Here is a 57,671-nt window from a genome sequence, read left to right as displayed (position 1 = left end):
GCGTGGATCGCGCTGGTGAGGACTACGGGGATGCCCGCGGCGGCGGCGATCCGGGCGGCCTCGACCTTGGTGACCATGCCGCCGGTGCCGACGCCGGCCTTGCCGCTGCTGCCGATCTCCACACCGGATAGGTCCGCCGGCCCCCGTACCTCCGCTATCCGCGAGGTGCTGGGCTTGCTGGGATCGCCGTCGTACACGCCGTCCACGTCGGAGAGCAGGACCAGCAGGTCGGCGTGGACCAGATGGGCGACGAGGGCGGCGAGCCGGTCGTTGTCGCCGAAGCGGATCTCGTCGGTGGCGACGGTGTCGTTCTCGTTCACGACGGGCAGGGCGCCCATCGCGAGGAGCATGTCCAGGGTGCGCGAGGCGTTGCGGTGGTGGGCGCGGCGGCTCATGTCGTCGGAGGTGAGCAGCACCTGGCCGACGCGGACGCCGTACCGGGCGAAGGAGGCGGTGTAGCGGGCGACGAGCAGCCCCTGGCCGACGCTGGCCGCGGCCTGCTGGCGGGCGAGGTCCCGGGGGCGGCGGCGCAGGCCCAGCGGGGCGAGTCCGGCGGCGATGGCACCCGAGGAGACCAGAACGACCTCTCTCTCACCGCCGCTGCGGATCTTGGCCAGGACGTCGACGAGCGCGTCGACCCGGTCCGCGTCCAGCCCGCCGGCGGCGGTGGTCAGCGAGGAGGAACCCACCTTGACGACGATCCTGCGGGCCTCGTGCACGGCCTGCCTTGCCCCTGCCACCTTGCCGTCTTTCCCCTCGCGTAGGTACGGGTGCCCCGACACCGCAATCTACGCGAAGCGGATCGGCCCCCGCGCATCGGTCCAGCGTCCGGACAGGGGGGACGTGACGGACGAACAGGCCCCCATGCTGCTCGGGGGCCGACGGGACCTGCGCGTTGTGCCTAGACGGCCGGCTGTCCGGCGTCCTCCGGCTCGACCTCCTCGACGGCCCCGGCCGCGGCGCGTGACTCCTGGCCGAGGTTGCGGGTCCGTGCCTTCAGCGCCAGTTCCCCCACCGCCGTGTTGAACTGGTCGATCGCCTTCGGCTCGTCCGGGCCCAGCAGATACCGCTTCAGCTCCTTGCGGTCCTCGGCCAGCGGGTCGGCCGCCGGGTCGCGGACCGCCGCCAGCAGCCCGCCCAGCTCGGCGGCGCTGTTGGTGAGGATGACCGCGGCGCGCACGGCGGTGTTCTGCCGCTTGAACTCCTCGGCGCCCAGCTCGGCCGAGTCCGTCACGGCGTACGGCTTGCCGCTGGCGACGAAGTCGGAGACCACGCTGGAGATGTCGGAGACCATCGCGTCGGAGACGTTGAAGCAGTCGTACAGGCGCGGCTCGGCGCCCGTGACGACACGGTGCTCGTACGACGGGAAGGAGCGCCAGTAGGCGTCGTTCCGCTCGGCGCGCAGCCGGGCGACCTCCTGGTGCTTCGCGAGGTCGGTCATGCCCTCGCGAGTGGCATCCGCCTCGTCGCCCTTCGCCCCGCCGGTGCTGCCGGACAGTTCGGCGAGCCGGGCCTCGATCCGGGCCAGCTCGGCCTGGGCGGCGCTCTGCGCGGCGGTGTCGGCGGTGAAGGCCGGGTCGGCGGCGCGCCGCGCGGCGGCCTCGCCGACCAGGGCGGTGATCCGGCGGTGGGCGGCCTTGGCCTCGGCGCTGCGGGTGCCGGTGAAGGGGTGCGGTTTGTAGAGCACCCGCACCGGAGGGTCGGCCGTGACCAGCCGCCGCACGATGTTCTCGCCCGCGAGGAGGATCGACGTGTTGCCCGGGTTGTCGTCCCAGCCCTCCCAGGTCGGGGCGTACAGCACGGTGGGCACGCCATCGCCCTGCACGCCCTGCCAGGTCCGGATCGGCGCCAGCTGCGGGCGGCCCACCTCCACGATGTCCTCGTCGCGGACACCGACGTCGGCGAGTGCGTAGCGGTCGCGGCCGGCGCGGCCGGCGGTCCACACCTCGTCGTACACCTTGCTGAACGGGTTGACGCTGGCCAGCTTGTCGCTGTCGCCGTGACCGATGAAGACGTGCTTCATGGTCGGGACGCGCAGCATGTGGATGTTCTTGCCGACGTTCGCCGCGTACAGCGTGACCCGCACGGTGGACAGGTCCATGTTCATCAGGTGCACCCCGCCGGGCACGCAGATCACGGGGACCGTGGTGGGCACGAGGTTCTGCAGGATGACCCGCTCCCGCAGGATGATCAGCGGCTTGGTGTCCAGCCGCTCCATGGTCTCGAGCCACATGTTGACCTGGTACGCCGAGTCCTTGGAGCCGGAGAAGTACAGCACCGTCCGCGGCCCGTACTCGCGCAGCCAGTCGTCGACCGCGGACAGCACGCCGTCCGGACGGGTCGGCACCCGCCGCCCGCGCACGTACGGCATCAGCGCGAGGACGTAGGCGCAGCCCAGGACCAGGGTCACGGCGATGCCCGCGAAGCCGGCCACGGCCGAGTCGGCGGCCGCGGAGACCAGCACGCCGACGACCGCGGCGAGGTCGAGGTGCAGCATCTTCTCCGCCGAGCGGTGCAGCAGACGGCGCGGCGGGGCGTCGGGGACGCGGATGCGTGACGTGAGGTCGACGTTGCGGGTGGCGACCGGCAGCCGGCGGCGGTTGCGGATCAGCGTGACCAGGGCGCCGTGCGGGGCCTGGAGCCCGTAGAAGGCGATGAAGCAGCCGACCGCGCCGTAGAAGAGCAGGTCGTTCGAGAGGGAGAGCCGGGCCAGCAGCAGGACCAGCAGCAGCTGCCGGATCAGGAAGCGGATCGACAGACCGGCACGGACCTTGCTGAGCCGGTTCACCAGATAGCTGCTCCGGCGGTGCAGATAGTGGTCCGCCAGATACGTCACGGCGGCCGCGGCCGCGAAGGCGGGGACGCTCGGGGCGAGCGCGGCCAGCATGAGGCAGGGATAGCCCAGCAGCATGAGGGCCGCCGCGGCCAGCTCGGCCGCGCTGCCCACCCGGGCGACGCGTATAGCGGTGGAGATCACGAAGAACCTGCTCTGTCGGGAGGGGCCGGTCTTGGTCGAGGGTTCCGTACGGCTACCGGTGGGCGATCACGCCACGTCGTCCTGCCGGTCCAGGACACTGGCCAGCGCCTGCTCGAAACCGGAGGCCGTGACGGCACCCGCCGTCGGGTCCTGCTGTCGGACGTCGATGACATGGCCGGTCAGCTCGGACAGCAGCACGTCGAGCGAGGTACGCGCCACCGCCTCGGAGGAGAGCAGCGAGCCCGCGGGCTCGTCGCCGAAGGCCTTGGTGCGCATCGGGGTCGCGGTGCGCTCGGGGTTGACGCAGTTGACGCGGATGCCGTCGCCGGCCCACTCGTCGGACAGGGCCTGAGTGAGGTTCACCATGGCGGCCTTGGTCGAGGAGTAGAGGGAGTACTCGGCGCGACCGCGGGTGTAGCTGCTGGAGGTGTAGAGCAGCAACTGCCCCCCGGTCTCGGCCAGGTACTTGTACGCCGACCGCGCGATCTGGACCGGCGCCAGGTAGTTGACCTTCAGCGCCTCCTCGATGGTGGCGTTCTCCGTCTCGGCCAGCCTGCCGATGCGCAGCACACCGGCGGTGTTGACGACGTGGTCGATGCGCCCGGTCTCGGCGTAGGCCTGGGACAGCGCGTCGTCGACCTCCTCCGGGTTCTCGACGTGCGTGCCGGTGGTGGAGCGGCCGAGTGCGTAGACGTGCGCGCCGTAGGACTCGGCGAGTTCGGCGATGTCCTTGCCGATGCCGTACGAGCCGCCGAAGACGACGACGGTCCTGCCGGTGAGCAGCTCGCGGTAACCGTCCTCGCCGATCTGCTCGGGCGCGGCCGTGGTGCCCAGCTGGAACAGCTTGTCGGCGATGAAGACGTCCACCGGCTGGGTGACCTTCATGTTGTACTCGTCACCCGCGACGACATGGATCGGCACGTCCGGCAGGTAGCGCAGCACGACCGAGCAGTCGTCCGTGGCCTGGAAGTTGGGGTCGTCCGCCGCGACCTCGTAGGCCCGCTTGATCGTGGACAGCTTGAACGCCTGCGGGGTCTGACCGCGACGCAGCCGGGCGCGGTCGGGGATCTCGGTGATGAACTCGCCGTCCTCGCCGTGCGTCCGCGTGACGATGATGGTGTCGGCGGACGGGATGGCGACGTCCACGGCCTGGTACCGGTCGAGCGCGCCCACGCAGTCGTCGATGACGCGCTGCGACAGCAGCGGGCGTACGGCGTCGTGGAACAGGACGTTGAGGTCCTCGCCGTCGGCCAGGCCCTCGCCCAGCGCCGCGATGGCACGCTCGGTCGTCTCGTTGCGCGAGGATCCGCCCTCGATGACACGGGAGACCTTCTTGAACCCGGCCCTGGCGACGATCTTCTCGACGTCGGGCACATAGCCCGGTGTCATCAGGACGACGACGTCGTCGATGGAGTCGGCATTCTCGAAGGTGGTCAGGGTGTGCTCGATGACTGCCTTGCCGGCGATCTTCAGCAACTGCTTGGGGATCGACAGACCCACGCGCTGACCGGTGCCACCGGCCAGGATCACTGCGGTGGTTCGGGGCTTGGCTATGTGCTGTGACACAGGTGACCTACCTTGTGGCGACTGGGAACTTGCAAAGGGTCCCACTTGCGGTTACCGCTGTGCAAGGCGAGGGACGACGGCCGAAAACGTACACGCAACCCGCCATTCACCTTGCACTACCGGCAGCACCGCGGGACGTTCCGTGGACATGCGTGCAAACGTTGTGAGTAACTCCACAATTGGTTTGGATCGCTGGATGACGCGCAGGTTCCGCGTAAGTAACTCGCTGACGACTCGGCGCCGTCGGAGCCGTTTCACACCGGCTCTCCGGGGACCTTCACCAATTCTCTGTAAGACGTCGGTGCACCGTACGCGACATGGCGGGCGCCGTGTACCGGTGCGCGGCACCGCGGCCGCCCAGTGGGGAGAGGTGGCTCACCATGCGGCTGCGGCGGCGGCCGCCAGAACCCATCGCGGAGTGCAGATCTTCACATCCCGCGAATAAGGAGCGCACGCGTTCTTCATATGCGTCACGGCTTCATTGCCGGCGAGCCGGGAATGCGGCTCGCCGGGCAGACCATTTCCCCGGAATTCCCTGCCGGGATTCCTCAGGATTTCGGTCCCGGCGAGCGTAAGTGAGCGATTCGCCGTGTCCGCGACGGGCTGCGACGACTTCTCCGGAAGGCCGAGGAGTGTCTCGAACATACCCATCGGGCCGTCCCGGCCAGGTCGTTCGCAATCACAACGGTGACCCGCTCCGGCACCTGCCCCAGGGCTATTCCTCGAACCGTGAGGTGTCAGACCACCCGTACCCCGGGCCGTCCGGCGTCGACCCGCAGGCGCGCCAGTGTGGTCGGCCTCGCCCGTGGCTGGAGCACGGTGTCGACGATCCTCACCCGCGCGTCGATACCGTCCTGGCGGATGTCGAAGAGGTGGTAGCCGCGGTGGGCGTCGAGCAGCTTCCAGTGCGGATTGTCCGGCATGCGCGGGTCCCACTCCTTGCGGAACGCGGCCTGGTCCTGGTCGCCGTTGCTGGAGACGGACGTGCCGACGAACTCGGCGCCGACGACCGCGGAGGCCGGGTCGGCGAAGTCCTCCTTGAGGTCGGCGACCATCGTGAGATGCCGGTCACCGGTGAGCACCACCGGATTGCTGACCTTCCGGAACTCCTTGAGGAACCGGTTGCGCTCGGCCTGATAGCCGTCCCAGGCGTCGTAGAACCACTGCTTGCCCGCACCGGCCAGCAGATCCGTCTCCGCCATCATGATCTGCGAGCCGACCAGGTTCCAGCGCGCGGGCGACTCCCGCAGCCCGTCGAGCAGCCACCGCTTCTGGCGGGTGCCGAGCATGGTGAGCCCCGGGTCGAGCGCGCCGGCCTGACCGGTCGCCTGGTCGCTGCGGTACTGCCGGGTGTCCAGCACGTTGAGCCGGGCCAGCCCGCCGAACTCCAGGCGGCGGTACATCCGGATGTGCGGGCCGTTCGGAACCGCGCTCGCCCGGACCGGCATGTGCTCGTAGTACGCCTGGTAGGCGGCGGTGAGCCGGGCCATGAAGGCGTCGTGCGACTGCTTGTCGGGGTCCTGCGGGGTCTCGCCGGCGAAGTCGTTGTCGACCTCGTGGTCGTCGAAGGTGACCACCCAGGGGGCCGCCGCGTGCATGGCCTGGAGGTCGGGATCGGTGCGGTACTGCGCGTACCGGTTGCGGTACTGCGTGAGGCTGTAGGGCTCGCCGGTGCCCTCGTGCCTGCGCGGTGCCGTCGCGGAGGGCGCCGACTCGTAGATGTAGTCGCCGACGAAGAGGACGACGTCGGGGTCCTGGGCCAGCATGTCGGCGTAGGGCGTGAAGTAGCCGTGCTGCCAGTTCTGGCAGGACGCGAGCGCGAGGCGCAGGGCGCCGCCGGAGCTGAGGCCGTGGGGCGCGGTGCGGGTGCGGCCGACGGGCGAGATCCTGCCGCCGGCGCGGAAGCGGTACCAGTACTCGCGGCCCGGGCGCAGCCCCCGTACATCCACGTGGACGCTGTGCCCGTACTCGGGCCGGGCCTGCGCGACACCGCGCCGCAGGGGCCGCCCGAAACGCTCACTGTCGCCGATCTCCCACTCCACCGAAACGGCGCGCTCGGGCATGCCGCCGCCGTGCAGCGGGTCGGGCGCGAGCCGGGTCCACAGCACGACGCCGTCGGGGAGTGGGTCGCCGGAGGCCACACCGAGGCTGAACACGCCCTCGGGCAGCGGGCTTTCGGCGGCCCGCGCGGCGGACGGCAACCGTAGCTGGGCGGAGGCGGCGGCGCCGACCACGGCGGCTCCCGCCGTAAGGAAACGGCGCCGGTCGGGTGAGGGAGACCCCGTCCGCGCGGAGTCGACAGCGGGGGCGGGTCCGGTCTCTCCGGTCATCCTGCGGAACTCCCTTGCCACAGCGGCCTCTTGGTCCCTTCGGAAGCTCCACGGCCGGGCGGGCCGCCCGCTGAACACAGAGAGGCGCGTGCATGACAAGTGGGCAGACGGGAAGAGACCCGTTGCGGCAGGGAGACGGCGCGTGAAACGCCACCTTGCCGCAACGGGTCCCGCGGACCGTCGGGCGACCGCCGCCGGAGCGGCCGCCACGCAGCCTAGAACGGCTCGAAGTCGTCGAACTCCTGCTGGAGCTCGTCACGTTCGGCCTGCCGGTCGCGGCGCCGGTGCACGGCGGGGCGCTGCTCCTCGAAGCGGTGGTCCTCGCCACGGCGGCCCAGCATCTCCGCACCGGCCATGACGGTCGGCTCCCAGTCGAACACCACGGCGTTGTCCTCGGGACCGATGGCCACGCCGTCCCCGTTCCGGGCGCCGGCCTTGACCAGCTGATCCTCCACGCCGAGCCGGTTGAGCCGGTCGGCGAGATAGCCGACCGCCTCGTCGTTGCTGAAGTCGGTCTGCCGCACCCAGCGCTCCGGCTTCTCGCCACGCACCCGGAACAGCCCGTCCTCCTCGCGCACCACGGTGAAGCCCGCGTCGTCCACGGCCTTGGGCCGGATGACGATCCGCGTCGACTCCTCCTGGGGCCGGGCGGCACGCGCCTGCGCCACCAGCTCGGCCAGCGCGTAGGACAGCTCCTTCAGCCCCGTCCGCGCCACCGCCGACACCGTGAAGACACGATAGCCGCGCGCCTCCAGGTCCGGCCGCACGATCTCGGCGAGGTCGTTGCCGTCCGGCACGTCGATCTTGTTCATGACGACGATGCGCGGCCGGTTGTCGAGGCCGCCGTACTCCCGCAGCTCCGCCTCGATGACGTCGAGGTCGGAGACGGGGTCACGGTCGGACTCCAGGGTGGCGGTGTCCAGCACGTGCACCAGCACACTGCATCGCTCCACGTGCCGCAGGAACTCCAGGCCCAGCCCCTTGCCCTGGCTGGCGCCGGGGATGAGACCGGGGACGTCGGCGATGGTGTACACGGTCGAACCGGCGGTGACGACACCGAGGTTCGGCACGAGCGTGGTGAACGGGTAGTCGGCGATCTTCGGCTTGGCGGCGCTGAGCACGGAGATCAGCGAGGACTTGCCGGCGCTCGGGTACCCCACGAGCGCCACGTCGGCGACGGTCTTGAGCTCCAGCACGACGTCCTGGAGATCGCCCGGCTCACCGAGCAGCGCGAACCCGGGCGCCTTGCGCCGGGCCGAGGCCAGCGCGGCGTTGCCGAGCCCGCCCCGGCCGCCCTGCGCGGCGACGAAGGAGGTGCCGTGCCCGACCAGGTCGGCGAGGACGTTGCCCGCCTTGTCCAGCACCACGGTGCCGTCCGGCACCGGCAGCACCAGGTCCTGGCCGTCCTTGCCGGAGCGGTTGCCGCCCTCGCCGGGCTTGCCGTTGGTGGCCTTGCGGTGCGGGGAGTGGTGGTAGTCGAGCAGCGTGGTGATCGACTGATCGACGGTGAGGATCACGTCCCCACCGCGCCCGCCGTTGCCGCCGTCGGGTCCGCCGAGCGGCTTGAACTTCTCACGGTGGACGGAGGCACAGCCGTGGCCCCCGTTACCCGCGGCGACATGCAGTTCGACGCGGTCCACGAAGGTGGTCATGGTGCGGTGCCTCCAGTTACGTACGGGAATGTCTCTTGTACAACACGCGAAAGGCGGACCCGCTTCCCCGGAGGGAAGTGAGGCCCGCCTCGCGAAAGCTTCCGATCAGGCGACCGGAACGATGTTCACGACCTTGCGGCCACGGTGGGTACCGAACTCCACCGAACCGGCCTGCAGCGCGAACAGCGTGTCGTCGCCGCCACGGCCGACGCCGGCGCCGGGGTGGAAGTGCGTGCCACGCTGGCGGACCAGGATCTCGCCCGCGCTGACGACCTGACCGCCGAAGCGCTTCACGCCGAGGCGCTGAGCGTTGGAGTCACGACCGTTACGGGTGGACGATGCGCCCTTCTTGTGTGCCATCTCTCCTCAGTCCCTTACTTCGCAGCCGCGGGGATCTCAGTGACCTTGATCGCCGTGTACTGCTGGCGGTGGCCCTGACGACGGCGGTAGCCGGTCTTGTTCTTGTAGCGCAGAATGTCGATCTTCTGGCCCTTGTGGTGGTCCACGACCTCGGCCTGGACCTTGATGCCGGCCAGCACCCACGGGTCGCTGGTCACAGCTTCGCCGTCGACAACGAGCAGGGTCGAGAGCTCGACCGTGTCGCCAACCTTGGCAGTGGAAATCTTGTCAACCTCAACGATGTCGCCGACAGCAACCTTGTGCTGGCGACCACCGCTGCGCACGATGGCGTACACGCGGATCTCACTCTCTCGCTCGGGAACGGCACCCCCGCAGTCCAGCCGCGACAGGCGAAGCGGCCTCTCCGAAGCGCCCGGCGCTCCGGAGGAAGAGGTTTACGGGGATGTGGCATGCCACTCGACACGCCGACGGTCAAGGTTACGGGGCCCGGCTTGAGGGGTCAAACCGAGCCCCGTGCGATGCCGCTCCGGGTGTACTCGGTGGGCCCATTCCGCCCGCAGGGGCGGTTGAGGCGTTCGACCTTGCCGTTGGTCCAGGGGCAGTGGGGCCGGGTGAACTCCTGCTTCGCGCCCAGGCTTTGGCAGGCATCCCGGAACGCGCCGGAGGTGCGGTAGTTGCGGGCGTTGTCGGTCATCACGCGCTCGGTGCGGGCGATGCCGTGGCCGGCGAAGAACGCGGCCGCGCGGGTGAGGAAGGCGGCGCAGGTGGTGCCTTTCTTGGGTGCCGTCCTTCAAGGTGCACCCGCACGGCACCTCACCAGTACGGTCGAGCGCGGGGCACCCCGTCCATCGGGTGCCCCGCGCTCGACCGCTGTGTGAAGGGCCGGTCAGTCCTCCGTCGAGACCGACACGGTCGGCTGCGACTGCTCGGCCGCCGCCGTCTTCTTCGACGTCGCCTTGGTGGCCTTGGCGGCGGTCGCCTTGGTGGTGGACTTCGCCGCCGTCTTCTTGGCCGTCGCCTTCTTCGCGACCGTCTTCTTGGCCGCGGTCTTCTTGGTGGCGGCCTTCTTCGCCGTGGCCTTCTTCGCCGTCTTGCGGGCCGTCTTCCTGGCCGGGGCGGACTCCGCGTCGCCCTCGTCCTCGTGGACGGCCTCGGCGGCGGCCGCCCTGGCCTCCACGAGGGCCTGCTCGGCCTCGTGGGCGGCCTGCTCCGCGACCGGCTCCTGCGCCTCCGCCGACGGGACGACCAGCACGGCCGCCTCCTCCGACGCGGTCGGCGCGGTGGCCTTGCGGACCGCACGGCGGCGCGGACGGGCCGGGGCGGCTGCCTCGGCGGGCGTCTCGGCCCGCTCCGGCTGCGCCGCGACCGGCTCCTGCGCGGTCTCCGGCACGGCCGGCGCGGTCTCGGCGACCGTCATCACAGCCGTCTCGGCCGACGCCGACGCGGGCGCCCCGGCCGGTGCGCTCACCTTGCGGGTGGCGCGACGGCGCGTACGGCCCTTGGGCGCGGCCTCCTCGGCGGGAGCCTCCGCCGGGGCGGCCTCGACCACCGGGTCCTCGACGGCCATCGGCTCCGCGTGCGCCGCGGCGGCCGGCTCCGGCTGCACCGGACGCGCGGCCTCCTCCTCGGCCGTCACGTCCTGAGCCGTGGGCACCGGCAGGCCGGCCTCGCTCTTCGGCGCGGGCGCGCCCGCCGGAGCGGACGCCCGACGGCTCGACCGGCGGCGCGAACGACCGCGCGACGCGGCGGCCTCGGCCTCGGCGACGCTGCTGTACAGCTCCTCGTCCGGCGCGAACTCCGGCGACGCCAGCGCCACCGGCTCGGCGACCTCGGCGGCGACCTCGGACTCGGTCTCCGCCTCCTCCTCGGCGGTCCCGCCGGCCACCACCTCGTGCGTGTGCTCCGGGTGCTCGGCACCGGCCCGCGCGCGCTTCTTGCGCTTGCCGCCGCCACCGCTCGCCGTCGGCTGCTCCAGGTGCACGATGACGCCGCGCCCGTTGCAGTGGACGCAGGTCTCGGAGAACGACTCCAGCAGACCCTGGCCGACCCGCTTGCGGGTCATCTGGACCAGGCCCAGCGAGGTCACCTCGGCGACCTGGTGCTTCGTACGGTCCCGGCCCAGGCACTCCAGCAGGCGCCGCAGCACCAGGTCCCGGTTGGACTCCAGCACCATGTCGATGAAGTCGATGACGATGATGCCGCCGAGGTCACGCAGCCGCAGCTGGCGGACGATCTCCTCGGCCGCCTCCAGGTTGTTCCTGGTGACCGTCTCCTCCAGGTTGCCGCCCTGGCCGGTGAACTTGCCGGTGTTGACGTCGACGACGACCATCGCCTCGGTCCGGTCGATCACCAGCGAACCGCCGCTGGGCAGCCAGACCTTGCGGTCCAGCGCCTTGGCGAGCTGCTCGTCGATCCGGTACGTGGCGAAGACGTCGACCTCGGAGGTCCACTTCGACAGCCGTCCGGCCAGGTCGGGCGCGACGTGCGCGACGTAGCCGTGGATGGTCCCCCAGGCGTCCTCGCCGCTGACGACGACCTTGGAGAAGTCCTCGTTGAAGATGTCGCGCACGACACGGACGGTCATGTCCGGCTCGCCGTACAGCAGAGTCGGCGCGTTGCCGCTCTTGGCCTTCTTCTGGATCTCCTCCCACTGCGCCTGGAGCCGCTCGACGTCCCGGCGCAGCTCGTCCTCGCTCGCGCCCTCGGCCGCGGTACGCACGATGACGCCCGCGTCCTCGGGGACGATCTTCTTGAGGATGGTCTTCAGCCGGGCCCGCTCGGTGTCGGGCAGCTTGCGGCTGATGCCGGTCATCGAGCCCTCGGGCACGTACACGAGGTAGCGGCCCGGGAGGGAGACCTGGCTGGTCAGACGCGCGCCCTTGTGCCCGATCGGGTCCTTCGTGACCTGCACGAGCACGGACTGGCCGGACTTCAGGGCGGACTCGATGCGGCGCGGCCCGTTGGCCATGCCCAGCGCCTCGAAGTTGACCTCGCCGGCGTAGAGGACCGCGTTGCGGCCCTTGCCGATGTCGATGAAGGCGGCCTCCATCGACGGCAGCACGTTCTGCACCTTGCCGAGGTAGACGTTGCCGACGTACGAGGTCGACTGCTCCTTGTTGACGTAGTGCTCGACGAGCACGCCGTCCTCCAGGACACCGATCTGCGTACGGTCGCCGTGCTGGCGGACGACCATCACGCGCTCGACGGCCTCGCGGCGGGCCAGGAACTCGGCCTCGGTGATGATCGGCACCCGGCGGCGGCCCTGCTCACGGCCCTCGCGGCGGCGCTGCTTCTTGGCCTCCAGACGCGTGGAGCCCTTGATGGACTGCACCTCGTCGGACGGCTCGGCACCCTTCTCCCGCAGCGGCCGCGGCTCGCGGACCTTGACGACCGTGCGCTCGGGGTCGTCGGCGGACGGCTCGGTGTCCGGGCCGCTGTCGCCGGCCCGGCGACGACGACGGCGGCGACGGCGGCTGGAGGACGAACCCCCCAAGTCCCCGCCGGAGCGGTCGTCCTCGTCGGCGTCCTCGTCGATCTGCTCGGCGGTGTCCTCGGCGTCCTGCGCGGCCTGCTCGGCGGCGAGTTCGTCGCCGTCACCGTCGGCGAAGTCACCGGACTCGCCCCGACGGCGGCGCCGGCCACCCCGGCGGCGACGGCGACGGGACCCGGTCTCCTCGCCCTCGTCGTCCTCGACGGTGTTCTCGGTGCTCTCCTCGGGCTCCTCCGCCTCGTCGTCCACGGCGGTCTCGACGGCCTGCGTCTCGGGCTCCTCCGCGGGTCCGGCACCCCGGCGCCGGCGGCGACGCCGCGACCCGGTCGGCTCCTCGGGGAACTCCTCGGCCTCGGGGGCCTCCTCCGCCGCCTCGGCGGCGGCTTCGGCGGCGGCCCGCTCGGGCGTCTGGAACCTCGGCTCGGTGAACACCGGTGGCTGGAACACCGCGACCGCGGGCCGCGCCGGTGGACGCAGTGCGTCACCCTCGCCGGACCCGGACTGGGCGGGCGCGGCGAACCCGGTCGCCGCCTTGCGCACGACCCGTCGCCGCGCACGACGCGTGGCACCACCCTGTTCGGCGCCCTCGGCCTCGGCGGACTCGGCGGGCTCGGCGGGCTCGGTCACGGCGGGCTGCTCGGCCCGCGCGGGCTCGACGGATTCCGCGACGGCGGTCTCGGCGGCCGCCTCGGCGGCGGCACCCCGACGGCGGCGCGTACGACGCGGCGCGGCGGCCTCGTCGGCCTGCTCACCGTCGACCTCGACGCCCTGCTCAGCGGTGGCCCCGGCGGTCTCGTCCACGGCGGTGGCGGTCTCGTCCGCGGCGGTCGCGGCCGTCTCGGCGGGCGCCGTCACCCGGCGCGTGGCCCGGCGACGGGCGCGGCGCGGAGCGGCTTCGTCGGTCGCCTCGCTCTCCTCGGCGGCGGCGATCCCTGCCGATGCCTCGGTGGCGGGTACGACGTCTTCCTGCTGCGCGGTCCCGGCATCGGCCGGAGTCTCGGTCGGCGCCGAACCCCGGCGGGTCGCCCGGCGACGGGTGCGCCCGGCGGGCGCGGCCTCCTCGACCGGCGCGGACTCCTCGTCGGCGGCACCGGCGGCGGGCACCTCGGCGCTCACGGACGCGGCGGCCGGAGTGTCGGTGGGCTCGGCGCCCTCGACGGTCACCGGCGCACCGGCGGGGGCGGACGCCCGGCGCGTGGCACGGCGGCGACGCGGCGCCGCGGGCTCGTCGACGACATGGGCGACCGCGCTCTCGTCCACCGGCTCGGCGGCGGGAGCGGCGGCCGGCACCACGGTCTCGGCGGCCTCGGCGGACACCGGCGCACCGGCGGGCGCGGAAGCCCGGCGCGTCGCCCGGCGACGCGAACGCCCGGCGGGCGCGGCCTCCTCGACCGGCGCGGACTCCTCGTCGGCGTCGGCGACCTCTTCGGTCGCGGACGCCTCGAGCGCCTCGTCGACGTCCCCGGCCTCCTCGGAAGCCGCGGAGGAGAGGTCGGTGGCAGCCAGGCCGGCGGGTTCTCCGGAGGGCAGATCGCCCGAGGCCGGCTCGGCGGCGTCGGCGGCCGGTATGGCCGGCTCGACCGTCTCCGCGGGCGTCCCGGACGTGGCGGCGGGTGGACCCGCCGGTCGGGAAGCGCCACGGCGCCGACGCGGCGGCAGGGTGTCGCTGGGTGTATTGAGTTCGGAACCCTCGGCGGGTTCGATCGGCTCGAGCATGCGGGCGTTTCTCCCGTCAGGCTCCCGGGCGCCGCACCTGGTCCGGCAGTGGTGCCGGTGACGTCCGCGGCTCGCGCGATGCGCGACTGCCGCCGTCCGGGGCGCGGGCGCCGCACGGGAGCTCTCTGTTGTCCTGTCTCGCCGGTTCCGTATGCCGTGTTGCGTACGGCCTGGCGAAAGTCTTGTGGTCGGTGCGCTGCCCGACCCAGGTGGCTCCCGAGTACGAGGGCGGCGCTACGACGTCCGTCCTACGCGGGACCCGCCTCGCGGTCAGGCGCGAGCGGGTCTGTCACCGTGCCGGTCTCTTCATCGAACAGCCCCTGCGCCAGCCTGGTCACCGCTGCGGGGACCGGCGGCGCCAGGTCGGCCACGGCGCGGAGACCGGACAGGACGTCGTCGGGTCGTACGGCAGGCGTCACGTGCCGAACAACCAGCCGCAGTATCGCACAGGGCTGGTCGGTCGGCCTATCAGCCTGCGGATGCTGCGCCTCCGAGGCCGTACGGCCGTCGCGGCTTTCGAGGCTCACGACCGCCGGGCGGGCGTCGAAGGTGCGGACGCCGTTCTTGGTCAGCCGCTGCACCTCGACGGCCTCGGCCGCGTTGAACGCGGCCACGGCACGCGCGGCGTCGCCCGGGTCCACGCCGGTCAGGCGCAACTCCCAGACGGAGGCCGTCAGCCGGTCGGCGAGGCCCGACGTTCGGGCCTCGACGGCGTCGACGATGTCGAGCCCGGTGGGCATCGACTCGTCGAGGAGGATCCGGAGCTTCTCCGGATCGCGCGGCGCGGTGAGCGCGATCTCCAGGTACTCCGCCTCACTGCCCGTGCCGGTGGGTGCGGCATTGGCGTACGACACCTTCGGGTGCGGGGTGAACCCCGCCGAGTACGCCATGGGTACCTCGGCGCGGCGCAGCGCACGCTCGAAGGCGCGCTGGAAGTCACGGTGGCTGGTGAACCGGAGGCGGCCGCGCTTGGTGTAGCGCAGTCGGACGCGCTGCACCGCGGGTGCCGGCGGCGGGCCTTCGGGCTGTCGCTTGCCCAGTGTCGTTCAGTCCTTCGTGAGAGCGGTCTTACTGCTACCAAGAGTACGTGTCTCGGCGGCCACAGGTTCCCGCCGGGCCACCTCCGGCCGCTGCCGGGGCTCGCCGAAGAGCATCCGCCGGAAGTCGGCCCGTGCCTGCCGCACGCTCGCCCGTGCGGACGCCAGCGCCTGCCGCGAGGCCCGCCCCACGGCGCGCAGCGCCTCGCCCACCGGCCGCAGCACCACGTCCCGGACGAGATGACCGGCAGGTGTGAGCACGCGCGTGCGGACCCAACGCACCGGTTCCACGAAGATCCACCGCGAGAGCGTGCCGAGGAACCGGCCGACGGCGAGCGAGATGTGCCCAGCGACCCGCCAGGCGTGCCCCAGCGCGGCGCCGACCTCGCGCCCGACGACCGCGAGCACCTGCCCGACGGGCACCAGGCCCCAGCGCCACACCGCGAGGGCGGGCAGCACGAACAGGATCCGGCAGGTCCAGTACAGGGCCGCGCCGATGCCCGTGAAGACCATGCCCACGAGCCACACGAGCCCTTGCAGGCACCACACGATCGCCCGTCCGACCGGCGTGAGGACCCGCACGTACAGCCAGGCGGCGGGCGCGACGAGGAGGTGGCGCACCAGCCACACCACGGCGGTGAACACCCCGGCGCCGACGACGGCGAGCACGGCGCCGACGCCCCTCAGGACCCACATGACCGCGTGTCCGACGGGCGTGAGCACGCGCGCGTACACCCACTCCAGCCCGGCGGCGATCCCCCGTCCCACCCAGGCGATCGCCTGCCCGGCGGGCGTCAGGACGTACCGGTACAGCCACCCGCAGGGCACGACGACGAGCACGTTCCCGAGCCAGGCGAACGTCCGGCCCACCGGAACCAGCACCCAGCGCCACAGCGCGACGAACGGCCACACGAACACCGCCCGCCCCAGCCACAGCAGCGCCCGCCCGGTCGGCCTCAGCACCGTGTCGTCGACGAACCGCCCGGCGACGACCAGCGCGTCCCAGGCCATGCGCACCGGCAGCACGAGGACGAGCATCACGAGCCGCACGGGTACGCGGATCGCGACCACAAGGCACCCGTCAGGTGGCGGCTGAGGTGGCGGTTTTCCCAGGTCCATACCCCAGTAGACGCCACCGGCCGCGCTCCGGATGCACCAGGACGCCCGAAAACCTGCTGACCGGAGCGATACAGGAGGGCGTTTTGGGAGACACGGAGGATTGACAACGATTGGTGATGATATGCCCGACAACGAGAGAGTCTCGGCCCCCGAGGCGATGCGGCAGGCGACCGAGCAACTCGCGGAGCTGCTCGGCCGGCGACCTGAGTCCGTCTCCGCGCTGAAGCCGACGGACGACGGCTGGGAGGCCGAGGTCGAGGTCGTCGAGCTGGAGCGCATCCCCGAGACCACGAGCGTGATGGCCAGCTACGAGGTCGCGATGGACCCGGCCGGCCAACTGCTGGCCTACAGACGCGGGCGCCGCTACACGCGCGCCCAGCTCGACCGGAACGAAGGGAGCAGATCGTGACTGTGACGCCGGGCGGCGGCGCGGTACCCGCCCCCAGTTCGGGCTCCGGGAACCTCTACGACGTACTGGAGTTGGTCCTGGACCGCGGTCTGGTGATCGACGCCTTCGTACGGGTCTCCCTGGTCGGCATCGAGATAGCCAAGATCGACGCCCGTATCGTCGTGGCCAGCGTGGACACGTATCTGCGCTTCGCCGAGGCATGCAACCGGCTGGACCTGGAAGCGGGCCGCAAGGCCCCGGCCCAGCTGCCCGACGTGATGGAGCGGGTCACCGAGGGCGGCGCCAAGGGCAAGAGCAAGGGCGCGCTGAGCGGCGCCGTCGAGGCCTTCACGGAGTCCCTGCAGGGCGGCCGCGACGAGATCGAGAGCGGTGAACGACCTCGGCGCGGCAGGGGCGAGCGGCGGGAGCGGGAGCGCGAACCGGCCGAGCGCCGCTCCGAGCGCCGTTCCTCCAAGGACCGCGAGGAGTGAGCGATGTCCCTGTACGTCTACGCCATCACCGAGGCATCGCATCCGCTGCGCCTCGACGGCCTCAAGGGCGTCGGCGAGGCGCCCTCCGAACTGCGTGTGGTGCGCGGCGACTCGCTGTGCGCCGTGGTCAGCGAGGCCCCAGCGGACCTGTCGATCGCCCGCCGGGACCTCGAGGCACATCACACGGTGCAGGAGCGGTTGTGGTCCGACGGCGTCTCGCTGCCGCTGGGCTTCGGGTTCGTCGCCCAGGACGAGGACGCCGTACGTGTCGTCCTGGAGCAGGGCTCCGACCAGTACGCCCAGAGGATGGCCGAACTCGCCGACCGGGTGGAGTTCAACGTCAAGGGCGTGCAGGACGAGGACTCGCTGCTGCGACGGATCATCGAGGACTCCGACCGGATACGTGAGTTGAACGAGGCGACGCGCGAGGGCGGGAGCCCCGAGCAGCGGATGGAACTCGGCCAGCTCGTGGCCCAGCAGGTGCAGGGCCGCGAGGAGGCGCTCGCCACCCAGGTCGTCACCGCGCTGCGGCCGTTGGCTCAGGCGGAGAGCCTGTCGCCGTCCTCGGAGCAGTACTTCGTCAACGCCTCGTTCCTGGTGGACGACGAGAAGTCCCAGGAGTTCACCGACGCCTGCGCGGAGCTCGCCGGGCAGCTGCCCGAGGGGGCCGAGCTACGGCTCCGCGGTCCACTGCCGCCCTACAGCTTCGCCTGACACCCACCGACGGCACCTGGCCGCACGACACAAGGAGGCACCGTGGGACTGGTCTTCGAGGTCCTGGCACTGCCCTTCGCCCCGGTGCGAGGCGTGGGCTGGGTGCTCGACAAGGTCGTTCAAGCCGCGGAGAACGAGTACTACGACCCCACCCCCATCCAGGCGGCGCTCGCCGACCTGGAGCGGGCGCGCACGCAGGGCCGTATCGACGAGGAGGACTTCGCGGCACGCGAGGAGGAACTGCTGGGACGGCTGGAGGAGATCAGGCTGTACCAGCTCGGAAGGTCGGCATCATGAACAACGCCAAAGTGGGAGCTGCCCTCATCGGCGGCTATGCGCTGGGCCGTAACAAGAACGCCAAGGCCGCCCTGGGGCTCGCCCTGGCGATGGCCGTCAGGCGCGCGAAGGCCGGAGACCTCGCGGAGGCCTTCGCGCCCGTGCTCGGCAACCTCAGCCAGCAGGCCCGCACCGAACTGGCCGGCGTGGCCAGGGCAGCGGCGACCTCCGTGGTGAACGCCCAGGTCAACCACCTCGCCGACTCGCTCCACGAGCGCACCCTCGGCCTGCAGGGGCAGCAGGGACGATTGCGGCAACAGGAGGACGAGGACCTCGAGGCCGAGGAGCCGCGCGAGGAGAAGGAGGAAAGGCAGCTCAAGGCCAAGAAGGCGGTACGCCGGATGTCGTCGCAGCCGAAGTCCGGCAGCGTGGCGCACAGGACGTCCTCGAGGCCGAGGGGCTCCTCGCGAGCGAGGGAGTCGGACGATGGCTGACGTCAAGGCACCCGTACCGGGATCGCCGCGCGGTACCGACACCCTGAAGAGCCCGGGCGCGAAGCTGGTGGAGGAGCTGGGCGCCTACGCCGAGACCCGCCTGGAGCACATCCTGGCCGGCGTGGGACACAAGGTGGGCGACGCGGCGAACCGGATCGGCTCCGCCCATCTGGAACCCGGCGCGCTCGTCCACGGCCTCGGCAAAGGAGGCAAGTTGCTCGGCGGGCAGGCGTCCCAGGCCAAGGAAGGCGCCGTGCACGCCAAGGACGCCGTGACAGACAAGATCAAGCAGGCCGCCGGCCACACGCACGGGTCGTCGCACGGCGGCGCCAGGAGCATGACCGTCATCGAGGACATCGACATCGGCGTTCCGGTGCGCGAGGCGTACGACCAGTGGACGCGGTTCACGGAGTTCGGCCGGTCCGCCGAGGACGTGACGGGCGTCGAGGAGACCAAGATCGCCAAGGCCGGCCGCGCGTGGTCCGGGACGATCACCGAGCGGGTGCCCGACGAGCGGATCGCCTGGATCTCCGAAGGGGCCGGCGGCACAACCAGCGGGGTGGTCACCTTCCACCCGGTGGCCGAGAACCTCACCAAGGTCCTGCTGGTCCTCGACCACGTCCCCCAGGGACTCGTCGAGAAGACCGGAAATCTCTGGCGGGCCCAGGGCCGCCGTGCCCGGCTCGACCTGAAGCTCTTCCGCAAGTTCGTGATGCTGCGCGAAGAGATCCGCGACGGCGAGCTGGTCCGTGGCCTGCACGAGGAGTACGAGGAGGAGGACCTGGAGGCCCGCGGGGAGGAGCAGACGCGCGCCGAGGACGACGAGGAGTACGAGGACGACGAGGCACAGCCCGAGGACCGCTACGACGAGAGGGACCAGCACGCGGCTCGGGACCCAGACGCGGACACAGCCGCAGACGAGGACGAGCAGGAAGACGAAGACGAGGACGAGTACGACGGAGAGGAGGACGAAGAGCCCGAGGACCGCGACGAGGAACCCCCGGCCGAGAGCCGCAGGCGCCGCAGGTAGCCGGCGCCGACGACACTGAGCCGCTTCCAGGAACGAGGTCGACGACGCCGTGACCGAGCCCCCACCTGCCGGCCCCTCCCCGGCGCGGACGCTTCAGCCGTACAACCAGGGAACCAGTGCCAACCTCGCCGACATACTCGAGCGGGTGCTCGACAAGGGCATCGTCATCGTCGGCGACATCAAGATCGACCTGCTCGACATCGAGCTGCTCACCATCCGGCTCCGCCTCCTGGTCACCTCGGTGGACAAGGCCAAGGAGATCGGCATCGACTGGTGGGAGCGCGACCCGGCCCTGTCGTCCCGCGCCGACGGCACCCGCGACCTGAAGGAGCAGAACGAGCGCCTGCGCGACGAGGTCGAGCAGCTGCGCAGGCAGATGGCGGAGTGGCAGGCGGAACTGCCGGAGGGCGCCACCGGTGGCCGCCGCCGCGCCCGCGACCGTGACCGCGACCGCGATCAGGACCGCGAGCCCGGCGCCGAGCCCCGGCGCAAGCGGCGCAGGACCGCCGAGGACGACGACGGCCGGAGTTGACCCATGGACGACCGACTCAGTTACGCGTACGGCGTGCTGCGCCCCGGCGCCTCCCCGGAGGACGACGCGCTCACCGGCGTCCTCGGGGTCGCGGACCTCGTCGGAATCGCGGACGCGCCCGTCACGCTGGTGCGCCACGGCGACCTGGCGGCGGCGGTCAGCCCGGTGCCCGGCGCGGACTTCTCCGAGGCCGCCCTCAAGGCTCACCTGGAGGACCTGGACTGGCTGGAGAACGTGGCCCGCGCCCACCATCACGTGATCGAGACGCTGGGCGCGCGGGGCACGGTGCTGCCGCTGCGGCTGGCGACCGTGTACCTCGACGACACCCGGGTCAGTGACATGCTCGCGGAGCGGGAACAGACCCTCACCGCACTCCTGGACCGGCTCGCCGACCATGTCGAGTGGGGCGTGAAGGTCTACGCCGACACGTCCTCCGCGGCCGCGCGGCCGTCCCCGCCGTCGCCTCCGGACAGCGCCGCGGACGAACCCGATCCCGGCCGCGCCTACCTGCGGCAGCGCCGGCAGCAGCGGCACGCCCGGGAGGACGCCTGGTCGTCCGCCGCCGAGGCCGTACGCCGTATCGAGGGGCAGGCCGCGACCCTCGCCGTGGCCCGCGCCCGGCACCGCCCGCAACAGGGCCGCCTGGCCGGCACGTCCGGGGAGAACATCGCCAACGACGCCTATCTCGTCCCGCGCGACCGGGGCCAGGAGTTCCGCGAGCGAGTCCTGGACGCCGCCGAAGGGCTCCCGGGCGTACGGGTGGAGGTCACCGGGCCCTGGGTGCCGTACTCCTTCGCCCAGGAGCCGGAGACCCGGGCCGCCGGCCCGGGCGCCGCCCCGGAGGGAGCGCGACAGCGGTGACCGCGTACGAGGACCCCCCGCTCGCCCAGCGCCAGGTGGCCCTGATCGACCTGCTCGACCGGCTGCTGAGCGGCGGCGTGGTGCTCACCGGTGACGTCGTCCTGTCGATCGCGGACATCGACCTGGTCAGGATCTCGCTGCGCGCGGTGATCGTCGCCGTTCAGGAGCAGCAGTGGGGAGTCATGCTCCCCGAACTGCCCCCTGCACCCACCGCGGGAGAGACGCTCACCGAAGGCGGCGACCCCCATGACGCGCTCCGCTGACCGCCCGCCCGACTCGGGCCGCCTGGACGAGGTGGCCGACGCCGCGGCACGCGCCTTCGCCCTGCTCCCGGCCCGGCCGGACGAGATGCCTCCGCCCCTGGACGACAGTAAAGGCGGCTCCTCGGTCGCCCACCGCCTCCGGACCGAGCCGGAGACGGTGGAACGCGACCTGGTCAAACTCGTGCTCACGATCGTCGAGTTGCTCCGCCAGCTGATGGAGCGCCAGGCCCTGCACCGCGTCGACCAGGGCGGTCTCACCGAGCAGCAGGAGGAGCGGCTGGGCCTGACGCTGATGATCCTCCACGACCGCATGACGGAACTGTGCCGCCGCTACGACCTCACGATGGACGAACTCAACCTCGACCTGGGCCCCCTCGGCCCCCTCCTGCCACCACCGCCCTGAGGCCGGCGCCCGGGCAGGATCCCGCTCGTCGGGCGCCCCCTGTCCAGGGGCGCCGGGAGCAAACTCGCTCCAGGCGCACCAGGTCGGCCTGCCGCTGGGGGCCGAGTTCCCACACGTGCATCATGGCCGCGCAGGTAGGCGGCGACCTCCGCGGCACCTCAGTGCGCGTGGCCACTCGCAGCGGGCGCCGGACCGGCGTTCTTGACCGTGAGCGGCAGCAGCTTCTTCCCGGTCGGTCCGATTTGTATAGCCGTGTCCATCTGCGGGCACACCCCGCAGTCGAAGCACGGCGTCCAGCGGCAGTCCTCGACCTCGGTCTCGTCGAGGGAGTCCTGCCAGTCCTCCCACAGCCAGTCCTTGTCGAGGCCGGAGTCCAGGTGGTCCCAGGGCAGGACCTCCTCGTACGTCCGCTCGCGCGTCGTGTACCAGTCGACGTCCACGCCGAACTGCGGGAGCGCCTTGTCCGCGCAGTCCATCCAGCGGTCGTAGGAGAAGTGCTCACGCCAGCCGTCGAAGCGGCCGCCGTCCTCGTAGACCGCGCGGATGACCGCGCCGATGCGGCGGTCACCGCGCGAGAGCAGGCCCTCGACGATGCCGGGCTTGCCGTCGTGGTAGCGGAAGCCGATGGAGCGGCCGTACTTCTTGTCGCCGCGGATCTTGTCGCGGAGCTTTTCGAGACGGGCGTCCGTCTCCTCGGCCGAGAGCTGCGGCGCCCACTGGAACGGGGTGTGCGGCTTGGGCACGAACCCGCCGATCGACACCGTGCAGCGGATGTCGTTGGAGCCGGAGACCTCGCGGCCCTTCTGGATCACGCGCGTCGCCATGTCGGCGATCTGGAGCACGTCGTCGTCGGTCTCGGTGGGCAGGCCGCACATGAAGTAGAGCTTCACCTGCCGCCAGCCGTTGCCGTAGGCCGTCGCGACGGTACGGATCAGGTCGTCCTCGGAGACCATCTTGTTGATGACCTTGCGGATCCGCTCGGAGCCGCCCTCCGGTGCGAAGGTCAGGCCGGACCGGCGACCGTTCCTGGTCAGCTCGTTGGCCAGGTCGATGTTGAAGGCGTCCACGCGGGTCGACGGCAGCGACAGGCCGATCTTGTCGTCCGTGTACCGGTCCGCGAGGCCCTTGGCGACGTCGCCGATCTCGCTGTGGTCGGCCGACGACAGCGACAGCAGGCCGACCTCCTCGAAGCCGGTCGCCTTCAGGCCCTTCTCGACCATGTCGCCGATACCGGTGATCGACCGCTCCCGCACGGGGCGGGTGATCATGCCGGCCTGGCAGAAGCGGCAGCCGCGCGTGCAGCCCCGGAAGATCTCGACGGACATCCGCTCGTGGACCGTCTCCGCCAGCGGCACCAGGGGCTGCTTCGGGTAGGGCCACTCGTCGAGGTCCATCACGGTGTGCTTGGACACCCGCCACGGCACACCCGACTTGTTCGGCACGACGCGCCCGATGCGCCCGTCCGGCAGGTACTCCACGTCGTAGAAGCCGGGCACGTACACCCCGCCGGTCCGCGCCAGGCGGAACAGCAGCTCCTCGCGCCCGCCCGGCCGGCCCTCCGCCTTCCAGGCGCGGATGATGTCGGTGACCTCCAGGACGGCCTGCTCGCCGTCGCCGATCACCGCGCAGTCGATGAAGTCGGCGATCGGCTCGGGGTTGAAGGCCGCGTGGCCGCCGGCCATGACGATCGGGTCGTCGACGGTCCGGTCCTTGGCCTCCAGCGGGATCCCCGACAGATCCAGCGCGGTCAGCAGGTTCGTGTAGCCCAGCTCCGTGGAGAAGCTGACGCCGAACACGTCGAAGGCCTTCACGGGGCGGTGACCGTCCACCGTGAACTGCGGGACGCCGTGCTCCCGCATCAGCGCCTCCAGGTCCGGCCAGACGCTGTACGTCCGCTCGGCGAGGACCCCCGCACGCTCGTTGAGGACCTCGTAGAGGATCATGACGCCCTGGTTGGGCAGACCCACCTCGTACGCGTCCGGGTACATGAGCGCCCAGCGGACATCACAGGCGTCCCAGTCCTTGACGGTGGAGTTGAGTTCTCCACCGACGTACTGGATCGGCTTCTGCACATGCGGGAGCAGTGCTTCGAGCTGCGGGAAAACCGACTCGGCAGACATCGCGGGACTTTCGTGAGCTGACTGGGTGTACCCCCGGCCGGAGGCTGGGGGCGGGTGACCATCAAGCCTAACGCGGCCGGGACACCCCTCCGCACGCTCAGAGCCCGAACGTCCCCCTCATCCCCTTCCACACGCCCGGCAGCTCCTCCTCCACCTCGGCCGCCCGCTGCTCCTCCCGGGCGTGGAGCAGGCCGTAGGTGAACGAGTTCTCCCCGGCGGCGTGCGCCTGCTCGGCCAGGTCCTTCAGGGCGGTCCGGCTCATCACGCTGTCCTGGTGCTCGCCGAGCAGGCTCTGGAGGTCCTTCAGCGACGACACCAGCTTGGACGCCGGCTTGCCGAACGCGGGGGCCGCCACCTCCGCCGCGTACCGCGCCCGCTTGGCCTTCTTGCGGGCCTCGTGCAGCGCCACGTCCCGATCGTGCCCGGCCGAGGTGTCGAGGGCCTGGTCGACCAGGCCGGCCAGCGTGTCGCAGGCCTTGTTCACGGCCTTGGTGAGCACCTTCGACGGCTTCCCGGCCGCCGCCGCGCGCAGCGGCGGGTCGGCGAGCAGGGCGTCCAGCGAGGTCAGCAGCGCGAGATAACGCTGCCCGTTCAGTACGTCGATGATCTGCCGTCGCGAGTCCCCGCCCCGCGCCTTCGACCAGGCGCGCAGCCGGTTGCGGACGGGCCCGGCGACCAGGTCGTGCGGCAGTTCCTCGATGACGCCGGTGATCCGCTCGGCCAGCACCTCCTGGTCGCGGCCCGCACCCAGCTCACCCGCCAGCCACTTCAGCTCGGCGCCGATCGGGTCGGTGACGGCCCGGTCGAGGACCTTGCGGTACGACTTGAAGGTGCTGCGCATCCGGCGGGTGGCGACCCGCATGCGGTGCACCGAGTCCTCCACGTCCCGGCGGACGGCGGGATCGAGCTCGACGACCACGTCGCGCTGGGCGCGTACATACGCCAGCACGTGGTCACCGGCGGTGACCGGCTCGGCCCGGTCCTCCTTGCGGGGCCGGCCCTTCCCGCCGGTCTCGGCCAGCGCCCTGGCCAGCTTCGACGGGGACTCGGAGGGGTGGATGCCGGCCTTGCGCAGCCGCTTCTCGACCTTGTCGAGGAATGCCGGGTCGCCGTCGTCGGCGAGTTCCACCTCGATCTCGGTCCACTCGGCCTTCCCACCGCCCCCGGTGAGCCGCTCGGCCCGCACGGCGTCCAGGGACACCTCGGCGAGCAGCTGCCCGTCGGCGTCCATGAGGTGGCGTACGTCGCGGGTCGAGCGCAGCCGGACCACGGGGGCCAGCTCGTCGTCGCGCACGCGGGAGCGGACCAGGGCGCCGAGTGTGGACGGCACGTGGTCGGAGAGCGGCGCGTGGATCTCGTCGCGGACGCCGGTGGTGACCGGGAGTTTCAGATGCCACCCGGCGTCCGAGCCGCCGGTGCGGCGGCGCAGGGTGATCGAGGCGGCTGCCAGTCGCTCGTCGACGGTGTCGTAGTAGGTGGCGTCCAGCTCGGCGACGCCCTGGTCGAGGACGGCCGCCACGCCGGCGACGCCGGTCAGGTCGGGCAGCCCGCTGTCGTCGGACTCGTACTTGCGCTCGATCTCACGCTTCGTATCCGCCATCCCCCGAATCTAATGGGATTCGGGGCATGACGGCAGGTGACCAGGGGGTTGAATGGGGAGAAACTTCACGCGGACATGGGTCTCTGCACCCGGATCGACTGCAACAGCCCGACGGCCACCCAGATCGCGAACATTGACGATCCTCCGTAGGACACGAACGGCAGTGGCAGACCGGTGACCGGCATGATCCCCAGGGTCATCCCGATGTTCTCGAAGGACTGGAAGGCGAACCAGGCCACGATGCCGGCCGCGACGATCGTGCCGTACAGCTCGGTCGTCTCCAGCGCGATCCGGCAGGCACGCCAGAGGACCACGCCCAGCAGAAGGATTATCAGGCCGCCTCCGAGGAAGCCGAGTTCCTCGCCCGCGACGGTGAACACGAAGTCCGTCTGCTGCTCCGGCACGAACTGCCCGGTGGTCTGCGAGCCCTGGAACAGGCCCGACCCGGTCAGTCCGCCCGAGCCGATGGCGATGCGCGCCTGGTTGGTGTTGTAGCCCACGCCTGCCGGGTCGAGGTCCGGGTTGGCGAACGCGGCGAAGCGGTTGATCTGGTAGTCGTCGAGGATGTGCAGCTGCCAGACCGCGATGGCGCCCATGGCACCGGCGCCGAGCAGCCCGAACACCCACCGGTTGGACGCGCCGGACGCGAGCAGCACTCCCAGCACGATCACCACCATCACCATGACCGACCCGAGGTCGGGCATGAGCATCACGATCAGCATCGGCACCGTGGCCAGGCCGAGCGCCTGCAGGACCGTGCGGTGGTCGGGGTACGGCTTGTCGCCCGCGTCCACCCTGGCCGCCAGCAGCATCGCCATGCCGAGGATGATCGTGACCTTCACGAACTCCGAGGGCTGGAGGGAGAAGCCGCCGCCGACCGCGATCCACGAGTGGGCGCCGTTGACCGTGGTGCCGAGCGGGGTCAGGACCAGCAGGACCAGGAAGACCGACGCTCCGTACAGGACCGGCACCGCGCCGCGCAGGGTGCGGTGGCCGAGCCAGACCGTGCCGATCATCAGTGCGAAGCCGATGCCGGTGTTCAGCAGGTGCCGGACCAGGAAGTAGTACGGATCGCCCTGGTTGATCTCGGTGCGGTTGCGGGTCGCCGAGAACACCAGCATCGCGCCGATCAGGGACAGCGTCAGGGCCGACAGCAGTATCGGCCAGTCGAGCCGCCGGGCCAGCGAGTCACGGGCGAACAGCCGGGTCCAGCCCGCGCGCTCGGGTCCGTATCCGGAGACCTGGAAGCTGTTCGCGCCCGTCATGTGAGCATCCTTCGGCTGAGCGACCCGCGGCGGCTGCGGCAGCCCTGGCGGCGCCGGCGGCGCCGGGTGTTCCGGTTGCCCTCGGGCGAGGGCGGCACGGTCGCCGCCGTCTGCACCTGCCCGCCCTCGTCCACCGGGGCCTTCTGGCTGGCCTGCTGGTCCTTCGCCGGGTCCTTGGAGACCTTCGGCGCGATGATCGAGCCGTCGGCCTGGATCTTCGGCAGGTTCTTCTGCGGGGTGGGCAGCAGGGCGTTCTTCTCGTTGATGGCGCCGTCGTCGGCGACGCCGTACAGCGCGTCGTAGATGTTGCGCACGGCCGGGCCCGAGGCGCCCGAGCCCGTACCACCCTGGGAGATGGTCATCACGATCGCGTAGTCGTCGGTGTAGGTCGCGAACCACGAGGTGGTCTGCTTGCCGTAGACCTCCGCCGTACCGGTCTTGGCGTGCATCGCGATCTTGTCCTGCGGCCAGCCGCCGAACCGCCACGCCGCCGTACCCCGGGTGGCCACACCCTCCAGGGCCTCGTCCATCTGGGCCAGCGTCTGCCGGGTGACCGGCAGCTTGCCGTGCGACTTGGGCTTGATCTCCGAGATCCGCTTGCCGTCGGGGCTGATGATCGCCTTGCCGACGGACGGGTCGTAGAGCGTGCCTCCGTTGGAGATGGCCGCGTAGATCGTCGCCATCTGAATCGGTGTCACCAGCGTGTCGCCCTGGCCGATGGAGTAGTTGATCTCGTCACCGGCGCGCATCTTGTTGCCTTCGAGGCAGTTCTCGTAGGAGATCCGCTGGACGTAGTCCCCGTCCTTCTTGCCCGTCTTGCACCAGGCGCCCTTGTTGGCCTCCCAGTACTGCTGCTTCCACTGGCGGTCGGGGACACGGCCGGTGACCTCGTTGGGCAGGTCGATGCCGGTCTCCTTGCCGAGGCCGAACTGGTGGGCGGCCTTGTAGAAGTGGTCCTTGGGCTGCCCCTTCTTGGGGTTGATGCCGCCGTCCTTCTTCCACTCGTTGTGCGCGAGCTGGTAGAAGACCGTGTCGCACGAGACCTCCAGGGCGCGGCCCAGGCTGATCGGGCCGTGGTTCTGCGACTCGAAGTTCTTGAAGACCTGGCCGCCGACCGAGTAGGCGCTGGAGCAGTTGTAGCGGCCGTCGAAGTCGTAGCCGGCCTGGACCGCGGCCGCGGTGGAGACCACCTTGAAGATCGAGCCCGGCGCTGCCTGACCCTGTATGGCCCGGTTGAGCAGCGGGTAGTTGGACTTCTTGCCGGTGAGCCGGGCGTAGTCCTTGGCGGAGATGCCGCCGACCCAGGCGTTGGGGTCGTAGGTCGGGTTGGACGCCATGGCGACGATCCGTCCCGTCTTGGCCTCCATCACCACCACCGCGCCGGAGTCGGCCTTGTACCGCTCGTTGGTGTTGCGGTCCCACTCCTTGCGGGCGGTCTTCATCGCCTCGTTCAGCTCGAACTCGGCGACCCGCTGGACGCGGGCGTCGATGCTGGTGACGAGGTTGGAGCCGGGCTGGGCGGCGTCCGCCTCGGCCTGGCCGATGACCCGGCCGAGGTTGTCGACCTCGTAGCGGGTGACGCCGGCCTTGCCGCGCAGCTCCTTGTCGTAGGTCCGCTCCAGGCCGCTGCGGCCGACCTGGTCGGAGCGCAGGAACGGCGAGTCGGTGTCCTGGGCCTGCTGGATCTCCTGGTCGGTGACCGGGGAGAGATAGCCGAGCACCTGGGCGCTGTTGGCCGCGCCGGGGCTCGCGTACCGGCGGACGGCCTGTGGCTCGGCGGTGATGCCGGGGAAGTCCTCGGCGCGCTCACGGATCTGCAGTGCCTGGCGCGGGGTGGCCTCGTCGGTGATGGGGATCGGCTGGTACGGCGAGCCGTTCCAGCACGGCTGCGGCGTCTTGGAGTCGCACAGCCGCACCTTCGCCATGACGTCCTTGGGCGTCATGCCCAGCACGCCCGCGAGCTTGGTGAGGACGCCCTTGCCGTCGTCCTTCATCTTCAGCAGGTCGGTGCGGGAGGCGGAGACCACCAGCCGTGTCTCGTTGTCGGCGAGGGCCACTCCGCGCGCGTCCAGGATGGAGCCGCGCACGGCGGGCTCGACGACCTGCTGGACGTGGTTGCCCGACGCCTCCTTGGCGTAGGCCTCGCCCTCGCGGATCTGGAGGTACCACAGCCGGCCGCCGAGGGTGGCCAGGAGGGAGAGGACGAGGATCTGGATGACGACGAGCCGGATCTGGACCCGTGGGGTCCGTCCGGTCTCGGGAATGTTGGTCACTGCGGTTGCCTCCCCCTCTCAGAGCGCGTACGCGTGTGCGGGTACGAGTGATGAACGGCCGACCCGCGAGGCCGGGTTCCTCCTGAGCTCCCCCGTTCGGGTGAACTGCCCTGCGCTCACAGCCGCTTGACCCCCTTGATGCGCCCGGCTCGGGCCACCCGCGCTCTGGCCGCCTTCACCTTCAGGCCCCCGAACCCGCCGCGCTGGCCGCCGATGCGCAGTCCGGTGCCGGAGGAGAGCCAGCCGGAGGAGATGTCCGTCGCCTTGGCCGACGAGCCGGTCTCCAGCGGGTTGTTGTCCGCGCGCCGGGCGAGCGCCATCAGGCCGGGCACGACGAAGGGCGCGAGCAGCAGGTCGTACAGGGCCGCCGTGAACAGCAGACCGGGTAGGCCGACATGGCGGGCGGCGGTGTCGCCGACGAGGGCGCCCACCCCGGCGTACAGCAGGGTGCTGCCGACCGCGGCGGCGACGACCACGGCCATCGGTCCGGTGGCCGACTTGAGCTGGCCGTTCTCCGGCTTGACCAGGCCCGCGAGGTAGCCGATGACGCAGAGCACCAGCGCGTAGCGGCCGGCGGCGTGGTCGGCGGGCGGGGCGAGGTCGGCGAGGAGTCCGGCGCCGAAGCCGATCAAGGCGCCGCCGACATGGCCGTAGACCAGGGCGAGGGCCAGCACGGTGAGCAGTACCAGGTCGGGGACGGCGCCCGGGAGGTGCAGCCGGGCGAGGACACTCACCTGGAGCACCAGGGCGACGACTACCAGTGTGGAGGAGAGCAGAATCCTGTTGAAGCGCATGGGTACAGCTCCCCCTACTGGTCTTCCTCTTGCTGGGACTGGCCGTCGTCGGGTGACGGACCGTCGGTCGCCGAGTCGCTGTCGGTCGCCGAGTCACCGTCGGTGGCCGAGTCGCCCTCGGCGGACGCGTCGGCGTTCTCCGCGCCCGGGGTCACGGTCACCGTCACGGTGGGCGTCGGCGTGGGCTTGGGCTTGGCCGGCAGCACCGTGTCGCGCGGGTCCCGCTCCGGGGTCTGGACGACGACGCCGACGATGTCGAGCTTGCTGAACCCGACGAACGGCGTGACGTACAGGGTGCGCGTCAGGCCGCCGCCGGAGGGGTCGACACGGGAGACCACGCCGACCGGGACGCCGGGCACGAACGGCCGGTCGGCCTGCGAGCCGAAGGTGACCAGGCGGTCGCCCTTCTTGATCTGCGCCTTGCCGTTGAGGAGTTCGACGCGCAGCGGGCGGTCGCCCTGGCCGGAGGCGAAGCCGAGTTCGTCGCTGCCTTCCATGCGGGTGCCGACGGTGAAGTCGGGGTCGCTGGCGAGCAGTACGGTCGCCGTGTTCGGGCCGACGGTGGTGACGCGGCCGACGAGGCCGTCGCCGTTGAGGACGGTCATGTCGCGCTTGATGCCGTCGTTGGCGCCGATGTCGATGGTGATGGTCCAGGAGAAGCCCTGGGCCGCTCCTATGGCGATGACCTCGGCGCCCTTGATGCCGTACTGGCCCTGGCCGGCGATCTTCAGCATCTTGTCGAGCTGCTTCAGGCGGCTGCGGTTGCGGTCGTCGCTGCCGAGTTTGGCCTTCAGGTCGGCGTTCTGCCGCTCCAGTTCGGCGAGCCGGTCGTGTCGCTCGCCGGAGTCACGGATCGCTGCGATCGCGTTGCCCACCGGGTCGACCGCGGACGACACGCCGTTCTCGATCGGGCCGAAGGCGGCGGCCGCGGCACCACGGGCACCGTCGACCGGTGAATCCTCCCCGCCGCGAATGTCCACCGTGATCAGCGCGAACGCGATGGCGACCAGCAGCACCAGGAGCAGCCGGCTCTCTCGTGTGTCCCTCACGTGCGGCGGCCGTGCCCTTCCTCATAGGAACCGGGAAATCGGGTCGGCCCGCTGGGAATCCGGACGGCGGATTCCCACGGGCTGTTTGTGGCAGCTTATGCCTCTATATCAACGATCCGCCGTACGAGAGGCGATGGTCTCGTACGGCGGAATCGAAGAGTTACCTCATCTGCGCGGTTGGGCGTCCAGAACCTGCTGCAGCGCCTCGAACTCCTCGACGCACTTGCCGGATCCGAGCGCCACGCTGTCCAGCGGGTCCTCGGCGATGTGGATCGGCATTCCGGTCTCCCGGCGCAGCCGCTCGTCCAGGCCGCGCAGCATCGCGCCACCGCCGGTCAGAACGATTCCGCGGTCCATGATGTCGCCGGACAGCTCCGGCGGGCACTTGTCGAGCGTCGTCTTCACCGCGTCCACGATCGCGTTGACGGGCTCCTCGATCGCCTTGCGCACTTCGGCGGCCGAGATGACGACGGTCTTGGGCAGCCCGGAGACGAGGTCCCGGCCGCGGATTTCGGTGTGCTCGTCGGAGTCGAGGTCGTACGCCGAACCGATCGTGATCTTGATCTGCTCGGCCGTGCGCTCACCCAGCAGGAGCGAGTACTCCTTCTTGATGTGCTGGATGATCGCGTTGTCCAGCTCGTCGCCCGCGACCCGGATGGACTGGGCGGTGACGATGCCGCCGAGGGAGATGACCGCGACCTCCGTGGTGCCGCCGCCGATGTCCACCACCATGTTGCCCGTGGCCTCGTGGACCGGCAGCCCGGAGCCGATGGCCGCCGCCATGGGCTCCTCGATGATGTGCACCTGACGGGCGCCGGCCTGGGACGACGCCTCGATGACGGCGCGGCGCTCGACGCCCGTGATGCCCGAGGGCACACAGACGACGACCCGCGGACGAGCCAGATAGCGCCGCTTGTGGATCTTCAGAATGAAGTAGCGGAGCATCCGCTCGGTGATCTCGAAGTCGGCGATCACGCCGTCCTTCAGCGGACGTACGGCAACGATGTTGCCGGGCGTGCGCCCGATCATCTTCTTCGCTTCGGCACCGACCGCGAGGATGCCACCGGTGTTGGTGTTGATCGCGACGACGGACGGCTCGTTGAGTACGATCCCGCGACCCCTGACGTACACCAGCGTGTTGGCGGTCCCGAGGTCGACAGCCATGTCACGGCCGATGAACGACATTGAGTTCCCCATCAGGATTCGTCTGGCCTTCCCACGGAGCTTTTGAGGGCTTTTCAGGTCGGCGAGGTGGGTGCTGTGACGTGAAGGCTTCCATGGTAGACGCGCCTTCCCGAACACTGCGCGAGGGTCTTCGCCATTGTCATCAGATGGCGCGCCGCCTCGCTTGTGGAGACGGGCCATCGGGGGCACTCGTTCCCCCGATCGGCACGGTTATGCGGCGGGACGGCCGGAAATGCGCGGCCGTCCCAGGTCAGGCGGTTTGAAAAGGTGACGGTCCCTCAGAAGGACGCGTGGTGAATTCGTTCCGCTTCCTCGGCGGCGTGTCAGGCGCGACCGGGGAAGAAGATCTTCACCTCGCGTTCGGCCGACTCCTCGGAGTCGGAGGCGTGGATCAGGTTCTCCCGCACGATGACGCCGTAGTCACCGCGGATCGAGCCGGGCGCGGCGGCGATCGGGTCGGTCGGGCCGGCCAGCGCGCGCACCCCCTCGATGACTCGCTCTCCCTCGACGATCAGCGCCACGACCGGGCCGGACGCCATGAACTGGACCAGCGGCTCGTAGAAGGGCTTGCCCTTGTGCTCGCCGTAGTGCTGCTCCAGGGTCTCCTGGTCCAGGGTGCGCAGCTCCAGCGCGGTGATCTGCCAGCCGGCCTTGCGCTCGATGCGGCTGATGATCTCGCCGGTCAGGCCACGACGGACGGCGTCGGGCTTGAGGAGGACGAGGGTGCGCTGGGTCACGACGGGGCTCCTTCTGGGGTCACGCGAGGTGCGGGGTGATGAGGCTACAGGGCCCGACCGGGCCTTCGTCACGCAGTGTCAGCCTGGGCGGCGAATCGGGCCTTGGCCTCGTCGATCTTCCTGCCGTAATGGACGGAAGCCCACCACAGCGCGGCGAACATCGCCCCCAGGAAGAACATCGTGGGGACGAAGAATCCGGAAGCGATGAGTCCGAGCTGGAGCGCCCAGCCCATGGCCACCCCGCCCGGCCGGGTCACCAGGCCGCACAGCACCAGGCACAGGAACATCGCGATGCCGCTGACCGTCCAGACCGTCGACATGGCCAGGTCGGGGTCCTTCATCGCGACCAGACCGGCGAAGCCGATGACGAAGACCTCGCCGATCAGGGTGGAAGCACAGAGCGTGCGCATCGTGGGTCAGCCCCTTCCCAGCAGCAGTCGGGCCTCGCCGACCGTGATGACGGATCCGGTGACGAGCACACCGCCGCCCGCGAACTCGCCCTCCTCCTCGGCCAGCGTGATCGCGGCCTCCAGCGCGTCCGGCAGCCGTGGCTCCACCTGCACCCGGTCCTCGCCGAACACCTCGACGGCGACGCCCGCCAACTCGTCGGCGTCCATCGCGCGGTGACTGGAGTTCTGGGTGACGACGACCTCCGCGAACACCGGCTCGAAGGCCTCCAGCAGCCCGCGTACGTCCTTCTCGCCACTGGCTCCGACGACCCCGATGAGCCGGCTGAACTGGAAGGCCTCACCGACCGCCTCGGCGACCGCCCGGGCGCCCGCCGGGTTGTGCGCGGCGTCGAGGACGACGGTCGGCGACCGCCGTACGACCTCCAGCCGGCCCGGCGAGGCGACGGCGGCGAAGGCCTTGCGCACCGTGTCGATGTACAGCGGCTCGGGCCGCTGCGCGCCGACACCGAAGAACGCCTCCACCGCGGCGAGCGCGACGGCGGCGTTGTGCGCCTGGTGCGCGCCGTGCAGTGGCAGGAACACGTCGGTGTACTCACCGCCGAGCCCGCGCAGCGTCAGCAGCTGCCCGCCGACGGCGACCTGCCGCGACACGACGCCGAACTCCAGCCCCTCGCGGGCCACGGTCGCGTCGACGTCCACGGCCTTCTTCAGCAGCACCTGGGCGGCGTCCACCGGCTGCTGGGCCATGATCACGGTGGCGCCGGACTTGATGATCCCGGCCTTCTCACCGGCGATCTCGCCGGGCGTGCCGCCGAGCCGGTCGGTGTGGTCGAGGTCGATCGGCGTCACGACGGCGACGTCGGAGTCGATGACGTTGGTGGCGTCCCAGCTCCCGCCCATGCCCACCTCGACCACGGCGACGTCCACGGGCGCGTCGGCGAAGGCGGCGTACGCCATGCCCGTCAGCACCTCGAAGAACGACAGCCGGTAGTCCTGCTGGGCGTCGACCATCTCGACGTAGGGCTTGATGTCCTGGTACGTCTCGATGAAGCGCTCGGCGGCGATCGGCGACCCGTCGAGGCTGATCCGCTCGGTGACGGACTGCACGTGGGGCGAGGTGTACCGGCCGGTCCGCAGCTCGAAGGCGCCCAGCAGGGCCTCGATCATGCGTGCGGTGGACGTCTTGCCGTTGGTGCCCGTGATGTGGATCGAGGGGTACGACCGCTGCGGCTCGCCCAGCACGTCCATCAGCGCGGAGATACGCGTGACGGACGGCTCCAGCTTGGTCTCGCCCCAGCGTGTCGCGAGCTCCGCCTCGACCTCCCGCAGCGCCTTGTCGGTCTCGGGGTCCTCGGGGCGCGCCGGTACGTCGGCCTCCGGCGGGCCGCCCTGTGTGCGCAGGGTCCGACTGCCGGCCTCGATCACCGCGAGGTCGGGGTCGCGCTCGGTCTCGGCGGCGATGATCTCGTCGAACGACTCACCGGGGTCGGTCTGGTCGCCGCTGTCGTGCGGGGGGAGCTCACTCACGGGGCCCAGTCTACGGAGAGGTGCCGACAGCGCGTGCGGTGGCTTGCGGCGCCTGCTCATCCGTGGGCCGGTGGTGTGGTGCGGGGCTGCGAGCCGCGGGGGCGCGGGTGGCCCGGCTCGTCGTCCGGGTGCGGGGCGTACGTGGTTGCTCGCGCGGTTCCCCGCGCCCCTGAAGGGCGTGAGGGTCCCCGACGCCGTAGAGATGCCTGGTACGGGGCTCGCGGCCCCTGGGGGCGTGAAGGCCCCGGTGCCGTACGGGCACCGGGGCCTTCACGCGGGTGATGACGTTCAGGCCTGCGGCAGACGCTCCAGCTGGGCCCGGATCCGCGCGATGTCCTCCTCGGACTTGGCCAGGCGGGTGCGGATCTTGTCCACGACCTGGTCCGGGGCCTTGGCGAGGAACGCCTCGTTGCCGAGCTTCGCCGTGGCTTGGGCCTTCTCCTTCTCGGCGGCGGCGAGGTCCTTGGCGAGCCGCTTGCGCTCCGCCGCGACATCGATCACGCCGGAGAGGTCCAGCGCGACCTCGACGCCCGCCACCGGCAGCGTCGCCGTCGCCGCGAAGCTCTCGCCCTCGGGCTGAAGCCGCAGCAGCTGGCGGACGGCCGGCTCGTGCGGGGCCAGCGCCGTGCCGTCCAGGCTCAGGCGCGCCGGCACTCGCTGGCCGGGCTGGAGACCCTGGTCGGCGCGGAAGCGGCGGACCTCGGTGATCACCGACTGGAGCGTCCCGATCTCCCGCTCGGCGGGCGCGTCACGGAAGCCGCTGTCCGCGGGCCACTGCGCGATGACGACGGATTCCCCGCCGGTCAGCGTGGTCCACAGCGTCTCCGTCACGAAGGGGACGACCGGGTGCAGCAGCCGCAGCGTGACGTCCAGGACCTCGCCCAGGACGCGCTTGCTGACCTCGGCCGCCTCGCCGCCCGCCTGGAAGGTGGTCTTGGACAGCTCGACGTACCAGTCGAAGACCTCGTCCCACGCGAAGTGGAACAGGGCGTCGGAGAGCTTCGCGAACTGGTAGTCCTCGTAGTACGCGTCGACCTCGGCGACCACCGAGTTCAGGCGGGAGAGGATCCAGCGGTCGGTCGAGGACATCGCCGACGCGTCGGGCAGCGGGCCGTCCACCGTCGCGCCGTTCATCAGCGCGAAGCGCGTGGCGTTCCAGATCTTGTTGGCGAAGTTGCGGGAGCCCTGGACCCAGTCCTCGCCGATCGGGACGTCGACACCCGGGTTGGCGCCGCGGGCGAGCGTGAAGCGCAGCGCGTCGGAGCCGTACTTGTCCATCCAGTCCAGCGGGTTGACCACGTTCCCGAAGGACTTGGACATCTTCTTGCCGTTCTGGTCACGGACCATGCCGTGCAGCGCGATGGTGTGGAACGGCGCGGTGCCGTCCATCGCGTACAGCCCGAACATCATCATCCGGGCGACCCAGAAGAAGAGGATGTCGTAGCCGGTGACCAGGACGGAGTTCGGGTAGAACTTCGCGAGCGACTCGGTCCGCCCGGGCCAGCCCAGCGTGGAGAACGGCCACAGGCCGGACGAGAACCAGGTGTCGAGGACGTCGGAGTCCTGACGCCAGCCCTCACCGCTCGGCGGCTCCTCGTCGGGGCCGACGCAGACGACCTCGCCCTGCGGGCCGTACCAGACCGGGATGCGGTGGCCCCACCACAACTGCCGTGAGATGCACCAGTCGTGAAGGTTGTCGACCCAGTCGAAGTACCGCTTCTCCATCTCCTGCGGGTGGATCCTGACCTTGCCGTCGCGGACCGCGTCACCGGCGGCCTTGGCGAGCGGGCCGACCTTGACCCACCACTGCATGGACAGCCGCGGCTCGATGGTGGTCTTGCAGCGCGAGCAGTGGCCGACGGAGTGGACGTAGGGCCGCTTCTCGGCGACGATCCGGCCGTCCGCGCGCAGCGCCGCGACGATGGCGGAGCGGGCCTCCAGCCGGTCCAGGCCCTGGAAGGGGCCGTGGGCGGTGATGACGGCGTGCTCGTCCATGACCGTGATGGCGGGCAGGTCGTGGCGCCGGCCGATCTCGAAGTCGTTCGGGTCGTGCGCCGGGGTCACCTTGACGGCGCCCGTGCCGAACTCTGGGTCGACGTGCTCGTCCGCAACGACCGGGATGGAACGGTCGGTCAGCGGCAGCCTGATGAGCTTGCCGACCAGGTGCTTGTAGCGCTCGTCCTCGGGGTGGACGGCGACGGCGGTGTCACCGAGCATCGTCTCGGCGCGGGTGGTGGCGACGACGATGGTCTCGTCCCCGTCGCCGTACTTCATGGAGACGAGCTCGCCGTCGTCGTCCTGGTACTCGACCTCGATGTCCGAGATGGCGGTCAGACAGCGGGGGCACCAGTTGATGATGCGCTCGGCGCGGTAGATCAGCTCGTCGTCGTGGAGCCGCTTGAAGATGGTCTGGACGGCCTGGGACAGGCCCTCGTCCATGGTGAAGCGCTCACGCGACCACGCGACGGCGTCACCGAGGCGGCGCATCTGCCCGGAGATCTGCCCGCCGGACTCGGCCTTCCACTGCCAGACGCGCTCGACGAACGCCTCACGGCCCAGGTCGTGCCGGGACTTGCCCTCCTTGGCCAGCTCCCGCTCGACGACGTTCTGCGTGGCGATGCCGGCGTGGTCCATGCCGGGCTGCCACAGCGTCTCGTAGCCCTGCATGCGCTTGCGGCGGGTCAGGGCGTCGATGAGCGTGTGCTCGAAGGCGTGCCCGAGGTGCAGACTGCCCGTGACGTTCGGCGGCGGGATGACGACGGTGTAGGGCGGCTTGTCGCTCTTCGCGTCCGCCTCGAAGTAACCCCGCTCCACCCAGCGCTCGTACAGCGGCCCCTCTACGTCGGCCGGCGCGTACTGGGTCGGCAGTTCGGTGTGGGGCGCTGGTGGCTGCTGCTGAGCGTTCTCGGTCACCCGCTCAGTTTAGGGGTGTCACCGGGTGGTCCCGAAACTCGATTCTTGTGTAACGGTGATGCCCCCGATGCGGTGCGTTTCCTGTGTCTGCGCCAGGATGTCGTGAACACATAAGCATCTGGAGGGGAACCCAGGAATGAGCTACAACCAGCCGGGCCCGTACGGCGGGCAGCCCCAGCAGCCCGGTCCGTACGGCCAGCCGGGTCCGTACGGCCAGCAGCCGCAGGCCCCCCAGCCCGGCTACGGCTACCCCCAGCAGCCCGGCCAGCCGCAGCCGGGGTACGGCTACCCGCAGCAGCCTCCGCAGGGCGTCCCGCCCCAGACCCCGCCCTACGGCCAGCAGCCGCCCTACGGCCAGGCCCCCTACGGCGCGCCGATGCCGCCGGCCCCGGGCGGCAAGAAGAAGACGGGCCTCATCATCGGCGCGGTGGCGGTCGTCGCCGCGATCGCGGTGGGCGCGTACTTCGTGATCGGCGGGGGCGGCGGCGCGGGCGTCGAGGACGACGGCGCGCACAAGGTGGCGACGCCGGAGACCGTGCTCTCCGACTACAAGCGGGTCTCCGACGACGGCGCGAGCGCCGGTGACGACTCCGTGGGCGAGCTGGAGAAGAGCGGCGTCAAGAACGCCAAGACGGTGCTCGGCATCTACTCGACGGCGGACCTGACCGGGTACGACCCCTCCGACCCGAGCACCGCGCCCGACCCGAGCGAGCTCGCCACGGCCAAGGGCCTCACGTTCGCCGGTGCCTACGGAGACATCGCGGACCCGGAAAAGGCCCTGGACACGTTCTTCGCCAACTTCAAGAAGTCGGCCGAGGAGGACACCTCCAGCGACCCGGGCACCCCCAGGACCGAGCTGGTCGGCGAGCCCGAGGAAGCCGACCTGGACGGCGCGTACATGAAGTGCCAGGCGGCCAAGGGCACCGACCAGGCGACCAAGAAGGAGAAGACCGACTGGTTCTGCGCCTGGGCCGACCACAGCACCATCGTCATGGTCTCCCCCGGTGACACCACCAAGGGCGTGACGAAGGACGTCGCGATCGACCTCACCTCGAAGCTTCGGCCCGAGATCCGCGTCAAGGCCTGACGCGGCAGCACATGGCAAGGGGCCCCGGTCGGTTGACCGGGGCCCGTTCTCGTGTGCTGCGTCGCGGGTTACGCGGACTTCTGCTCCCCCGGCCCCCGGCCCCGTGCGTCGCGCGGGATCAGGGTCGGGTTGACGTTGGAGTGGACGACGTCCGCCGTGACGACGACGCGGGCGACGTCCTTGCGGGACGGGACCTCGTACATCACGGACATCAGGACTTCCTCCATGATGGCGCGCAGGCCGCGGGCGCCGGTCTGGCGGAGGATGGCCTGGTCGGCGATGGCTTCGAGGGCCTCGCGCTCGAAGTCCAGCTCCACGCCGTCGAGTTCGAAGAGGCGCTGGTACTGCTTCATCAGGGCGTTGCGCGGCTCGACCAGGATCTTGAGGAGAGCCTCGCGGTCGAGGTTGTGCACCGAGGTGATGACCGGGAGGCGGCCGATGAACTCCGGGATCATGCCGAACTTGACCAGGTCCTCCGGCATGACGTCCTCGAACTGGTCCTTGGCCTCCAGCTCGCGCTTCGAGCGGATGGTCGCGCCGAAGCCGATGCCCTTGGCGCCCGCCCGGGACTCGATGATCTTCTCCAGTCCGGCGAAGGCGCCGCCCACGATGAACAGCACGTTCGTCGTGTCGATCTGGATGAACTCCTGGTGCGGGTGCTTGCGTCCGCCCTGCGGCGGCACGGAGGCCGTGGTGCCCTCCAGGATCTTCAGCAGGGCCTGCTGCACGCCCTCGCCGCTCACGTCCCTTGTGATGGACGGGTTTTCACTCTTCCGCGCGACCTTGTCGATCTCATCGATGTAGATGATCCCGGTCTCGGCCTTCTTGACGTCGTAGTCGGCCGCCTGGATCAGCTTCAGCAGGATGTTCTCGACGTCCTCGCCGACGTAGCCCGCCTCCGTGAGCGCCGTCGCGTCGGCGATGGCGAACGGGACGTTCAGCATGCGCGCCAGGGTCTGCGCGAGGAGGGTCTTGCCGGAGCCCGTGGGGCCCAGCAGCAGGATGTTGGACTTCGCCAACTCGATGGCGTCGTCGCGGCCTTGGGCGCCGCCGTTCTCCCCGGCCTGGACGCGCTTGTAGTGGTTGTAGACGGCGACGGAGAGGGCTTTCTTCGCCGCCTCCTGGCCGACCACGTACCCCTCGAGGAACTCGTAGATCTCGCGGGGCTTGGGCAGCTCCTCCCAGCGCACCTCGCTGGTCTCAGCGAGCTCTTCCTCGATGATCTCGTTGCAGAGATCGATGCACTCGTCGCAGATGTATACACCGGGGCCTGCGATGAGCTTCTTGACCTGCTTCTGGCTCTTGCCGCAGAACGAGCACTTGAGCAGATCGCCGCCGTCACCGATGCGTGCCACGGTGTGCTTCCCCTTCGCCTGGGAGACGACTGGACACCTGGTCCAGCGGCTCCTGGTGCTGCCTTATGTCCGACGGTACCTTGCCGAGCCCCCCGTTCGGGCCCCCCTTGGCACGGTTCACTTTGACGTGCACCTTGCCACGCACAGTGTCACACCGTGCCAAGGAGCGGCGTACATTACCCGATCCGCGTCAGCGGACCGTCGAGTTGTTCATCTTGCGCGTCGAGATGATCTGGTCGATCAGCCCGTACTCCAGCGCGTCCTCGGCGGTGAGGATCTTGTCGCGCTCGATGTCCTCACGGATCTTCTCGATCGACTGGGTCGAGTGCTTGGACAGCATCTCCTCCAGCTGCGAGCGCATCCGCAGGATCTCGTTCGCGGCGATCTCCAGGTCGGAGACCTGACCACGGCCGGTCTCGCTGTACGGCTGGTGGATCAGGACACGCGCGTTCGGAAGCGCCATGCGCTTGCCGGGCGTGCCGGCTGCCAGCAGCACGGCCGCGGCGGAGGCCGCCTGGCCCATGCAGACCGTCTGGACGTCCGGCTTCACGAACTGCATCGTGTCGTAGATCGCCGTCAGCGCGGTGAAGGAGCCGCCGGGGCTGTTGATGTAGACCGAGATGTCCCGGTCGGGGTCCATCGACTCCAGGCACAGCAGCTGCGCCATGACGTCGTTGGCGGAGGCGTCGTCGATCTGGACGCCGAGGAAGATCACGCGCTCCTCGAAGAGCTTCGCGTACGGGTCGTACTCACGAATGCCCTGGGAGGTGCGCTCCACGAAGCGCGGGATGACGTAGCGGGACTCGGCCTGGGGGCCGGTGTACTCGGCGTGCGTACGGTCGTAGAGGCCGCTGCCGGGGTAGTCGTTCACGGTGTCTCCTGAAAGGGGCTGGGGCGGTGGCTGGGGCGCTGGGCGGTATACGGACCCGGAAGGGCCGTAGAGGCCCTTAGGAGGCCGCCCCGGTGCCGCCGCCGCCCGGCATGCCGGCAGCCGTGGGGATGACGTCGTCGATGAGGCCGTACTGCTTGGCCTCGAAGGCGTCGAACCAGCGGTCGCGGTCCGAGTCACGGGTGATCTGCTCGACCGACTGGCCCGTGTGCTGGGAGGTCAGCTCGGCCATGCGCTTCTTGGTGTGCAGCAGCCGCTCGGCGTGGATCTTGATGTCCGAGGCCGAGCCGGCGAGGCCGGCGGACGGCTGGTGGATCAGGATCTCGGCGTTCGGCAGCGCGAAGCGCTTGCCGGGCGTGCCGGCGCTGAGCAGGAACTGACCCATCGAGGCAGCGAGGCCCATGGCGATGGTCACCACGTCGTTCTTGATGAACTGCATGGTGTCGTAGATCGCCATGCCGGCCGTGATCGAGCCGCCGGGGCTGTTGATGTAGAGGTAGATGTCCTTGTCCGGATCGGCGGCAAGGAGCAGCAGCTGTGCAGTGATCTTGTTGGCGATGTCGTCGTCGACCGGCTGGCCGAGGAAGATGATCCGCTCGCCGAGCAGCCGGTTGTAGACCTGGTCGCCGAGGCCGCCACCGATGGAGGGCTCGCCGGCGGCGGAGGGCATCAGATTCGTCACGTATCCACCTGCTCGTCTTGCGACGGCGCGGGGCCGTCTCACGTGTCGTATTCATGGACCCTAACGCGCGGGTCCCTTCGGGGAATCCCGGAGACGGGAGTGTTCGCCGGGGGCGTAGCGACGTGGGCCGACGTGGGCCGACGTGGGCCGAGGGGCGCCTGATGGCAAAAGGGCCCCGGGCGTGATCGTCCCGGGGCCCTCTCTACGGCTGTTTACGCCTCGTCGTCCTTCTTGTCACCCTCGGTGACCTCGCCGGACTGCTCGGCCTCGGCCTCGGCGGCCTCGTCCTCCTCGTCGTCCAGGTCGACGATCTCGCCGTTGGTGTCCTTGACCGTGGCGGCCTCGACGACGACCGCGAGGGCCTTGCCGCGGGCGACCTCGCCGACCAGGAGCGGAACCTGACCCTGCTCGACGACGGCCTGCGCGAACTGGTCGGGGGACATGCCGGAGGAGGCGGCGCGCCGCATCAGGTGCTCGGTGAGCTCCTCCTGGCTGACGTTGAGCTTCTCCTGCTTGACCAGCTCGTCGAGGACGAACTGGGTCTTGATGCCCTTGACCGCGGCCTCGCGGGTCTCGGTCTCGAACTCCTCGGCGGTCTTGTCCTGGATCTCCAGGTACTTGTCGAGGGTGAGGCCCATCTGGCCGAGCTGGTGATGCTCCAGGTTGTGCTTGCGGGTGTTGATCTCGTCCTCGAGGAGCTTCTCGGGGACGGGCACCTCGACGAGCTCCAGCAGCTTCTCCAGGACGCGCTCCTGGGCCTGCGTGGCCTGGTCGAACTGCTTCATGTTCTCCAGGCGCTTGCGGCTGTCGGCCTTCAGCTCGTCCAGCGTGTCGAACTCCGAGGCGAGCTGCGCGAACTCGTCGTCCAGCTCGGGCAGTTCACGCTTGGCGACCTGGGCGACCTTGACGGTGACCTCGGCCTCCTGGCCGGCCGCCGAGCCGCCCTTGAGCTCGGAGGTGAAGGTGGCCTCGCCACCGGCCTCCACGCCCGTCACGGCGTCGTCGATGCCGTCCAGCAGCTCACCGGAGCCGATGGTGTAGGAGACACCGCTCGCGATGCCGTCCTCCAGGACCTCGCCGTCGACCTTGGCCTCCAGGTCGATCGTCACGACGTCGCCGTCCTCGGCGGCGCGCTCCACCGGCGTGGTGGAGGCGAAGCGCTCGCGCAGCTGCTCGACCGACTTGTCGATGTCCTCCTCGGTGACCTCGACGGCGTCGACCTCGACCTCGATGCCGGAGTAGTCCGGGATCTCGATGGCCGGGCGGATGTCCACCTCGGCGGTGAAGGACAGCAGCTCGTTGTCCTTCAGCTCGGTGATGTCGACCTCGGGCTGGCCCAGCACGTTGAGCTCGGCCTCGTTGACCGCCTCCGTGTAGAACTTCGGAAGCGCGTCGTTGACGGCCTCCTCCAGCACGGCACCGCGGCCGAACCGCTGGTCGATGACCCGGGCGGGGATCTTGCCCTTGCGGAAACCCTTCACCGTGACCTGCTGGTTGATCTTCTTGTACGCCGCGTCGAGGCTGTCCTTGAGCTCCTCGAAGGGCACCTCGACAGTGAGCCGAACCCGGGTCGGGTTCAGGGTCTCCACGGCGCTCTTCACGGTTCGGTCTCCTTGTGGCTGACTTCTCGGGTTCTGCCGGCGCCCGACGGGCCCGGCGGATGTAGCCGCCCTGAGGACTATCAGTGATGAGACACACGGGCGTGCAGCTTGCATAGTAACGGCAGCGGCTACACGGCCCAAAAGGCGATCACGCGTGGTGATCGGGTGAGTGGTCGGGGTGGCGGGATTTGAACCCACGGCCTTCCGCTCCCAAAGCGGACGCGCTACCAAGCTGCGCCACACCCCGTCTGGTGCGACACGTAGGGTACATGCCCGCAGGCAGCGGAGCTGCCCCTTTCCCCGAGGGCGGTGCGATGTCGGCGTCCGGGCGGAACGGGGTGTGCGGTGAGGGCGGCCGACCCGCTACGATGCCTGCAGTGCCGCGGGCTACTGACCTGCGGCGCGTTGTGCGCGGGCGTAGCTCAATGGTAGAGCCCCAGTCTTCCAAACTGGCTACGCGGGTTCGATTCCCGTCGCCCGCTCTGTCGCCTCGGGGCCCGGCAGGAGGTTCACCCTCCTGCCGGGCCCCGAGGCGTTTCCGGACCGGCAGCCGGAAGCCGGTCGAGCCCGTCAGAAGCTGATCGAGTTGATCGTGTCCGCTATCGAGTCGAGAAAGCGGTTGATCGACGGGGCCATCCCGGTCGAGGCGAGGAAGAAGCCGAAGAGGATCGCCACTATGGCGGGTCCCGCCTTGATCGAGCCCCCTCGCATCATCACCACCAGGATGATCGCCAACAGCAGCACCACTGACAGTGAAATGGCCACAACTGATCACACCCTCGGTCGGTCCGCTCTCCCGGCCGGGGCCACGAGCCCGCGCGACCCCCGCCAGAACCATCGTGCCACCAACAGGCCTCCCCTATGCGGCGCGTGACGTAACCCCGACCACACCAGCGCCGCACCCCGGCGCGCTCCGCGCTGCCCCGAACGCCCACCGCGTGCGCCCCGTAAGGGAATTGACAAGCCGCCGTCGCGGGAATTCAACCTGATCGTTTCCACACCCACACAACGTCGCCCACAACGTGCACGGGGATATTTCCAATTGCCCGTTTTCTCGGTTTTCCGAGGTTTCTCAGCACCTAAAGAAAGGTGACCGACGACTGAACCCGGAATGACGTGGAGAGTTTTACGGGAGCCCACGGGCGGGGCTAGGGTGCCTCAGATGTTTCAGGCACAGGTCAAACAGCGCGATGCCTTCTTCGACAACGCCAAGTACCTGGCGATCGTCCTGGTGGCGGTGGCTCACGCATGGGAGCCGCTGAAGGGGGACAGCCGGATCCTGGAAGGCGCGTACCACGTTGTGTACGCGTTCCACATGCCGGCGTTCATCATCATCTCCGGCTACTTCTCGCGCAGTTTCGACATGCGCCCCGACCGGTTGAAAAGACTGGTCACCGGCGTCGCCGTGCCGTACATCATCTTCGAGACCGCCTATCCGCTCTTCAAGCGTGTCGTCGCCGATGACCCGGGTCAGGACATAAGTCTGCTCGACCCCTGGTATCTGACCTGGTTCCTGGTCGCGCTGTTCGTCTGGCGGCTCACCACTCCCCTGTGGAATCTGGTGCGTTGGCCGCTGCCCCTCGCGCTCGGTATCGCCATGCTGGCGTCCGTCTCCCCGTCGATCGGCGAGGACCTCGACCTCCAGCGGGTGCTCCAGTTCCTGCCGTACTTCGTGCTGGGCCTGTGCATGAAGCCGGAGCACTTCCAGATGGTTCGCCGGCGGTCGGTGCGGCTCCTGGCGGTCCCCGTGTTCACGGCCGCGCTGGCGGTCGGCTGGTGGACGGTGCCGCGGATGGGCACCGGGTGGTTCTTCCACCGGGACGCCGCCCAGCAGATGGGCGCGCCGTGGTGGGCGGGTCCGGTGATGGTGCTCGCGATGTTCGGCTGCTCGCTGCTGCTGACCGCCTGCTTCTTCGCCTGGGTGCCGGGCCGGCAGATGTGGTTCACGGCGCTCGGCGCGGGCACGCTCTACGGCTATCTGCTCCACGGCTTCCTGGTGAAGGCCGGTGACTACCGCGGCTGGTTCGAGCCCGACTGGCTGCACCGGCCGCTCGGCCAGATTCTCGTGAGCGCGCTCGCGGCCGCCGCCGTCACGCTGCTGTGCACCAAGCCCGTACAGCGCGCCTTCCGGTTCGCGATGGAGCCGAAGATGGCCTGGGCGTTCCGGCAGGACGCGGCGCAGGGGGCGCGGGAGCGGGAGAAGGCGGCGGAGAAGGCCGCCGCCGAGGCCACGGAGAAGTCCCTCGAGAAGGCCCCGCTGGGCTGAGAGCGATGGGCCGGGCCACCACCGCGCGTACGGCGGTGGTGGCCCGGCCCTTCGCTCAGAAGCGCGGAATCTTCAGGACGCGCCCTTCAGATGCCGCATGAGGCGTTCGAAGTCCTGCCAGCCCGACAGGTCCGAGGGGTCGCCGGGCAGCGGGTAGTACAGCGCCGGGCGGGTGCGCGGGCCGAGTTCACGCGGGCGCTCCGGCAGCGGGGTGCGCCGGGCCCGGTCGCCGGGCATCGTGCGGACCTCCTCGGCGCCCAGGACGAAGGCGTACGGCACGCCCGGGCCCTCGAATCGGGGCGGTACGGACAGGTCGCGGCGGGCCCGGCGGATCTGCACCAGCATGGACTGGAGGTCGTGCCGGGTGGCCAGGGCCTCCGCGGCGGCCGGGACGGCGCCCTCCGGCACCTCCTCGTGCGCGCCGTAGCCGAACGCCATGGTGACGTCCTCCTCGACACCGGCCTTGGTCCGGGTGATGCGCACGGTCGCGAGGCCCGGACGCTCGGGCGTGCCGACGACCACCAGCCAGGTCGGCGCCGGGGTCCGTTCATGGGCAACGTCGGTCAACTGCCGCAGCGACCAGGGCAGGTTGGCCGGCTCCTCGGTGCCCCAGCCGGACGGCGGTTCGCCGGTGATCGCCTGCCACACGGCCTCCACGGCGCCGCCGAGCACGAGGCGGTCGTCGGCCGGGTGGACGGTGCGGAAGGAGATGGCCAGCTGTCGTTCGCCGGTGTCGGCGATGCCCTCCCCGAAGGTGCGGGCGACCGGCGTGCGCGGGTCCTCGGGGGTCGCCTCCGGGGACTCGACGGTCACGAAGAGGCCGTTGTCCCAGCGCAGTACGGCCCCGGACAGGCCGTCGTAGTAGCCGTCCCGCTCGTCCTGCACCACCCAGCGCGAGGGCCAGCCCGGCAGGGCGTTCCGGACGGCCGGCGACATGCGGGTGCCCGCCGGGGTGACGATCTGCAGGCCGCGTCCGGCGTCCGCGGCGGCGCGGAAGGCGTCCGCGAGCCACGCGGTCATCGCCACGACGGGGCGGTCCTGGATGACGACGGCGACCTTGTCGGTGAGGACGTCGACGGCCGGCTGCGCGGCGGCCCGGGCCGGCACGACGCCGATGCCGTCCGTCCGGACCACGCCCATCGACCGCGCGGCCTCCCGGGGCCAGGCGGTGCCGCCGACGAGCGTGGCCAGCCGGGCGGCGAACGTCCCGGCGAGCTCCGCGGCCTCCTTGACGCCGGTGGTGGCGCGGGCCTCGGTCCACCAGTACGGCGTCTCGGGCTCACGCGCCCCGAGCAGCCGCTCGGCCTCGCCCCGGACCTGCACGAGCAGGGGTGCCTCGACGGAGACGAGCGGACGGCCCTGTTCGTCGCAGAGCCGCACCACGGCTCCGTCGCCCTCGGCGCCCACCAGCTTGTCGGGGCCGCCGGAGAGCAGGCCCGCGAGCACGCTCAGCGGGTCGGGCATCTTCTTCGTGAGGGCGATGACGTCCTTGGTCATGGGTTCACCTGGTCCCCGCGTAGACGGTCTGGATGAGGCGGGTGGCCTCGCCACGGCGCAGCAGGGTGCCCCGCCCCGGCGGCTGATGGCTGGCGTAGACGCCGGGGAAGAGCTGGCCCTCGCTGCGGTCGCCGGCCATCACCAGCGCCGAGGCGCCGGACTCGCGCAGGCTCTGCAGCATCGGCTCGTACAGGCCGCGGGAGGCGCCCGCGACCCGCCGGGTCAGGACGAAGTGCAGACCGATGTCGACGGCCGAGGGGATGTACGGCACGAAGGGCGCCAGCGGCTGCTGGCCGGCGGTGGTCAGGACGTCGTAGTCGTCGACGACGATCACGATCCGCGGGCCGGAGAAGCTGCCGGGCTCCAGGTCCGCGCCGTCGGAGCCCTCGTCGGGCAGCCGCTTCTCCAGTTCGGAGGCGATGCCGGCGGCGAGGCCCGCGCACAGCTTGGCGTTGTAGGCGTAGCCGCCCCGGTACTCCTCGGGGATGGTGCCGCGCAGGCCGCGGCGCGGGTCGAAGACGCCGAAGACCAGCTCGTCGTCGCCGTAACGCTCCATCAGGCCCTGGGTGATCACCTTGAGCAGGTTGGTCTTGCCGCACTCGCTGTCGCCCATGATCAGCAGGTGCTGGTCGTGGTGGAACAGGTCCAGCAGGACCGGGGCGAGCTGCGTCTGGTCCAGGCCGATGGGGACGCGGCGCGGCTCGGCGGCCGGCGTGGGCAGTTGCTGGGGTTCCAGGACGTGCGGCAGCACCCGCACCGGCTGGGCGACGTCGCCCGTCCAGGTGGCGCGGACCGTACGGGCGGTGCGCTCCAGGACGGCACCGAGGTCGGCGGTGTCGGCGAGGCCGTCGGTGCGGGGCAGCGCGACCTGGGCGAACAGCTTGCCGTCGGTGAGGACGCGGCCCTTCTCCTCGGGCGAGAGGGTCTGGGCGAGCTTGCGTTCGATGCTGGACTCGCTGGGGTCGTTCAGGCGCAGCTCGACGCGGGTGCCGAACTGGGACTGGGTGGCGATGCGCACGTCGTTCCAGCGGAGCATGCCGGCGACGACGTGGATGCCGTAGCCGCTGCCGCGCTTGAGGATGTCGGCGACGGCGTCGTCCAGTTCCTCGAAGTCGTCGCGCAGCGCGCCGAAGCCATCGATGAGCAGCACGATCTCCGTGGAGGCCAGCTCGGTGACACGGCCGCCGGCGCGCAGGGTGCGCAGCTGTTCGAGCGAGTCGACGGAGTGGATGCGGAAGAGCTCCTCCCGCTGGTCGAGCATGGCCCGCACCGAGTCGATGGTGCGCGCGGCACGCTCCCGGTCGGCGCGGCCGGCGATGCCGCCGACGTGCGGCAGCCCGGACAGCGCCTGAAGGCCGCCGCCGACCAGGTCGAGGCCGTAGATGCCGACCTCCTGCGGGGTGTGCGTCAGCGCCAGGGACAGCGCGAGGGTGCGCAGCAGGGTCGTCTTGCCGGACGCGGGGCCGCCGATGACGGCCGCGTGGCCGCCGGCCAGGGTGAGGTCCAGGTACCACTGGCCCTGCCACTGCTTGGTGGGGTCGTCGAGGACGCCGAGCGGCACCCGCAGCGGGCCGCCCCGCTTGGCCAGCTGCATGCCGCGCGGCCCGACCTCGACGGGTCCCGCGACCTTGTCGAGGGCGACCGCGGCGGGCAGCGGGGGCAGCCAGATCTGCCGTACCGCGCGAGCGCCGGCGCCTTCGAGCTGGTCGATCATCACGCCCATCTCGGTGGGCCCGGTTTCCCGGCGCCGCATCTGCGGCTGCGCCTCGGGCGCGGCGCCGGACTCCTCGCCGAGCGAGTTGTACGCCTCGTAGGCCAGGGCGAGCGGGCCGGTGTCCTCGGTCTCGCGCTGCACGGGGCCGCTGTAGGCACCGGAGACGTAGCTCGCCTTGAACCGCTCGTAGTGGCTGGTGTCGACCTTGAGGTAGCCGAAGCCGGGCAGCGGGGGCAGATGGAAGGCGTCCGTGGTGTCCAGCACGGTGCGGGACTCGTCGGCGGAGAAGGTGCGCAGGCCGAGCCGGTACGACAGGTAGGTGTCCAGGCCCTTGAGCTTGCCGCCCTCGATGCGCTGGCTGGACAGCAGCAGGTGCACGCCGATGGACCGGCCGATCCGGCCGATGGACAGGAACAGATCGATGAAGTCGGGCTTGGCGGTGAGGAGTTCACCGAACTCGTCGATCACCACGAACAGGTGCGGCAGCGGCTCCAGGTCGGGGCGCTTCTCGGCGCGCAGCGCGGCGTAGTGGCCGATGTCCGCGACGTTTCCGGCGTCCTTGAGCACCTGCTGGCGGCGCTTGACCTCACCGGCCAGGGAGGAGTGGACACGCTCGACGAGGCCTGCCTGGTTCTCCAGGTTGGTGATGACGCCGGCCACGTGCGGCAGGTCGGCGAAGGGCGCGAAGGTGGCACCGCCCTTGTAGTCGACGAGGACGAGGGCGAGGTCCTCGGGCGGGTGGGTGGCGACCAGCGCGAGCACGAGGGTGCGCAGCAGCTCGGACTTGCCGGAGCCGGTGGCGCCGACGCACAGGCCGTGCGGGCCCATGCCCAGCTCAGAGGACTCCTTCAGGTCGAGCAGGACGGGCTCGCGGGAGTCGCTGATGCCGATCGGCACACGCAGGAACGCCCGTTCGCCGCGCGGCGCCCACAGCCGGTCCAGTTCCAGGCGGGCCACGTCGTCGATGCCGAGCAGCTCGGCGAAGTCGACCGGGCCGGTCAGCGGGGCGTCGGCGCCCATGGAGTCGGCGGACAGCCGCAGCGGGGCCAGCATCCGGGCCAGGCCCTCGGCGAAGGCGGTGCCGACCTCGTCGACGGTGCCGTGGGCGCTGATCGGCTCGCTCTCGCGCAGGTCCTCGATGACGACGCGTTCGCCCTCGACGGTGATGCGGACGCCGACGCTGCCGGGCTCCTGCACCCGCTCGTCGAGCAGGTGGAGCACGCTGACGCCCATGTCGCGCAGGCCGACCGCGTCGTCGGGGCGCGGCAGGTCCACGGCGTCGTCGCCGTGCGCGTCGGCGACGACGATCAGCCGGGAGGACATGGCGAGGGCGTCCCGGCCGGACAGGCCGCGGCGCACCTCGGCCGCGTAGGAGGCGCGGCGGCGCAGCTCGGGACCGATCTGGCGGGCCAGTTGGGGCATGGAGGGGGCGATCCGGCGGGCGGCGACCGGCCCGTCGAACTGCTCGCCGTCGAGCAGGTGGGGCAGCCACTTGGCCCACTCCCAGTCGCCGATCCGGTCGCCGGGCGCGGCCAGCGCCATCGCCACGTCGTCGGGGGCGTGGGTGGCGGCGGCCTGCACGAGCAGGGCGCGGGCGACCCGGAGGGTGTCCTCGCGGCTGCCGATGACGCTGATGTTGCCGACCCGGTCGAGCGGGACGGTGAGCGGCAGTTCGGTGCCGGTGCCGAAGCGGGAGACCAGCGCGGAGGCCTCGTTGAGCATGAACTGGTCGGGCGGGGTGAGCACGGAGGAGCCCTGGTCGCCGACCTTCAGGTCGCGTACCGGCATCTCACCGGTGCCGACGCGCACGCGCAGGAAGTCGCCGTCCATGCGGCGCCGTTCCCACAGCCGGGCGGGGTCGCGCACGATGTCGTAGAGAGCGTCCGGCGGCGGGTTGAGCACCTGGGCGCGTTCCCGGCGTTCGCGCTCCTCCTTGGACAGTTCCTCCCGCAGGTCCTCCAGGTAGGCGAGGTAGGCCTCGCGCTGGGTGCGGCGGGTGCGCTGGGCCTTGCCGCGCTGGGAGAACACCAGGATCAGCGAGCCGATGATGGTGACCACGAGGATGATCGCGCCCAGCGCCGCGAACTGGCTGTTGCGCACGACCGTCATCATCACGACGGACGACATCACACCGGCGACGGGCAGCAGCGAGGTCGCGATCGAACCCGCCTTGCCGTCGGGCAGGTTGGGCGGGGCCTCTATGGTGCGCGACGCGGGGGCGGCCGGGGGACGGGTGGTCCGGGCCGGGCGGTGGATCAGTCGGGTGCTCATCGTCCTTGCCTCTGGGTTTTCCCTTCCGGGGAGCTCAACGGCGCTTCTGGGAGAGCTGGAAGACCTCCGCGGCGAGGGCGGCGGCGGCCTGCCGGGTGGCCCGCGCGAGCAGGTCGGTGCGGATGGTGCCGCCGGCCGCGAGATGCCGGTCGTACGGCAGGATCCGTACGCTCGCACCGGTGGCCTTCAGCGGTTCGGCGGCCTTGTCCAGGTCGACGCCCGCGTGCGGCACCGTCTCGGTGAGCACGACCACGGTCGAGGTGGTGATGTCCCGGGGCAGTCCGCGCATCCACTGGAGCACGGCGTGGGTGCTGGCGACGCCCTCCAGCGTGGCGGGCACGGTCAGCACGCGGGCCTGGGCGGCCGACAGCGCGGTACGGGCCACCTCGGCGGGCAGCGTCTCGCAGTCGACGACGGTCACCCCGAAGTAGCGGCGCAGCGACACCATGACGCGCTCGTAGGCCCGGGTGTCGAGCATGGCGCCGACCTGGCCCTGGCTGCCGGGCAGCAGCCAGGCGTTGTCGGGCAGTTGGACGAGGTAGCCGGTCACGTCGAGCAGCGACATCTGCGGCTCGACCACGTCGGCGAGGTCCCCCGTGGTCCAGCGCAGGCTCTCCGCGCCGAGCCGCAGCGGCAGGGAGCCGAGCGCCGGGTCGGCCTCGACGACGAGGACCGGGTCCTGCCGGTAGTGCGCGTAGGTGGTGCTGAGCAGGGCGGCGACCGTCGTCTTGCCGGAGCCGCCGCGGATGGAGGTGACCGCGATCTGCCGGCCGGTGGTGACGGCCTGCTGGAGCACCTCGGCGGTGGCGGTCGTCTCGGCGACCTCGCGCGCGGCGGAGGAGGAGACGGTACGGCGGACGGCGCGCAGGGCGCGGGTGCCGAACGGCTCGCCGCGGCGGGGCTTGAGGCCGGTGTCTGCGATCCGCCTGTCGACGGCCGGGCGGGAGTCGGGGGTGGCGCGGGAGGCCGGGGCACGGCGGACGGGCGCGGGCTGCGGCGCGGGGGCGGGCGCGGCCTGCTGCTGCGGGTGGGCGGCGTAGGCCTGTGTCTGGTCGGGGTACCGCTGGGAGGCGGTGGGCTGCTGCGGGCCCTGGTCGGGATGACCCTGCTGCGGGTAGCCGTAGGCGGCCTGCTGCTGGGAGGGGGCGTGAGGCGCCTGCTGCTGCGGGACGCCGGGGGCGGGCTGCTGCTGCGGGTAGCCGTAGGCGGGGCCCGGACCGGACTGCTGGGCCTGGGGGTGCGCCTGGGGGTAGCCGTACGCGGGGCCGGGGCCGGGGCCGGGATGGGGGGCCGGCTGCCCTGCCGACTGCTGCTGCGGCTGCTGCTGTTCCTGTTGTGGATGCGCCTGGTCCGGCTGCGCGCCGGACTGTTCCCCGGACCGGGCGCCCGGCTGCGCGGCACGCTGTCCGGCCGTGCCGGCCCTCAGGTCGCGCAGGACATCGCCCTGCCAGTTGTCCCCGCTCGGCATGTCGCCCTTTCTCTCCCGCGACGCTCCCGCTTCGTCGTCCCGCCCGGAGCGACGCGTGTCGGCGTCTGGTATTCGAAGCCTCAGAACTTGTTGAGCAGTTGCCCGTAGATGCCGAACACCCCGACGGCGAGCGGGAAGAGCCCGATCACACCGAGGGACTCGATCAGGTCGGCCAGGCGCCGCAGCCGCACCCGGACGTGCTCCGGCGGCTCGATCGCGAGGACCAGCAGCGGCAGCAGCGCCGCGGCGGCCAGCAGGACGAGCGCACCGGCGCCACCCGCCTGGTCCAGCCACAGCACCGCGAGCCGTACGACGAGCAGCGCCGCCGCCCCGAACAGCGCCACGACCTCGGCGACCAGCGGGAAGGCCCGCGCCCGGGACAGCAGGACCACCGCGGTGAGCGAGGCCAGGACCACCGACCACACGGCCGGGTCCTCCCCGGTGGTCAGCAGCCAGCCGCCGGCGGCGGCCGAGGCGGCGGTGACCACGGTGGCGAGGGCGAGGCCGCGGTGGGTGGCGGCGAGCGCGTTGCCGACCTCGTGCCGGCTGACCGAAGTGCCCGTGGAGCGGCGGTCGTCGAGCCCGGTGAGGCCGGAGGCCATCAGCGCGAGCCGGGGCAGCAGGCCGAGCAGCACCACGGAGAACACCGCCATCACGGCGCCGAGCCGCTCGGGCCGGTCCTGCACGGCGGCGACGGCCTCCCACACGACGGTGATGACGGCGGCCGCACCGGCTCCGATGAGTCCGCCGCGGCCGAGTGGTGAGAAGAAGGCGAGCAGGACGAGGGTGAGCACCAGAGCGGTGACGACCCCGGCCAGCCGGGCTGTGCCGGGCCAGTCGTAGGCGTCGGCCGTGGTCCACGCGGCGAGCACGCCGAGCCCGCCCGAGGCGAGCAGCAGGGCACTGGCGAGTCCCACGTTGCCGCCGCCGGTCTTCGCGACCACCGCACCGGCGATCAGGAAGACGGCGGTCACGGCGAGCAGCGCGGTCGCGACGGACTCCAGCCCGAACTCCCGGCGGGCCAGCACCGCCGCGGCCACGGCGAAGGCGAAGGTGGCCACACCCGCGCTGGCCCGGCGCGCGGCCGGACGCCAGCGCCAGCCGCGCAGGTCGAGGTCGTCGGCCACCTGGTCGGTGACGTCGTGCACGACCGGGGCGGGCGGTGCGGCATGGGCGCGCACCAGGCGCAGTACGGCGCCGTCCGGTACCTCGGCCGACGACAGCGTGGCCTCGTGCGGGAGCACCGAGCCGTCGGTGCTGATGAGTTGCCGGGTGGTCGGCCGGGTGGCGGCCCGGTCGTCCAGCAACTGCAGTATGTCGGGGAGCAGTTGGCCGATCGGCGTGTCCGAGGGCAGGACGATGTCGGCGCGTCGTCGCTCACCGACCAGGGTGACCCGGCTCAGTTGAGTCCGGGACGTCGTTGATGTGCTCACCACTCACCGGAACCTATCATCGCGTCGTTTCGGCCATCGGCGCCGGGCGACGTGCTCACGTCAGTCACGCACACCGCGTTCACTGCTTCTCCCCACCCTCTACGGCGGACTTGCTGGGCGACGGGTTGTACATCTGCTCCTGCTGCTGGCGCTGCTTCTCCTGCTCGGCCCGCTGCTTGGCGAGGGTGGACTGGACGAAGGACCAGCCGATGCAGCCGGCGCACAGTACGGCGGCGATGGCGATGCCCGCGAAGATCTTGCCGAGCCGCTCGTCGGCCGTGCGCCGGGCGCGCTGCGCGCCGAAGAGCAGCGCGTCGCGCATCCGGCGCCGGCGCACCGCCACCGACTCCAGCAGTTGGCTGTCGTAGTCCCGTGCCATTCAGTCGTCGTCCCGTGCCGTAGAGGTCGTGGTCGTTCGTCGTGCTCGTACGTCGTGGTCGTACGTCGTCGTGGTCGTACGTCGTCGCGGTCGTACGGCGTCGTACGTCCTCGTCTTTCGTCGTCGTTCGGTCGTGGGTCTGCGCGGTCGTCAGTCGTCGGGGGTGAGCCCGAGGAGGCCGCGCATGGTGGCGTACTTCTGCGTCAGCCGCCGCGCCGTGTGCTCGTCGAGCACGGCGAGGCGGTCCGGGTCGGCGTTGTGCGCGAGGTCCGCGGCCTTGACGAGCCGGGCCCCCGGCGTGGCGAGAATCCGGCGTGCGTACGCCTGCGGTTCCTCATCCGGCCGCTTGGTCACGGCCCGTACGACGTCCTTGGTGCGCTGCGGCAGCGCGGCCCGCGCCAGCCACTCTTCGCTCAGCGCTCCGTCCTCGACGGCGTCGTGCAGCCAGGCGGCGGCGACGAGGTCGTCCTCCCCGCCCCGGGCGCGCACCCCCTCGGCGACGGCCGACAGGTGCTCGGCGTACGGCCGTCCGGCCTTGTCCGTCTGCCCGGCGTGGGCGGTGCGGGCGACGGCCTCGACCTCGGTGAGACTCATCTCCTGCGGCATGCGGCTCCCCCTGACTACGCTTCCGCAACATAAGACATGGACGCGCCATGCGTACAGCCGGGGTGCGGCGGCCTCTCGCGGCTTTTCACACCCCTCCCGACAGCCCCGTCACGATCATGAAGAGCACCCACAGGGCCGGGACGAGAGCGACGTACGCCCGCGGCCGCCGGCGTACGGGCACGCCAGGATCGTGGCGCGGGCCGAGCGTCCCCGGCCCCGGGGCGGGGAGCCGCTTCACCCGACGCACGGCGAGGACGTTGCGGACCAGCGTCAACGGCGCGAAGACGAACAGCGAGAGGGGGCTCCACCAGCCGACGCAGAGGGTGTGCGTGGTGTAGGCCCGGTACACGGCCAGCCCACAGGTCATGCACACGGGCCCGCCCGACTTCTGGAACCCCATGAGGACGACGAGCCCACGGTGGGCACGGAAGGTGACGTCGGCGGCGGGGGAACCTCCGCAGAACCTGCACATGAGGAGGGAACCCTCGCGGTCGTCGGTGGGTTCCCGCCGGACGTCCACGTCCTCGCCGCCCCCTTGATCGAGCGGGTGTCCTTCGGCGTCCGGGGTGGGGACCCGGGCCATGTCCTCGATCGCGGCGACGTCGGCGGCGCCGGTGACGGGGCCGATGCCGGGTTCACGGCTGAGCAGGCTGAGCACTCCGCGCGGGGCGAGGCCGCGTCCGTGCAGCTCCCGCGCCCGGTCGTGCCACTGCGTCCCCGCCCGGAGGGAGTCGCCGCGGCCTGCCGGGCACTGCACCCAGCCGACGCCGGTGGCATCGCCCCAGACGTACCCGACGATTTCGCCGTCGGCAGCCGTCACGGTGACGTAGTGCACGAGATCGGGTGTGCCGGTCGGGCCGTGCGGCACGGATTCAGCCTCCAGCAGCCAGTTCCTTGAGTGCGGCCAGGGACGGGGCCTCGGTGCGGGAGCCCGGCACGACGTGGCTCTGTTCGTTGTCGTTCGCGCCCTGCGCCAGCTCCGCGAGCAGGGCCGTCGGGGCGAGCTCCCGGGCCTTTCCGCCGCGCAGCGCCCGCACCCACCGCCCACCGGCGTTGACGGCGTTGGGCGAAAGGCCCTGCGGCACCACCCAGCCGGCCGCTTCGTCCCTGTCGTTCGCCCACACGTACCCGATGACCGTCCCGGCCCGGTCGGCGACGCTCAGGTACGCGACCGGTCCGTCGGTGTCACGGTGGTACGTCGCGGGACCTGCCACCTGCTTCATCTGCAGGTCTTCCGCGAAACGCGAGTTGAGTGGTGGTTCGCTGCTCATGATGTCCACATTCCTGTACGTCTGCCCGATCCGCAAAGACGGCCCTGCCCCATCCGATCAAGGGCCGCTCAGTGCGACCTCGGCAGGACCTCCCCGTATGCGTGCCACTTGCCCGCCGAGTCCATGAAGACGCGCGTCACCTTGTACTGCGTGCCGCGCGCCAGCAGCAGTTCCCGCTCACCCTTGTTCGCGGAGATGTAGTCGATCCACAGAGCAGGCGTGCCCTTGGGCACCCGCCAGTGCATGACCACCGGCTGGTGCTCGAAGGCCGGGTCCTTGCCGAGCGACGTGGAAGTGTAGCCGTCGTCGCCGAAGGTCCTGCCCTGCATGTCGAGCGGCGAGTCCAGGTCGAGGTGGTCGATCCGGGTACCGCGCACGACCATGATGTCCTCGGGTACGGGGCGGGTGCCCATGACCCGGTCCATGTTGTCGACGATGTCCGTGACCGGCGGCCGCACCGCCCCGTCCCGCAGCTGGCCGTTGATCTGCGTGTAGTAGAAGTCGCTGTACTTGTTCAGCGCGTCCTTGGCGGCGGGGTCGAGCTGGTCGATGTAGTTGTTCCAGTACGCGTCGCCATACGCCTGCCCCGCGTGGTTGCTGGAGCTGGGGTACGGGTTCGTCCCCCGCTCCAGCTCCGCCGCGGCCACCGCGTGCCGCTCCGCGTCGGTGGCCAGGTTGTCGAAGTCGTCCGCCGACATGACCGGCTTGTACTCGAACGGCTCCCCCGCCCCGCTGCCCGGCACGTCCGCACCCTGATGGGCCGGGGTGCCCGGCACGTCGGTGCCGTGGTGTGCGGCGCCGTCCACGGCGTCGTCCCCGAGGCCCACGTGGTCGCCGAGGTCCGTGTGGTCCCCGGTGTGCGTGGGGTCGCCGGTGTGCGCCGCGTCGTCCGTGTGTCCGGCGCCGTGCGAGGCGTCGTCGGCGTGAGTGCCGCCCGGCAGGTCGTGGCCCGTGCCGTGCGGGGCGTCCGGGGTGTGGCCGCCGGGGCCGGGGACGTCGGGCCCGCCGGTGTGCGGCGTGGTCGGGATGTCGTGCACCGGGTTGGTCCCCGCGGTCTGGTGGTACCAGGGGGTGCCGCCGGGGTGACCACCGCCGGTGTGCGGTGCGGTGGCCGGCGTCTGGTCGTACGCCGACGGCGACGGCACGTGGTCGTAGGCGGACGGCGACGGCACGTGGCCGTACGGCGTCGCCGTGGGCGGCGGTCCGAACTGCCCGCCGGGGGCGTTGTGGTGCGCGGCGTTGTCGACCGTGTGCGGCATGCCGTCGCCCGCGTGCACGCCCGCGTACACCGGCGGCTGGCCGCTGCCCTGGATCGTCCAGTGGGCCGGGAGCGTCGGCGTGTTCGCGCCGTGCGGGACCGCCGGCCCGGTCTCGTGCGTGACCGGCGTCGTGTCGATGACGCCGTTGGGCGCGATGAGGTTGCCGTTCGGGTCCATCAGACGGCCGTCGGGCAGGTGGACGGAGCCGTCCGGGAGGGTGGGGATGTCGATGTTGCCGACGCCCTTCAGCGCCGCGCTGATGTCGCCGATCTTCGACAGGCCCGCGCCCGCGCCCTTGGCGATGTAGGTCATCGGGTCGAT

The 57,671-nt window shown here is 71.1% G+C and carries 48 protein-coding genes, 2 tRNA genes and 1 pseudogene (1 of these 51 running past the window's edge); 13 read left to right on the top strand and 38 right to left on the bottom strand.

The features are described 5' to 3' along the window. From proB to ACFV6X_RS14170, 12 genes and pseudogenes are all read right to left on the bottom strand, one after another. Positions 1-719, bottom strand: partial view of a glutamate 5-kinase gene (gene proB / locus ACFV6X_RS14225; RefSeq protein WP_385382697.1) — the 5' portion only. It extends 388 nt beyond the left edge of the window; 719 of the gene's 1,107 nt are visible here — the first part of the coding sequence; it begins with the start codon at positions 717-719; its stop codon lies beyond the left edge, outside the window. 182 nt (positions 720-901) lie between these two features. Next, a complete protein-coding gene (locus tag ACFV6X_RS14220; protein ID WP_385382433.1) occupies positions 902-2,977 on the bottom strand; it encodes a hypothetical protein in 2,076 nt (691 codons plus the stop codon). 66 nt (positions 2,978-3,043) lie between these two features. After that, positions 3,044-4,543 (bottom strand): SDR family NAD(P)-dependent oxidoreductase, encoded by a 1,500-nt coding sequence (locus ACFV6X_RS14215; protein ID WP_385382430.1) that lies wholly within the window; start codon positions 4,541-4,543, stop codon positions 3,044-3,046. A 375-nt stretch (positions 4,544-4,918) separates the two neighbouring features. After that, entirely contained in the window at positions 4,919-5,194 is a 276-nt protein-coding gene (locus ACFV6X_RS14210) for a hypothetical protein (RefSeq protein ID WP_385382427.1), read from the bottom strand. An 86-nt stretch (positions 5,195-5,280) separates the two neighbouring features. Further along, complete coding sequence (locus tag ACFV6X_RS14205; RefSeq protein ID WP_385382424.1) at positions 5,281-6,873, bottom strand: alkaline phosphatase D family protein; 1,593 nt, start codon at positions 6,871-6,873, stop codon at positions 5,281-5,283. 215 nt (positions 6,874-7,088) lie between these two features. Further along, entirely contained in the window at positions 7,089-8,525 is a 1,437-nt protein-coding gene (gene obgE / locus ACFV6X_RS14200; RefSeq protein ID WP_385382421.1) for a GTPase ObgE, read from the bottom strand. Between the two features lie 105 nt (positions 8,526-8,630). Continuing rightward, positions 8,631-8,885, bottom strand: coding sequence for a 50S ribosomal protein L27 (rpmA, locus tag ACFV6X_RS14195; RefSeq protein ID WP_365448950.1), 255 nt, complete (start codon positions 8,883-8,885; stop codon positions 8,631-8,633). A 14-nt stretch (positions 8,886-8,899) separates the two neighbouring features. Then, on the bottom strand, positions 8,900-9,220 hold the full coding sequence (gene rplU, locus ACFV6X_RS14190) for a 50S ribosomal protein L21 (RefSeq protein WP_030217740.1): 321 nt from the start codon (positions 9,218-9,220) through the stop codon (positions 8,900-8,902). 201 nt (positions 9,221-9,421) lie between these two features. Then, positions 9,422-9,663 (bottom strand): annotated as a pseudogene (locus ACFV6X_RS14185) (integrase core domain-containing protein); the annotation flags it as partial. Between the two features lie 108 nt (positions 9,664-9,771). Beyond that, positions 9,772-14,091: an Rne/Rng family ribonuclease gene (locus ACFV6X_RS14180; protein ID WP_385382416.1), complete on the bottom strand. Its 4,320-nt coding sequence runs from the start codon at positions 14,089-14,091 to the stop codon at positions 9,772-9,774. A 248-nt stretch (positions 14,092-14,339) separates the two neighbouring features. Next, positions 14,340-15,089, bottom strand: coding sequence for a TIGR03936 family radical SAM-associated protein (locus tag ACFV6X_RS14175; RefSeq protein ID WP_385382413.1), 750 nt, complete (start codon positions 15,087-15,089; stop codon positions 14,340-14,342). 48 nt (positions 15,090-15,137) lie between these two features. Continuing rightward, positions 15,138-16,247 (bottom strand): hypothetical protein, encoded by a 1,110-nt coding sequence (locus tag ACFV6X_RS14170; protein WP_385382410.1) that lies wholly within the window; start codon positions 16,245-16,247, stop codon positions 15,138-15,140. Positions 16,248-16,368: 121 nt separating this feature from the next. On the opposite strand from ACFV6X_RS14170, the gene ACFV6X_RS14165 reads away from it, so the two are divergent. Genes ACFV6X_RS14165 through ACFV6X_RS14120 form a run of 10 tightly spaced genes read left to right on the top strand, consistent with a single transcriptional unit; the run spans position 16,369 to position 21,699 of the window. Then, positions 16,369-16,656 carry a gas vesicle protein gene (locus ACFV6X_RS14165; protein ID WP_385382409.1) on the top strand — a complete coding sequence of 96 codons (288 nt, stop codon included), beginning with the start codon at positions 16,369-16,371 and terminating at the stop codon, positions 16,654-16,656. Further along, positions 16,653-17,126 carry a gas vesicle structural protein GvpA gene (locus tag ACFV6X_RS14160; protein ID WP_365452354.1) on the top strand — a complete coding sequence of 158 codons (474 nt, stop codon included), beginning with the start codon at positions 16,653-16,655 and terminating at the stop codon, positions 17,124-17,126. The genes ACFV6X_RS14165 and ACFV6X_RS14160 overlap by 4 nt, the downstream gene beginning before the upstream one ends. Before the next feature lie 3 nt (positions 17,127-17,129). Then, positions 17,130-17,840: a GvpL/GvpF family gas vesicle protein gene (locus ACFV6X_RS14155; RefSeq protein WP_385382406.1), complete on the top strand. Its 711-nt coding sequence runs from the start codon at positions 17,130-17,132 to the stop codon at positions 17,838-17,840. A 42-nt stretch (positions 17,841-17,882) separates the two neighbouring features. Then, positions 17,883-18,137: a gas vesicle protein GvpG gene (locus ACFV6X_RS14150; protein ID WP_385382403.1), complete on the top strand. Its 255-nt coding sequence runs from the start codon at positions 17,883-17,885 to the stop codon at positions 18,135-18,137. Further along, positions 18,134-18,610: a hypothetical protein gene (locus ACFV6X_RS14145; protein ID WP_385382401.1), complete on the top strand. Its 477-nt coding sequence runs from the start codon at positions 18,134-18,136 to the stop codon at positions 18,608-18,610. The genes ACFV6X_RS14150 and ACFV6X_RS14145 overlap by 4 nt, the downstream gene beginning before the upstream one ends. Next, entirely contained in the window at positions 18,603-19,640 is a 1,038-nt protein-coding gene (locus ACFV6X_RS14140; protein ID WP_385382398.1) for a cyclase, read from the top strand. Before ACFV6X_RS14145 ends, ACFV6X_RS14140 begins: the two co-directional genes overlap by 8 nt. Positions 19,641-19,689: 49 nt before the next feature. Next, on the top strand, positions 19,690-20,172 hold the full coding sequence (locus ACFV6X_RS14135; RefSeq protein WP_385382395.1) for a gas vesicle protein: 483 nt from the start codon (positions 19,690-19,692) through the stop codon (positions 20,170-20,172). Between the two features lie 3 nt (positions 20,173-20,175). After that, complete coding sequence (locus tag ACFV6X_RS14130) at positions 20,176-21,033, top strand: GvpL/GvpF family gas vesicle protein (protein ID WP_385382392.1); 858 nt, start codon at positions 20,176-20,178, stop codon at positions 21,031-21,033. Continuing rightward, positions 21,030-21,296 (top strand): gas vesicle protein, encoded by a 267-nt coding sequence (locus ACFV6X_RS14125; RefSeq protein WP_385382389.1) that lies wholly within the window; start codon positions 21,030-21,032, stop codon positions 21,294-21,296. The genes ACFV6X_RS14130 and ACFV6X_RS14125 overlap by 4 nt, the downstream gene beginning before the upstream one ends. After that, on the top strand, positions 21,280-21,699 hold the full coding sequence (locus ACFV6X_RS14120) for a gas vesicle protein K (protein WP_385382387.1): 420 nt from the start codon (positions 21,280-21,282) through the stop codon (positions 21,697-21,699). Before ACFV6X_RS14125 ends, ACFV6X_RS14120 begins: the two co-directional genes overlap by 17 nt. 158 nt (positions 21,700-21,857) lie before the next feature. Here ACFV6X_RS14120 and ACFV6X_RS14115 read toward each other — a convergent pair whose 3' ends face one another. The 11 genes from ACFV6X_RS14115 to ACFV6X_RS14065 form a co-directional block, all read right to left on the bottom strand. After that, entirely contained in the window at positions 21,858-23,819 is a 1,962-nt protein-coding gene (locus ACFV6X_RS14115; RefSeq protein ID WP_385382383.1) for a TIGR03960 family B12-binding radical SAM protein, read from the bottom strand. A gap of 97 nt (positions 23,820-23,916) precedes the next feature. Continuing rightward, complete coding sequence (locus ACFV6X_RS14110; RefSeq protein WP_385382380.1) at positions 23,917-25,419, bottom strand: CHAD domain-containing protein; 1,503 nt, start codon at positions 25,417-25,419, stop codon at positions 23,917-23,919. 65 nt (positions 25,420-25,484) lie between these two features. Next, the gene (gene rodA, locus ACFV6X_RS14105) at positions 25,485-26,684 is read right to left on the bottom strand and encodes a rod shape-determining protein RodA (RefSeq protein ID WP_365452320.1); all 1,200 of its coding nucleotides are present in this window, start codon (positions 26,682-26,684) and stop codon (positions 25,485-25,487) included. Further along, positions 26,681-28,957, bottom strand: a complete 2,277-nt coding sequence (gene mrdA / locus ACFV6X_RS14100; RefSeq protein ID WP_385382376.1) for a penicillin-binding protein 2 — start codon at positions 28,955-28,957, stop codon at positions 26,681-26,683. Before mrdA ends, rodA begins: the two co-directional genes overlap by 4 nt. 116 nt (positions 28,958-29,073) lie before the next feature. Then, positions 29,074-29,751 (bottom strand): rod shape-determining protein MreD, encoded by a 678-nt coding sequence (gene mreD / locus ACFV6X_RS14095; RefSeq protein ID WP_385382373.1) that lies wholly within the window; start codon positions 29,749-29,751, stop codon positions 29,074-29,076. 14 nt (positions 29,752-29,765) lie between these two features. Next, positions 29,766-30,800 (bottom strand): rod shape-determining protein MreC, encoded by a 1,035-nt coding sequence (mreC, locus tag ACFV6X_RS14090; RefSeq protein WP_385382370.1) that lies wholly within the window; start codon positions 30,798-30,800, stop codon positions 29,766-29,768. A gap of 165 nt (positions 30,801-30,965) precedes the next feature. Further along, positions 30,966-31,985, bottom strand: a complete 1,020-nt coding sequence (locus ACFV6X_RS14085; RefSeq protein ID WP_365452312.1) for a rod shape-determining protein — start codon at positions 31,983-31,985, stop codon at positions 30,966-30,968. A gap of 323 nt (positions 31,986-32,308) precedes the next feature. After that, positions 32,309-32,722 (bottom strand): nucleoside-diphosphate kinase, encoded by a 414-nt coding sequence (gene ndk / locus ACFV6X_RS14080; RefSeq protein ID WP_385382367.1) that lies wholly within the window; start codon positions 32,720-32,722, stop codon positions 32,309-32,311. A 68-nt stretch (positions 32,723-32,790) separates the two neighbouring features. Continuing rightward, the gene (locus ACFV6X_RS14075) at positions 32,791-33,132 is read right to left on the bottom strand and encodes a DUF4233 domain-containing protein (protein WP_365452308.1); all 342 of its coding nucleotides are present in this window, start codon (positions 33,130-33,132) and stop codon (positions 32,791-32,793) included. A gap of 6 nt (positions 33,133-33,138) precedes the next feature. Continuing rightward, the gene (locus ACFV6X_RS14070; protein ID WP_385382364.1) at positions 33,139-34,659 is read right to left on the bottom strand and encodes a bifunctional folylpolyglutamate synthase/dihydrofolate synthase; all 1,521 of its coding nucleotides are present in this window, start codon (positions 34,657-34,659) and stop codon (positions 33,139-33,141) included. Between the two features lie 288 nt (positions 34,660-34,947). Beyond that, positions 34,948-37,572, bottom strand: coding sequence for a valine--tRNA ligase (locus ACFV6X_RS14065; protein ID WP_385382361.1), 2,625 nt, complete (start codon positions 37,570-37,572; stop codon positions 34,948-34,950). 136 nt (positions 37,573-37,708) lie between these two features. Between ACFV6X_RS14065 and ACFV6X_RS14060 the strand changes: the two genes are divergently transcribed. Further along, positions 37,709-38,659 (top strand): hypothetical protein, encoded by a 951-nt coding sequence (locus tag ACFV6X_RS14060; RefSeq protein WP_385382358.1) that lies wholly within the window; start codon positions 37,709-37,711, stop codon positions 38,657-38,659. Between the two features lie 68 nt (positions 38,660-38,727). Here the strand turns inward: ACFV6X_RS14060 and clpX are convergent, their stop codons facing one another. The 5 genes from clpX to ACFV6X_RS14035 all read right to left on the bottom strand — a co-directional run bounded on the left by clpX (position 38,728) and on the right by ACFV6X_RS14035 (position 43,433). After that, positions 38,728-40,014 (bottom strand): ATP-dependent Clp protease ATP-binding subunit ClpX, encoded by a 1,287-nt coding sequence (gene clpX / locus ACFV6X_RS14055; RefSeq protein ID WP_365452301.1) that lies wholly within the window; start codon positions 40,012-40,014, stop codon positions 38,728-38,730. Positions 40,015-40,204: 190 nt separating this feature from the next. Continuing rightward, positions 40,205-40,885: an ATP-dependent Clp protease proteolytic subunit gene (locus ACFV6X_RS14050; protein WP_385382355.1), complete on the bottom strand. Its 681-nt coding sequence runs from the start codon at positions 40,883-40,885 to the stop codon at positions 40,205-40,207. 76 nt (positions 40,886-40,961) lie between these two features. Then, positions 40,962-41,573 (bottom strand): ATP-dependent Clp protease proteolytic subunit, encoded by a 612-nt coding sequence (locus ACFV6X_RS14045; RefSeq protein ID WP_385382694.1) that lies wholly within the window; start codon positions 41,571-41,573, stop codon positions 40,962-40,964. Between the two features lie 224 nt (positions 41,574-41,797). Next, positions 41,798-43,186 carry a trigger factor gene (tig, locus tag ACFV6X_RS14040; RefSeq protein WP_385382352.1) on the bottom strand — a complete coding sequence of 463 codons (1,389 nt, stop codon included), beginning with the start codon at positions 43,184-43,186 and terminating at the stop codon, positions 41,798-41,800. A gap of 170 nt (positions 43,187-43,356) precedes the next feature. Beyond that, positions 43,357-43,433: transfer RNA gene (locus ACFV6X_RS14035), tRNA-Pro, on the bottom strand. 164 nt (positions 43,434-43,597) lie between these two features. Between ACFV6X_RS14035 and ACFV6X_RS14030 the strand changes: the two genes are divergently transcribed. Then, positions 43,598-43,668: transfer RNA gene (locus ACFV6X_RS14030), tRNA-Gly, on the top strand. A gap of 88 nt (positions 43,669-43,756) precedes the next feature. On the opposite strand, the gene ACFV6X_RS14025 is transcribed toward ACFV6X_RS14030, so the two are convergent. Next, positions 43,757-43,951, bottom strand: coding sequence for a hypothetical protein (locus ACFV6X_RS14025; RefSeq protein ID WP_141314327.1), 195 nt, complete (start codon positions 43,949-43,951; stop codon positions 43,757-43,759). Positions 43,952-44,348: 397 nt separating this feature from the next. On the opposite strand from ACFV6X_RS14025, the gene ACFV6X_RS14020 reads away from it, so the two are divergent. Continuing rightward, positions 44,349-45,452, top strand: coding sequence for an acyltransferase family protein (locus ACFV6X_RS14020; RefSeq protein ID WP_385382349.1), 1,104 nt, complete (start codon positions 44,349-44,351; stop codon positions 45,450-45,452). A 72-nt stretch (positions 45,453-45,524) separates the two neighbouring features. Here the strand turns inward: ACFV6X_RS14020 and ACFV6X_RS14015 are convergent, their stop codons facing one another. The 9 genes from ACFV6X_RS14015 to ACFV6X_RS13975 form a co-directional block, all read right to left on the bottom strand. Then, on the bottom strand, positions 45,525-46,949 hold the full coding sequence (locus ACFV6X_RS14015) for a DUF6177 family protein (protein ID WP_385382346.1): 1,425 nt from the start codon (positions 46,947-46,949) through the stop codon (positions 45,525-45,527). A gap of 4 nt (positions 46,950-46,953) precedes the next feature. Continuing rightward, entirely contained in the window at positions 46,954-50,934 is a 3,981-nt protein-coding gene (gene eccCa, locus ACFV6X_RS14010) for a type VII secretion protein EccCa (RefSeq protein ID WP_385382343.1), read from the bottom strand. A 34-nt stretch (positions 50,935-50,968) separates the two neighbouring features. Further along, a complete protein-coding gene (locus ACFV6X_RS14005) occupies positions 50,969-52,402 on the bottom strand; it encodes a hypothetical protein (protein ID WP_385382341.1) in 1,434 nt (477 codons plus the stop codon). An 80-nt stretch (positions 52,403-52,482) separates the two neighbouring features. Next, positions 52,483-53,838 carry a type VII secretion integral membrane protein EccD gene (gene eccD, locus ACFV6X_RS14000; RefSeq protein WP_385382338.1) on the bottom strand — a complete coding sequence of 452 codons (1,356 nt, stop codon included), beginning with the start codon at positions 53,836-53,838 and terminating at the stop codon, positions 52,483-52,485. Between the two features lie 76 nt (positions 53,839-53,914). After that, positions 53,915-54,214 carry a hypothetical protein gene (locus ACFV6X_RS13995; protein ID WP_385382336.1) on the bottom strand — a complete coding sequence of 100 codons (300 nt, stop codon included), beginning with the start codon at positions 54,212-54,214 and terminating at the stop codon, positions 53,915-53,917. A 150-nt stretch (positions 54,215-54,364) separates the two neighbouring features. After that, the gene (locus tag ACFV6X_RS13990; RefSeq protein WP_385382333.1) at positions 54,365-54,820 is read right to left on the bottom strand and encodes an HD domain-containing protein; all 456 of its coding nucleotides are present in this window, start codon (positions 54,818-54,820) and stop codon (positions 54,365-54,367) included. 85 nt (positions 54,821-54,905) lie between these two features. Next, complete coding sequence (locus tag ACFV6X_RS13985) at positions 54,906-55,688, bottom strand: hypothetical protein (protein WP_385382330.1); 783 nt, start codon at positions 55,686-55,688, stop codon at positions 54,906-54,908. A gap of 4 nt (positions 55,689-55,692) precedes the next feature. Next, positions 55,693-56,091 (bottom strand): hypothetical protein, encoded by a 399-nt coding sequence (locus ACFV6X_RS13980; RefSeq protein WP_385382327.1) that lies wholly within the window; start codon positions 56,089-56,091, stop codon positions 55,693-55,695. A 68-nt stretch (positions 56,092-56,159) separates the two neighbouring features. After that, on the bottom strand, positions 56,160-57,671 hold a 1,512-nt coding region (locus tag ACFV6X_RS13975), incomplete at its 5' end, for an ADP-ribosyltransferase (protein WP_385382324.1).

The sequence above is a fragment of the Streptomyces sp. NPDC059861 genome (assembly GCF_042731435.1).
GTDB lineage: Bacteria > Actinomycetota > Actinomycetes > Streptomycetales > Streptomycetaceae > Streptomyces.
The sequence above is the reverse complement of the archived record's forward strand: the minus strand, read 5'-3'. Positions and strand labels throughout refer to the sequence as shown.

Excerpts from the sequence above, each read along its gene's own strand:
- ACFV6X_RS14165 (WP_385382409.1), top strand. The coding sequence starts at position 16,369 with ATGCCCGACAACGAGAGAGTCTCGGCCCCCGAGGCGATGCGGCAGGCG.
- ACFV6X_RS14020 (WP_385382349.1), top strand. The coding sequence starts at position 44,349 with ATGTTTCAGGCACAGGTCAAACAGCGCGATGCCTTCTTCGACAACGCC.
- ACFV6X_RS14045 (WP_385382694.1), bottom strand. The coding sequence starts at position 41,573 with ATGCCCTCCGCCGCCGGCGAGCCCTCCATCGGTGGCGGCCTCGGCGAC.
- ACFV6X_RS14205 (WP_385382424.1), bottom strand. The coding sequence starts at position 6,873 with ATGACCGGAGAGACCGGACCCGCCCCCGCTGTCGACTCCGCGCGGACG.
- ACFV6X_RS14155 (WP_385382406.1), top strand. The coding sequence starts at position 17,130 with ATGTCCCTGTACGTCTACGCCATCACCGAGGCATCGCATCCGCTGCGC.
- ACFV6X_RS13990 (WP_385382333.1), bottom strand. The coding sequence starts at position 54,820 with ATGCCGCAGGAGATGAGTCTCACCGAGGTCGAGGCCGTCGCCCGCACC.
- ACFV6X_RS14015 (WP_385382346.1), bottom strand. The coding sequence starts at position 46,949 with ATGACCAAGGACGTCATCGCCCTCACGAAGAAGATGCCCGACCCGCTG.
- ACFV6X_RS14005 (WP_385382341.1), bottom strand. The coding sequence starts at position 52,402 with ATGCCGAGCGGGGACAACTGGCAGGGCGATGTCCTGCGCGACCTGAGG.
- ACFV6X_RS13980 (WP_385382327.1), bottom strand. The coding sequence starts at position 56,091 with ATGAGCAGCGAACCACCACTCAACTCGCGTTTCGCGGAAGACCTGCAG.
- obgE (WP_385382421.1), bottom strand. The coding sequence starts at position 8,525 with ATGACCACCTTCGTGGACCGCGTCGAACTGCATGTCGCCGCGGGTAAC.
- ACFV6X_RS14130 (WP_385382392.1), top strand. The coding sequence starts at position 20,176 with ATGGACGACCGACTCAGTTACGCGTACGGCGTGCTGCGCCCCGGCGCC.
- ACFV6X_RS14075 (WP_365452308.1), bottom strand. The coding sequence starts at position 33,132 with ATGCGCACGCTCTGTGCTTCCACCCTGATCGGCGAGGTCTTCGTCATC.
- rpmA (WP_365448950.1), bottom strand. The coding sequence starts at position 8,885 with ATGGCACACAAGAAGGGCGCATCGTCCACCCGTAACGGTCGTGACTCC.
- ACFV6X_RS14115 (WP_385382383.1), bottom strand. The coding sequence starts at position 23,819 with ATGTCTGCCGAGTCGGTTTTCCCGCAGCTCGAAGCACTGCTCCCGCAT.
- ACFV6X_RS14110 (WP_385382380.1), bottom strand. The coding sequence starts at position 25,419 with ATGGCGGATACGAAGCGTGAGATCGAGCGCAAGTACGAGTCCGACGAC.
- ACFV6X_RS14120 (WP_385382387.1), top strand. The coding sequence starts at position 21,280 with ATGACGCGCTCCGCTGACCGCCCGCCCGACTCGGGCCGCCTGGACGAG.
- ACFV6X_RS14145 (WP_385382401.1), top strand. The coding sequence starts at position 18,134 with ATGAACAACGCCAAAGTGGGAGCTGCCCTCATCGGCGGCTATGCGCTG.
- ACFV6X_RS14210 (WP_385382427.1), bottom strand. The coding sequence starts at position 5,194 with ATGGGTATGTTCGAGACACTCCTCGGCCTTCCGGAGAAGTCGTCGCAG.
- ACFV6X_RS14060 (WP_385382358.1), top strand. The coding sequence starts at position 37,709 with ATGAGCTACAACCAGCCGGGCCCGTACGGCGGGCAGCCCCAGCAGCCC.
- ACFV6X_RS14170 (WP_385382410.1), bottom strand. The coding sequence starts at position 16,247 with ATGGACCTGGGAAAACCGCCACCTCAGCCGCCACCTGACGGGTGCCTT.
- ACFV6X_RS14085 (WP_365452312.1), bottom strand. The coding sequence starts at position 31,985 with ATGTCGTTCATCGGCCGTGACATGGCTGTCGACCTCGGGACCGCCAAC.
- rodA (WP_365452320.1), bottom strand. The coding sequence starts at position 26,684 with ATGACGGGCGCGAACAGCTTCCAGGTCTCCGGATACGGACCCGAGCGC.
- eccCa (WP_385382343.1), bottom strand. The coding sequence starts at position 50,934 with ATGAGCACCCGACTGATCCACCGCCCGGCCCGGACCACCCGTCCCCCG.
- ACFV6X_RS13995 (WP_385382336.1), bottom strand. The coding sequence starts at position 54,214 with ATGGCACGGGACTACGACAGCCAACTGCTGGAGTCGGTGGCGGTGCGC.
- ACFV6X_RS14180 (WP_385382416.1), bottom strand. The coding sequence starts at position 14,091 with ATGCTCGAGCCGATCGAACCCGCCGAGGGTTCCGAACTCAATACACCC.
- ACFV6X_RS14140 (WP_385382398.1), top strand. The coding sequence starts at position 18,603 with ATGGCTGACGTCAAGGCACCCGTACCGGGATCGCCGCGCGGTACCGAC.
- mreD (WP_385382373.1), bottom strand. The coding sequence starts at position 29,751 with ATGCGCTTCAACAGGATTCTGCTCTCCTCCACACTGGTAGTCGTCGCC.